Consider the following 44,698-nt stretch of genomic DNA (forward strand, 5'->3'; position numbering starts at 1 on the left):
GCGTCCGCCTCTCCTGCGTCGTCCCTACTGGTCGGTGAACACCGGGTCCACCCAGTACCCGGAGCTCTGCCAGGTGTACTGCGGAAACCCGCCGCCGTAGAGGTAGGTGCCGGCGTTCGCGGGCGCCGTCAGCGGGCCGACGGTGCGTGCCGCGGAGAAGTAGCCCGACCCTGCCGCGTAGCCGCCGTTCGGCGCGAGGTAGGACACGGTGTAGGTGCTCCCGGCGGTGACCGCCACCCGCTGCGCGAGCGTGACCGTCTGCCAGCCGTCGCTCCCGCCCGACGCCGCCTGGGCCGTCGCCAGGCGCGTGCCCGCGGAGTTCCACACCGACACCGTCTGGGTGCCCGTGTTCGCCGGCCCCCGGTAGAAGCGCACGGCCGTGACGAAGCCGCTGCGGCTCGCCGTGAACCGCGTGCCGAGCTCCACGGCCGCGCCGTCGTCGGCGGACGCGACCGGCGGTACCGCGGCGCCGAAGATCGTGCACGGGCACTGGCCGTCGGCCGCCTTCGTGGTGAACGACCACGACGTCGGGCCGAGCGTCTGCCCGCCGGTCGTCTTCCCGGTGAACGCCGCCGTGTAGGCCGCGCCGGCCGTCAGGGCGCTCCCGGGCGTGAACGTCGCCGTCGTGCCGGAGACCGCCAGCGTGCCGGTCACCGCCGCCCCGCCGGGGCCGGTCAGCGTCAGCGTCGTGCCGGCGGTGGCCAGCGCCTGCGAGGCCGTGACCGAGACCTTGGTGCTCGTCGCCACGTCGACCGCGGAGGCGGACGGCGTCCGAGACGTGATGGTCGGGGCCGCGGCGGCCGGCTCGAACTGCACGTCGACGAGGTAGGACGAGGACGTCTGGGTCGTCGGGCGGCCGGAGCCGTAGAGGTACACGCCCGCGTTCTGCGGCGAGCTCAGGTCCCCGACCGTCCGGGTGGCGCCGAGCGCGCCGAGCGTCACCGGGTAGCGGCCCGTCGGCGCGCGGTAGCCCACGGTGTACTCCTGGCCGCCGGTCACGTCGGCGGGCGTGTCGAACGTGACGTCCTGCCACCCCTGCGGCACCGGGTCCGAGACGGTCTTCTGCGCGACCACCTGCCCGTTGCTTCCCCACAGGGTGGCCACGAACGGCCCGGCCATCTGCGTCGACTTCCAGAACTGCAGCCCGGAGACCTTGCCGGACACGCGCGGCGTGAACCGCATGCCCAGCACGACGGCGGCGTTGTCGGCCGCGGCCGTGACGCCCGGGACCGTCGTCTCGTCGAACAGGCCGCACGGGCACGTCGTGGACGGCGGGCGTAGGGTCCGGAAGCTCCAGGTGCCGCCGTCGGACAGGGTGGTGCCGTCGGACGTCTTGGCGGAGGCCACCATCTTGTACGTGGCGAACCCGGCCAGCGGGGACGACGGCGTGAAGGTGGCCGTGCGGGTGGCCGCGTCGTACGACACCGTCCCGGGGGCCGCCGTGCCGGCCTGATCGGTCAGCGCCATGCTGATCGACGACGCCACGACGCTCTTGGAGAACGTGATCCGCACCGGGGCGTCCAGGCGCACGCTGACCTCACCGGGGACCGGGGTCCGCGAGGAGGCGACCAGCGGCGAGCTGTCGTTAGTCGTGTAGACGGCGTCCACCCAGTAGTTGGCGTTGTCCCAGTTCTCGGTGGGGACGGTGCCGGGCGAGCCGTACAGGCCGGCCGGCGCCGCGCCGAACCCGCCCTCGACGGTGAGCGGCCCAGCCTCGCGGCCCTTGGTCTGGAAGGCCCACGGGGTCGAGGTGTAACCGCCGTTGGGCGCGGTGTAGGACACCGTGTACGCCTGCCCCCCGATGACGGGGACGGGGCTGGTGAACGACGCCTCCTGCCAGCCGGTCGACGTCTCACCCGTGAACTGCACCCGGGCGAGCTGCTCGCCGGACGCGCTCCACAGCGCACCGAAGTGCGTGCCCGTGTTCGCCGCCGTCTTGTGGAACCGCACGCCGCTCACGTAGCCGCTGTCCGTGGGCACGAACCGCATGCCCAGCTCGACGGCCGACGAGTCGTCGGCCGGGCCGGTCGGCGGCGTGGTGGTGCCGAACACGGTGCACGGGCAGGTCACCTGCGCGCCCACCGTCGCCACGGCCCCCATGTTCGCGGAGTCGTCGATCGCCCGGGCGCGGAGCTGTGTCGCGCCGGACCCGAAGGCCTGCCCGGTGTACTTCCAGCTCGCCCGGCCCTCGGCGGGGTGCCAGGACTTGCCGCCGTCGAGCGACACCTCGACGCCGGCGACCTTGCCCGCGGCGTCCGTGGCCGTGCCCGTGACGGTGACGCTCGCCCCGCCGCGGTAGGTCTGCCCCGCGGCCGGGCTCGTGATCTGGGTGGTCGGCCCGGTGGTGTCCGTCGTCCTGCTCGCCGGGGTGATGCCGGAGGCGAGGGTGCCCGGCTGGATGCCCATGTCCGCGAAGAGGTTGACCGTCGCCTGGCGCATCCGCGAGTCGGCGGGCGCGCCGTTGCCGTCGTGCTCCTGGTCGAGGCCCCAGGCCCACTGCACCGTGCCGGCGGAGAACACCAGGGCTCCGCTCGTGGCCTTGTACAGGGTGATGGTGTGCTTCGTGACGCCGGGCGCCACCGTGTTGCCGAAGTCCTGCAGGTACTCGGGCACGTTGCCCACCGTCGTCGACATGCGGATCAGGCCCGCCGGTCTGAAGCCGTTGTCGAGGTCCTCGTTCGACTCGTACCCGACCGTGTGCTGCGCGAGCGCCTGGGAGGTCCCCGCAGGCAGGCTGTTCAGCGTCGTGCCGCGCCAGATGCGCAGCTTGCCGTCCTCGGACGTCACCGTGAGCGGCAGGTCCGAGTAGTTGGTCGTGTAGAGGGTGCCGATCACACCGTTCTCGGGCTTCCCTGCGCCCGCGGCCGAGCTCGCGTACCGGGGGTCGCGCCAGGTCCCGGTCCACTCGCTGGACGGGTCGATCTTGGCCCGGCCCCACGTCTCCTTGTAGGACACCAGGGTGCGGTGGTCGGACGGCGTGCCGGCGGCGGACGGCTCCCAGCGCGTGTGCCAGTACATGTCGTTCCCGGCGAAGAAGCCGAGGTGCACCCCGGCGTCGCGGGCCCGTTCGACGGCGGTCCGCTGCGCAGCGGACCAGTACTCGTCGTGCCCCACGGACAGGAAGGCCTTGTGGTCGAGCAGCCGTGCCCCGTCGCGGTCGGTGTCGACGCCCGAGATATAGGTGACGTCGTAGCCGTTCTGCTCCATGAACCGGACCATCGCGTACTCGGCGCTGAAGTAGAAGTCGCGGCCGTTCTCCAGGCCGCGGGTCGCGAAGGGGCGGTTGTAGCTGAGCTTGTAGGCGCGCCCGTTGGCGCCGCCGGTGTAGAAGCTGGACCCGCCGTACGTGTTGTAGGCCTGCCACGTGGTGTCCGACGTCTGGAAGACGACGTCGGAGGTGGACCCGTCGTCGCGCACGACGAACGTGATGTGGCTCTGGCCGCCGGTGTCGGTCCGGGTCAGCAGGGCGATGTACACGCCTGACACCGCCGTGGTCGGCACGTCCCAGCCCGCGGAGACGCCCCAGCCGCCGCAGTCGACCAGCTCGGTCGTCACGTCCCAGGCGCACTCCGGCTGCCGCTGCGGCAGCGTGGCGCTCGGCGTGACCGACGCGATCTTGCGCGCGCCGAGCCCCTGGTACCAGCCGGTGCGGTAGATGTCGATCGTGTAGGCCCGGGCGTCGGTGTCGATCTTGAACGAGACCCGCTTGCCCGTGTCCACGCTCATCTCGGTGGCGAAGCCCTGGATGCTGGCGTCGCCGGACCGGTCGATGTCCCACACGTCGGGGGACGTGCCGGGCTTCGAGTTCTCGCACATGACCGGGTTGCTCCCGGGTGCGCACGGGTCGGCCGCGGACGCCGCGGGAACCACCGCCAGCAGCGCTGACGAGGCCGCGAGGACGGCGACGACGAAGGCCGCGAGGGGCCGACGGCCCCGGCGGGTCCGGTGTGACGAAAGTGCGAAGGTGCTGCCCACATCGCCACCCTAGGAGCGCCCATGCCGGTTGGGCCCAGCCAGGACGGCATGATCACCCGCGGTTCACCCGGTTGCCTACAGCGCTGTCAGAACCCTCCGGGAACGACGGATCCCCAGGTCAGCGATGCGACCTGGGGATCCGGAGACATGCGGCGCGGGACGTGCGGCGCGGGCGGGCTCAGGCCTTGGCGACGTGGTACTTGCCCTGGGCCGCGAGCAGCCCCTCGGTGAGCAGCATCTCGACGGCGTCTGCGGCGTCGTCGACGAGGATCGGCAGGTCCTTCTTCTCCGTGCCGCTGAAGTCGCGCAGCACGTAGTCCGCCGTGTCCATCCGCCCGGGCGGGCGGCCGACGCCGACGCGCACCCGGTGGTACTCCTTGGTGCCGAGCGCCTTGGTGGTGTCGCGCAAGCCGTTGTGGCCGCCCTCGCCCCCGCCGACCTTGAGCTTGATGGTGTCGAAGGGGATGTCCACCTCGTCGTGCACCACGACCACGTGGTCGGGCTCGACGTCGTAATACTTCGCGAGCGTGCTGACCGGGCCGCCCGAGGTGTTCATGTACGTGGTCGGCTTCGCCAGGATCACGCGGGGTCCGGGGGCTCCGCCGGGCAGCACCCCGAGCCGGGCCTCCGCGACGACGGCCTGGGCCCGGGCATGCTTCGAGAAACGCGCGCCGGTGCGCTCGGCCAGCAGGTCCAGCACCATCTGCCCCACGTTGTGCCGGTTGCCGGCGTACTTGGGGCCAGGGTTGCCGAGCCCGACGACGAGCCAGGGCCGGTCACTCATGTCATGTTCCCTTCACGACGGCGTTCACGGGGCGGGGCTGCCGCACCGCGCCGGGGACGGCACGGCGGAGGCCGCACGGCGGAGACAGGTCGGGCCGAGGTGGAACCCGCGCCGCGCACGATCCTCTCGTGCGCGCGTCAGGACGTTCCACCTCGGCCCGTCATACCTCGGCCCGGTACGTCCCGGCTCAGGCCGGGACGCTCCGGGGTACGGGAGGGGCTCAGCCCTCCGAGGACGCCTCGGCGGCCGAACCGGCGGACTCCGCCGACTCCTCGGCCTCGTCCGGGCTGGCCTCGCCGCGCGGCTCGGTGATGAGCACGACGACCGCGTTCGGGTCGGTGAGCAGCGTCGAGCCCGCCGGGAGGGTGACCTCGCTCGCGTGGACCTGCGCGCCGGTCTCGAGGCCCTCGATGGAGACCTCGACCGACTCGGGCAGGTGCGTGGCCTCGGCCTCGACGGAGAGGGTCTGCTCCTCGACCAGGTGGATGGTGCCCGGGGCCGACTCGCCCACGATGTTCACGGTGATGTCGACGGTGATCTTCTCGCCGGCGCGCACGACCTGCAGGTCGATGTGCTCGATGACGTTGCGGACCGGGTCGCGCTGGATGTCCTTGGCGACGGCCAGCTGGCCCTTGCCGTCCAGCTCGATGGAGAACAGCACGTTGGCCTGGCGCAGCGCCAGCATCGACTCGTGGCCCGGCAGGGTCACGTGCACCGGGTCGGTGCCGTGCCCGTACAGGACAGCGGGGATCTTGTTGTCGCGGCGGATGCGGCGGGCCGCACCCTTGCCGAACTCGGTGCGGGGCTCAGCGGCGAGCTTGATCTCGGCCATGGGAACTCACTCCTGGAAGATATGTGTGCAACTCGAAGATGGCGGCTGCGTCGGCGCGGGACACGTGACGGGCGCGGAGCGGGCACGCGGGGCGAGGTGCTGGAGGGGTACTCCGCCCGGGGCCGCCGACGGCCGCCCAGTCGATCACGGACGCCGGCCGAGTGCTTGCGGGATCAGGTCCCGCCGCGGCCGTCAGACGTCCCTCGCCGAGGCAACCTGACTACTGTACCCGCTCGTCGGCGCGATCCGCACCGAGAGGCGGTGTGACGCCGATCGCCGGCTGCGTGCGCCGGGGCTTGTAGACCACCTGGACGTGGAACACGAACCGGAGCAGGAACGCCACGACGAGCGTCACCGCCTGCACCAGGACGGGCCACATGCCCGTGTGCTCGACCAGCCACCACAGCACGGGCAGCCGGATGGCCGCCTCCGTGCCGTTGAACGCGAACGAGTGCGCGAACCGCGACCAGACGCCGCGGCCCTCGTCGCGCAGGTCCCGGAACACGAAGCGTTCCTGCAGCAGGAAGTTGATCAGGATCGTCACGACGGCGGAGATCACCGCCGCCTGCACGTAGTGCACGCTCAGCGCGGTGAGCAGCCACAGGATGAGGATGTTGAGCACGGCCCCGAAGCCGCCGATGATCGCGAACCGCGACATCCGCCCGAACCGCAGCGCCGCGAGCTGCTCCAGGTAGCGCAGCCCCGTCCTGAAGGTGGCCTTGGAGTGCCCGGCGTACCGCTCGCCGAACACGAACGGCTCCTCGCCCACGGCAAGGGTGTTGCGCGCCAGCAGCTCGAGCAGGATCTTGAAGCCGCGCGGGTGCAGGGCGTCGAGGTCCAGGCTCTCCACGCGGGCGGCGAAGAAGCCGGTGAGCGGGTCGGTCACGTTCCGCAGCCGGACCGGGAACATGGAGCGCGCCAGCAGGGCCGAGGCGATCGAGACGCCGTGCCGCCACCAGCCGTCCAGGCCCCCGGCGTCGCCGTCACCCGTGTACCGGGACGCCACGACGAGGTCGAGGCCCGCCTCCCGCCCACGCGTGACGAGTGCGGGCACGAGCTCCGGCGGGTGCTGCAGGTCGCCGTCCATCACCACGGCCCACTCGGTGTCCACCGTGCGCAGCCCGGCCACGACGGCGCCGCTGAGCCCGCCCTGCGGCGTGTCCCGGTGCAGCAGCCGCACCGGGACGGGTGCGGTGGCCGCCACCTCGCGGATCCGGTCGGGGGTGTCGTCGTCCGAGTCGTCGACGAAGAGGATCTCGGCCAGCTCCGGTGCCCCCACCGGAGCGGGGCCGCCCTCGGGTCCCTGCGGGACGCCGGGGCGGCGACCGTCGTCGGGCAGCACCCCGAAGGCGGCGCAGAGCCGCTCCGTGAGCGCGGCGACGTTGGGTCCCTCGTTGAACGTAGGGACCACGACGGTGACGGTCACTGACCCTCCCAGATCGATGTCAAGACACGGTCCTCCGTTGACCGTGTCCGAGTCAAGTGCCCCGCTCGGCGGCTCGGCTCAGGAGTTGCCGTCGAACAGCGAGGTGACGGACCCGTCGGAGTGCACCTCGTTGATCGCGGAGGCCAGCAGCGGCGCGATCGAGAGCACCTTGAGGTTCTCGAACCGGCGGTCCTCCTCGATCGGCAGGGTATCGGTGACCACGACCTCGCGCGCACCGCACTCGGTGAGGCGCTGCGCGGCCGGGCCGGACAGCACGCCGTGCGTCGCCGCGACGGTCACGGACTTGGCGCCCGCGGCCATGATCACCTTGACGGCCTCGGCGATGGTGCCGCCGGTGTCGATCAGGTCGTCCACCAGCACGCAGTCCCGGCCCTGGACGTCGCCCACCACGCGGTTGGCGACGGACTGGTTGGGCCGCGTGACGTCGCGCGTCTTGTGCACGAACGCCAGCGGGCCGCCGCCCAGCTTGGAGGCCCAGATCTCGGCGACGCGGATGCGGCCGGCGTCGGGCGAGACGACGGTCACGTTCTCGACGTCGACGCGGGTGCGCACGTAGTCGACCAGGATCGGCATGGCCCACAGGTGGTCCACTGGCCCGTCGAAGAAGCCCTGGATCTGCGCGGTGTGCAGGTCCACGCTCATCAGGCGGTTCGCGCCCGCCGTCTTGAACATGTCCGCGATGAGCCGGGCCGAGATCGGCTCGCGGCCGCGGCTCTTCTTGTCCTGCCGGGCGTAGCCGAAGAACGGCGCGACCACGGTGACCGAGTGCGCCGAGGCGCGCTTGGCGGCGTCGACCATGAGCAGCTGCTCCATGATCCACTGGTTGACCGGCATGGTGTGGGACTGGAGCAGGAACAGGTCCATGCCGCGTACCGACTCGCTGAAGCGGACGTACGTCTCGCTGTTCGCGAAGTCGTACGCGGACACGCCCAGGAGGTCGATGCCCAGCTCCTTCGCGACGTTCTTCGCCAGCTCAGGATGCGCTCGGCCCGCCGCCAGGACGAGCGGGTGGCGGTTGGGTCCGGGAACGGTGCTGGACATCAGTGCGACTTTCCTTCCTCGTCGGCCCCGGGTTCTGGGGCCTGGTCGGCCGGTCCGGCCTGGGTGGCCGCGGCCTGCGGGACCGTGGGGGTCCCGGCTGCGTTCTGCTGGGCAAGCTGTCGCTGTGCCTGGTCACCGAGGCCGGACGGCGCGCTGGCCGACGCCGCGGCGTCGGCCGCGGCCGTGCCCGGCCGACGACGGCCGACCCAGCCCTCGATGTTGCGCTGCTGCCCGGCGGTGACCCCGAGCGCGCCCGCGGGCACGTCCCGGCGGATCACGGACCCGGCAGCGGTGTACGCGCCGTCACCCACGGTCACGGGTGCGACGAACATGTTGTCCGCGCCGGTGCGCGCGTGCGAGCCGATCACCGTGCGGTGCTTGTGCACGCCGTCGTAGTTGACGGTCACCGACGCGGCGCCGATGTTGGTGTGCTCGCCGATCGACGCGTCACCGACGTAGGAGAGGTGCGGGACCTTGCTGCCCTCGCCGATCTCGGCGTTCTTGGTCTCGACGAAGGTGCCGATCTTGCCCTTGCGGCCCAGCTTGGTACCGGGGCGCAGGTAGGCGAACGGGCCGACGGAGGCGTCATCGCCGATGACGGCGAGCGTGCCGTGCGTGCGGATCACCGTGGCGCCGGCGCCGACCTCGACGTCGGTCAGCGTGGTGTCCGGGCCGATCGTCGCGCCCGTGGCGACCACGGTGGCGCCCTTGAGCTGCGTGTTCGGCAGGAGCGTGACGTCGGGGGCGAGCTCGACGTCGACGTCGATCCACGTGGTGGCCGGGTCCTGGACGGTGACGCCCGCGCGCTGCCACTCCTCGACGACGCGGCGGTTCATCTCGCGGGCGAGGACGGACAGCGCCACGCGGTCGTTGACCCCCTCGACCAGCATCGGGTCGTCGGCGAGCAGGGCCCGCACGTGCAGGCCCTCGGAGCGGGCGAACGCGACGACGTCGGTCAGGTAGACCTCGCCCTGCGCGTTCTTGCTGTCCAGCCCGTTCAGCCCGCGGCGCAGGGTGACGGCGTCGAACACGTAGACCGAGGAGTTGATCTCCAGGATCTCGAGCTGGTCCACGCTCGCGTCCTTGTGCTCGACGATCTCGAGCACGTCCCCCGTGTCCTTCTCGCGGACGATCCGGCCGTAGCCGGTCGCGTCGGCGACCTCGGTGGTGAGGATGGTGACGGCGTTGCCGTCCGCGTGGTGCGCGGCGAGGAGCTGGCCGAGCGTGGCGCCGTCGAGCAGCGGGACGTCGCCCGCCACGACGACGACCGGCCCCTCGATGCCCTCGCCCACGACCTCGCCGTCGGCGAGCCCCGCGGCGGCGGCCGCGGCCTGGGCCTTGGCGTCGAGCGCCGCCAGGGCGCACTGCACGGCGCGGCCCGTGCCGGGGATGTCGTCCTGGTCCACCAGGATCGCGCCGGGGTCGAGCTGTGCGACGGCCTCGGCGACCAGGTCGCGCTCGTGCCGGACCACCACGGCGACCTGCGCGGGCTCGAGCTCGCGAGCCGCGGCCAGCGCGTGCCCCACCATCGGCTTGCCGCCGAGCGGGTGGAGGATCTTCGGCAGCGCTGACTTCATGCGGGTGCCCTGGCCGGCGGCAAGAACGATGACTGCTGCCGGCTGAGGTGTCTCGGTCACGAGTGCTCCGATCGGTGGGTTCGTCAGATCCGGATGGCTCCGCCCCCAGGATTCGAACCTGGACTAAAGGCACCAAAAACCTCTGTGCTGCCGATTACACCAAGGCGGACCGGGCGCGCGGGAGGCTCCGTCGTGACCCGAGGCGGGCGTGTGCCACCGTCGCACGTCCGTGAACAGTCTGCCAGGTCCCGGGGCATGCCCCATGCCGGACGGGTCGAGTCGTCAGCCACATCCGCGGCGCGGGCCGCCCGGCCGCGACACGCCCCGAACCGGCACTCGGGCACAATGAACCCCATGGCCGCCGAAAACCGACGTACCCATCGACCTCGCATGACGGCCAGCCAGCGGCGTGAGCAGCTGCTCACGGTGAGCCGCGGCCTGTTCGCCCAGAAGGGCTTCGAGGGCACGAGCGTGGAGGAGATCGCGGCCCGGGCCGAGGTCTCCAAGCCCGTCGTCTACGAGCACTTCGGCGGCAAGGAGGGCATCTACGCCGTGGTCGTGGACCGCGAGGTGCAGGCCCTGACCCACGCCCTGACCGGAGCCCTCGGCTCCGGCGGCCACCCGAAGGTGCTGCTGGAGCGGACGGCGCTGGCCCTCCTCGACTACATCGAGTCGTCCGAGGACGGGTTCCGGATCCTCGTGCGTGACTCCCCCGTCGCCCAGGCGACCGGCACGTTCTCCAGCCTGATCGGCGACGTCGCCACCCAGGTCGAGGCGATCCTGGAGCCGCAGTTCCGGGAGAACGGGCTGGACACCAAGGCCGCCCCGCTCTACGCGCAGATGCTGGTCGGGATGATCGCGCTCACGGGCCAGTACTGGCTGGACGCGCGCAGCCCCCGGAAGACCGAGGTGGCGGCGCACCTGGTGAACCTGGCCTGGAACGGCCTGCACAACATGGAGAAGAAGCCGGCGCTGACAAAGATGTCGCGCTGAGGCTCCGGCCCTCCACACACTGACGCAACGTCAATATCGGGCGGCGAATTGCCGCGGACCACTGAAATGCCCGGTGTCGTCAAGTCGGTTTGCGCGGACGCAACAATGTCTGCGCCAGCGCAAAAGAACGAACGCCCCCTGCGTTGAATACGCAGGGGGCGTTCGCTTTGGCTGGGGATGTTGCTCACGCCGCTATAGCGGCGTATTCCCTGCTCAGAGACCCAGAAGGACGCGGATCTGCGCCAGGGTGATGCCGAGGGAGTCGAGCAGGGTCGAGACGATGTCAACAACAGACATGGTGCTTTTTCCTTCCGGAAAACGGGAATCACAGGATGATCACCTGCGAGCGGAACAGTGTTCGCGTTCCATACATTAAGCACACGACACGGACTCTGCAACGGGAAATGGATATTCGGGTTTAATGCGCGCCCTGTTTCACCCTGTGATATTGGGGGTGAAACTGAACCATGGTCCGCCATGAAGCGGACATATTTCTGAACGAGAGTCAGTTGGCCAGGAGGAGCCGGCCGACGTCGGCAGTTGGCATCGCGAACTACCGACCTCGCCGGGGAGCCGAACGAGCACTGACGCTTGCCGGCGGTGTCGATCTAGGCTGCGGCGCGTGACCTCCTCCGAGCAGCTCGCGACCGTCCGCGACGACTACGACGACAAGGCCGAGGCCTACACCGCGTTCATCGGCGAGGCGTTCGCCGGCCAGCCCCTGAACCACGTCATGATCCAGGCGTTCGCCGACCTCGTCCGGCAGTTCGCCGGGCAGTCGGCCGGCGGCCAGGTGGCCGACGTCGGCTGCGGGCCCGGGCACGTCACCGCCCTTCTCCGGGAGCGGGGCGTCGACGCGTTCGGCGTCGACCTGTCGCCCCGGCTCGTCGCAGCCGCCCGCGCGGCCCACCCGGGCGTGCGGTTCGACGTCGGCGACATGGGCGACCTCGGTGCGCTCGGCATCGCGGCGGGTGGCCTGGCCGGGGTGGTGGCGAACTACTCCGTCATCCACACGCCGCCGGACGCGCTCCCGACGACGCTCGCCGAGCTGACCCGCGTCCTGGCCCCGGGCGGGTACCTCCTGCTGGCGTTCCAGGCGCTCGACGCCACGGACGCGGCGGCCGAGTCCTTCGACCACAAGGTGTCGCCCGCCTGGCGGTACGCGCCCGACCACGTCGTCGGCCTGCTGGGCCGGAACGGCGTGGCCGAGGTCGCGCGCCTGGTGATCGCGCCGGGCGAGGACCCGGCGCGGGGATTCCCGCAGGCGCACCTCCTGGGCCGCCGGACGGCCGGCTGAGACACCAGCTCACCACGCGGCGAGCAGCAGCTCCTCCACCGCGTCGGCGGTGACCTGGCGCGGGTTCGGGTAGGGGTCGGCGGCCACCCGCTCGGCCACCTCGCGCAGCGCGGTGCGGGGCAGGCCGAGCGCGCCGAGCGTCGTCGGGCCGTCGTGCCGGGCCGCGAGCGCCGCGACCGCGTCCGCCGGGTCACCGTTCGCGACGCGGGTCAGGCGCGCGGCCGCGTCCGGGGCGGCGACCAGGTCGAACCGCATGACGTGCGGCAGCAGCAGGGCGTGCAGCTCGGCGTGCGGCAGGCCGTAGGTGCCGCCGAGCACGTGGGCGAGCTGGTGGTGCAGCCCCATCCGCGCCTGCGCCAGGCACGCGCCCGCCAGCCACGCCGCCTCCTGGAGGCGGGCCCGCGCGTCGACGTCGGACAGCCGGTCCAGCACCAGCGGGAGCGCGGACAGGATGCCGTCCGCGGCCTCGACGCCGTACGCGCGCGTCGCGGCGCTCGCCCCGGTGTCCCACAGCGCCTCGACGGCGTGGGCCAGCGCGTTGAGGGCGGAGGTGAGCGTGAGCCCGTGGGGCATCGACAGCGTGAGCTCCGGGTCGTAGACGACGGTGCCGGGCGCGAGGGCGGGGTCGCGCCGGGTCGTCTTGACGCCGTTCTCGGTCTCCCCGAGCACGGGCGTGGCCTCCGAGCCGGCGTAGGTGGTGGGCACGGCGACCTGCGGCATGCCGGTCCGGATCGCGAGCGCCTTGGCGAGCCCGATCGCCGACCCACCGCCGATCGCGACGAGCGCGTCGGCGCGCACCTCCCGGGCCACGGCGAGCGCGTCGGCGGTCACCTCGACGGGGGTGTGCTGGGCCGGGCGTCCGAAGGTCGCGGCATGCCGCTCCCCCAGGTTCGTGGCCAGGTCCTGCGCCACCTCGGCCGACGACGGCGCCGCGACCACCAGCACCCGCCGCGCCCCGAGCCGTTCGATCTCGTCCGGCACGAGGGCTCGCGCCCCGGCACCCTGCAGCACTCGTCCGGCGTAGACCTGGTGCACCCTGATGTCTGTTCCCACGATGCCTGAGCCTACGGTCGGCGCGGTGTCGCCCACCACGGTACGCACGCCACGCGTCCGGTCGAGATTCTTGATATCGAGACATCCGGTAGCCTCTCGCCATGGAGCACACAGGTCCCGCCGACGAGGTCGACCGCATCGTCGCCGCGTGGCACCACGTGCGCCCGGACCTCGAGCTCGAACCGCTGACGGTGTTCAGCCGGGTGTCCCGGCTGGCCCGGCACCTGGACCTCGCCCGCCGCACGGCGTTCGCGCGGCACAGCCTGGAGACGTGGGAGTTCGACGTGCTCTCGGCGCTGCGCCGCGCCGGCGAGCCCTATCGCCTGTCGCCGGGCACGCTCGTGACCCAGACGCTGGTCACGAGCGGCACCATGACCAACCGGATCGACCGGCTGGAGTCGCGCGGGTTCGTCCAGCGGCACCGCTCCCCGGACGACCGCCGCGGCGTGCTCGTCGAGCTCACCGACGAGGGGCTGGCGCGGGTCGACGCCGCGATGAGCGACCTGCTCGACATCGAGGCCAAGGTGCTGACCGCCCTGTCCCCGGCGGAGCGCCCGCAGCTGGCTGCGCTGCTCCGCACGGTGACCGCTCAGTTCGACGACTGAGCCGGAGGCGCAGCGCAGGGTGGGGGCCGAGGAACGAGGCACCCGCCCGGAGCGGAACCGCAGGGTCAGGCGTCAGACAAGCAGAGTGTGATTTCCGGCCGCGCCGCCGAGCCTCAGCGGTCCCGGCTCACCATGATCTTCTCGCGGCCCACCTGGTCCGGCAGGAAGAAGAGGTCGTCGCCGTCGGCCACGTACAGGGGCAGCTCGCCCAGCTCGGCCGGCATGCCGTCGGCGTCGGTGACCGTCAGCTCGACGTGGTCCGCGGAGCTCTTCGAGTTGTACTTCCAGGTGCCCTCGATCTCGGCCGGTACGTCGCTGCCGGCCCCGTCGAGCAGCTCGTCCGGGACACCGACGGCCGTGAACGTCCGGTCCTCGCCGAGCGCCACGACGGTCCCTGCGCCGTCACCCACCCAGGAGCCGACGAACTCGGGCTCCGTGTAGTCCACCTTGCCGAGATCGAACCCACATCCCGACAGCATGAGGACGCCGACGAGTGCTCCCACCGCGGGGAAGACCTGCCGCTGATTCATTCCACACCTCAGTTGTTCCAGTCGTGACCGGTCGCCCAATCTAGCGGGAAAGCCGCAATCCCTCCTGGGGGAACCGAGGTGTCGAGCAGCACATCGTGTGGTGATGCGATGGACGCCCGGCGCAACCAACTGCCCCCGTCGCGCACAATGAACGCATCATGAGCAACATCCGCGCTGCGGCGTGCGGCTCCGCGCTGCTCGTCGCGGTACTCGTCTTCGCCCTGAACCTCCGCACCCCCATCACGTCTCTCCCGCCGGTCATGTCCGACGTCGCCGCCGGGCTGGGCCTCGACCAGACCCTGGCGGGCCTGCTGGTGGGCATCCCGGCGCTCTGCTTCAGCGTGGTGGCTCCCGCGGCATCGACCCTGATCGCCAAGGTCGGGCCGTACGCGGCGGTCACGGTCGCCCTGGTCGGGGTGATCGTGGGCACGCTGGTCCGGTCGGCCGGGTCGGGCACCGTGGGCGTGGTGGCAGCCTTCGCGGGGACCGTCGTGCTGGGCTCGGCCATCACGGTGGGCAACGTGGTGGTCCCGGTGATCATCGCGCGGGACTTCCCGGCGCGGACGGCGCCGGCCACCGGCCTGTACTCGTCGGTGATGAACCTGGGGTCGGTCTTCGCGACCTCGCTCACCGCGCCCCTCGCGGCCCTGCTCGGCTGGCGGGGTGCCATCGCGTCGTGGGCGGTCGTGGCGGTGGTCGCGCTCGTGTGGTGGAAGATCACCACCCGCCGCCTGGTCGACCGGCCCGCCGCCGTGCACGCTCCGCCCGTGGCGGAGCGGCCCGAGGAGACCTGGGCCGGTGTGCTGCGCCGTCCGATCACCTGGGTGCTGGTCGTCGCGTTCGCGGGCCAGTCCTTCTCCTACTTCGCGGTGACCGGCTGGCTGCCGGAGCTGCTGCGCGACCTGCTGGGCGTGTCGGTGACCACCGCGGGCAACGCGGCCGCGCCGTTCCAGGGGCTCGCCATCGCGGGCAGCGTGCTGGTGCCGCTCGCGCTGGCCGCCCGGGTGCCGATGCGCGGAGCCGCGGTGGTGATGGCCCTGCTCTGGGTCTCGCTGCCGGCGGGCCTGCTGCTCGCCCCGCAGTGGTGGCTGCTGTGGGTGAGCCTCGCGGGGATCGCCCAGGGCGGGAACTTCGTGGTGATCTTCACGGTGGTCGCGCAGCGGTGCCGCACCGTCGCCCAGACCCGGCGGACGGTCGCGGCCGTGCAGGCCTTCGGCTACGCCGTGGCGGCGTCCGCGCCCGCGGTGATCGGCGCGGTGCACGCGGCGTCGGGCGGCTGGACCGCGGCGCTCGTGGTGATGCTGGGGTCCACGCTGGCCCTCGGGACGGCCGAGCTGGTCGCGACCCGGCGGCGCGGCCCCGCACGGTCGTAACAGGAACTTTTCCATAGTCGTTGAAACTTGGCAGGATCATTGCCAATCTTTCCAGCATGACGACTCACCTTGAGCCCACCGCAGTGCTCCCCACCCTTCGCGAGCACCTCCTCGTCGACGGGTTCGACCTCGTCCTCGACCTCACCCGGTCGCACGGCTCCACGCTCGTCGACGCGCGGGACGGTCACGAGTGGCTCGACCTGTTCACCTTCTTCGCCTCCTCACCCCTCGGCATGAACCATCCCGCCCTGGCCGACGACCCGGCCTTCCGCGAGGAGCTCGCTGCCGCCGCGATCAACAAGCCGTCGAACTCCGACATCTACACGGTCGAGATGGCGCGGTTCGCCGACACGTTCGCGCGGGTGCTGGGCGACCCCGCCCTGCCGCACCTGTTCTTCATCGACGGCGGCGCGCTGGCCGTCGAGAACGCGCTCAAGGTCGCGTTCGACTGGAAGTCCCGCCACAACGAGGCGAACGGCCGGTCCCCGGAGCTCGGCACCCAGGTGATGCACCTGGAGCACGCCTTCCACGGCCGCTCGGGCTACACGATGTCGCTCACCAACACGGAGCCGGGCAAGGTCGCCCGCTTCCCCAAGTTCGACTGGCCGCGCATCCTGTCCCCCTACCTCGCCGAGGGCAAGGACATGGACGCCGCCGAGGCCGCGGCGCTCGGGGCCGCCCGCGCGGCGTTCGAGGCCAACCCGCACGACATCGCGGCCTTCATCATGGAGCCCATCCAGGGCGAGGGCGGCGACCACCACTTCCGCCCCTCGTTCCTCCAGGGCATGCAGGCGCTGTGCCAGGAGTTCGACGCGCTGTTCGTCATGGACGAGGTGCAGACCGGCGCCGGGATCACCGGCACCACGTGGGCGTACCAGCAGCTCGGCGTCACGCCCGACATCGTCGCGTTCGGCAAGAAGACGCAGGTCTGCGGCATCATGGCCGGCGGCCGCGTGGACGAGGTGCCGGACAACGTGTTCGCCGTCTCCTCGCGGATCAACTCCACCTGGGGCGGCAACCTGACCGACATGGTGCGCTCCCGCCGGATCCTGGAGACCTACGAGGAGGAGGGCCTGGTCGACCGCGCCCTGACCATGGGCAAGCAGCTCCAGGACGCCCTCACCGAGCTCGCCGGGCGGCACGACGGCGTGACCGACGTGCGCGGCCGCGGCCTCATGTGCGCGCTGACCCTGCCCTCGCGCGAGGTGCGCGACCGGGTGCTGGCCGCGCTCACCGAGCGGAGCGTGCTGCTGCTGGGCTGCGGCGAGCGGTCGGTCCGCTTCCGCCCGGCCCTGACGGTCACGAACGAGGCGCTGGAGGCCGGCGTCCAGGCCCTCGACGAGGCGCTCACCGCGACCCTCTGACGGGCCGGCCGCCCGCTCACGGGCGGCCCCTTGACTGACCGGTCAGGCGCTCGGGTGCCCAGAAGACCCGGGCGCCCGGCCGGTCACTCGTCCTCGGCCGCGACGCTGTCCGCGATCCGGATCAGCTCGGCCACCGAGGGCCCCGCGTTGGCCGTCGGCGTGCGGCCGATCGTGGCGAGCAGCAGGTAGGAGCCCACGTCGTCGGTCCACTCGACCCGGACCGGGCCGAACCCGTTGTTGTCCACGCGGGTCACGCGCGCCTCCAGGCCCGACTCCTTCAGGTCCTGCCACTCGACCGTCACGGTGTCGCCGGACAGCTTGCCGGACAGCTCCTGCGACCCCGGGTACGCCACATAGAGGATGGCCGACGCCGGGTGGAACGCCCCGCTGCGGACCTCCGCCTCGGACCACCCGGCGCCCGGCCGGCCGGGGAACGTCTCCGCGTTCTCGGCGCCGTCCAGGGGGTAGGTGATCCAGGTGCCGAGGTGGTCCTCCGCCGTCGTGCGGCCCATCCCCGCCGAGATCTCGGCGGGGCACTCCGCCACGGCCTTCAGCACGTCGTCGGGCACCCAGTGCGGCTGGCGCAGGTCGGCGGCACAGGTGTTCGCCGTGAGCTCCGTGGCGTCCGCCGGGACGACCACGGGCTCGTCCTCCCCCGCGCCGAGCACCATGGTGACCACCACGATGATGATGGCGCCCAGCAGCGTCACGGCCCCGCCGAGCAGCCACTCGGGCCGGATCTTCGGCTCGTCGATGGTGGTGACCACGTCAGCCCCCGCACTCGATCTCGGTGACCGCGTCCCGCGAGAGCGCGATGACCTTGTTCGAGGTGACCGGGCTCCGCGCGACCCCGGGCAGCACGTAGGAGCCCCAGTCGCAGTCGTTCTCCGCGAGGTAGGCGTCCCGCGCCCCGCCCGGCGCGGCGTAGCGGATGCGGTGGTCCGGGCCCTGGCAGCTGTAGTCCGGGTCGCAGAGCGAGACGGCCAGCGCCCGCATGGTGACCCACGTGGTGGTGTCGACGCAGCCGTCGACGGGCAGCCCGTTGTACGCCTGGAACGCCCTGGTCGCGGCCTCCGACTGGCTGTCCCAGGTGCCGTCCACGGTCTCCAGCCCGGTCGCGGCCGACAGCACGTTCTGCGCCGCGACCACCTGGCCGCCGGACGTCTTGCCGCACTCGCCGACCGGGTCGTTGGACACCCAGGTCGCGCTCGAGTTGGCCGCCTGCACCACGGCGGCGACGATCAGGGCGAGAACCACGGTGCCCCCGCCCGCCTGCAGCCAGGTTCGGGTGGTGGGCATTTCCTCGCGCTCCTTCGTGTGCCCGACGGCGGAGCCGGGCGCGGGTGCTGGCTACCCCGAGCGTAACAATTCGCACTTACACGACGGAAGCGGCGCACCGGTAGAAACCGGATTGCATGCCTTTCGATGGGCTACCGGGTCGTGTGCGCGCCGCCGTTCACGTGCAGCGTCTGACCGGTGATGTGCCGCGCGGCCGGCGAGGCGAGGAACGCGACCAGCCCGGCGACGTCGTCCGGCGTGCCGGCACGCTTGTCGTGCGTGGCCGCGACCAGCCGGCCCAGGCGCTCCTGCGTGAGCCGGCCCTTGAAGTACCCGGTGTCCTCGATGTACCCGGGCGCCACGCAGTTCGCGGTGATCCCGCGCGGCCCGACCGTCGCGGACAGGCCGGCCGTCCACGCCTGGACGGCCGCCTTGGCCACGCCGTAGGACGTGCCCGCGTACTCGGCGCCGATCGAGCCGACGGTGACGACCGCGCCGCCCGCCGGCATCCGGTCGAGGACGGCGGTGGCGACCAGCACGGTGCTGATCAGGTTCGCGTCGAGGTTGGCCCGCCAGCCGTCGGCCACCTGGGCGAGGCCCGCCGGCTCGCGCCCGTCGAAGTCCGTGTTGCCGCCGGCCATGGCCACCAGCACCTCGACGGGCGCGTCGAGCTGCGCCACGAGCGCCTCGACGTCGTCCGCCCGCCCGACGTCGCAGCGCACCCCGCGCGCGCCCGTCGCCGCCGCGGCCCGGTCGAGCCGCTCGGCGTCGCGGCCGGTGATCACGACCTGGCGCCCCTCCTGGACGAACCGGCGCGCCACCGCGCTCCCGATGCCACCCGATCCGCCGGTGACGAGTACGAGTCCGGACATCCGCTACCCCCTGGGGACGTGTACGTTTAGACCTAAACGTACAGGAGGCCAGCGTGACCGAGTACCCCTTCGACACCACGGCGGCCGTTCCGCCCGAGGCCATCGCCGCGGCGTGGGAACGTGAGCTGCCGGGTGTCCCGGTGGCCTCGATCGGCGTGATCACGCCGCTGTGGCGCGCCGCCAAGACCTTGGCGGACGAGCGCCGACGGACGCTGCGCCGGATCGGCATCGACCCCGCGACGCTCGACCTGCTCAGCACCCTGCGCCGGTCCGGGGAGCCGTGGTCGCTGACCACGCGCGAGCTCGCGGCGCACACTCTCGTCACCGCCGGCGCGATCTCGCAGCGCGTCGCCCGGGCGGAGCGCGAGGGCCTGGTCGTCCGCTCGTCCTCCGACGCCGGACGGCGGGCCGTCGCCGTGACCCTGACCGACGCCGGGCACGCGCTGGTCGAACGCGCCGTGCGGGAGCTGCTCACCCACGAGGAGGCGTTGCTGGCCGGGCTGCCGGCCGAGGACCGCCTGCTGCTGTCGGGACTTCTCGCCCGGCTCACGACCGCGCTGCGGGGCCAGATCTCGGAAGATATTTCAGATGAGTGAAAGAAAGCACCACCAGCAGGCGGCCGACCGGCCGGCAGGTAGTGTCGGCGGCATGCTGCGGCCCCTGATCAGCCCGCCGCGACTGCGCCCGGGGGACACGGTCGCCGTCGTCGCCCCGTCCGGCCCCGTCCCGGCCGACCGGCTCGACGAGGGCGTCGCCCACCTGCGGTCCTGGGGCCTCGACGTGCAGGTGATGCCCCACGTGCTGGACACGCACCCGGACCACGCCTACCTCGCGGGTCACGACGAGGCGCGGGCAGCGGACTTCCAGGAGGCCTGGCTCGACCCGGACGTGCGGGCGATCGTCGCGGCGCGCGGCGGCTACGGCGCCGCGCGGATGGTCGAGCTCGTCGACTGGGACGCGCTCGCCGCCACGGACCCCAAGGTCCTCGTCGGGTACAGCGACTGCACGGTGCTGCACCGGGCGGTCGCCGCGCGGCTCGGGCTGGTGTCGCTCCACGGGCCGATGTCCGGGACCATGTCGTTCCTCAAGTCCGACGTCGCTCGTGAGCACCTGCGGCGCACGCTCTTCGAGCCGGCGGCCACGCAGGTGCTGACCGGCCCGGACGCGCACACCCTGGTGGGCGGCACGGCCCGCGGCGTCACGACCGGCGGCTGCCTCTCGCTCCTGACGACGTCCGTCGGGACCGGCCCCACGACCCCCTCGGCCGCGGGCGGCATCGTGCTGCTGGAGGACATCGAGGAGAAGGCCTACCGGATCGACTCGTTCCTCACGCACCTGCTGCGCGCGGGCTGGTTCGACGGCGCGGTGGGCATCGTGCTCGGGTCGTGGCAGGACTGCGAGCCGGTCGAGCCCGTGGTCCTGGACCTGCTCGGCCCGCTCGGCATCCCGATCCTGGGCGAGCTCGGGTTCGGCCACGGCCCCGACCCGCTCACCGTGCCGTTCGGCGTCACCGCGGAGCTGGACGCCGACGCCGGCACGCTCACGCTGGACCACCCGGCCCTGGCGCCGCGCTGAGCTCAGTCGAGCTCGGCCGTCTGTCCCTCGAAGTACGTCTGCAGCACCACCGTCGTGCGCGTCGAGACCTTCGCCGTACGCCGGATCTTGCCGAGCAGCTCCTCCAGCGCCCGCGGCGACGCCACCCGGGCGGTGAGCAGGTAGTTCGCGTTGCCCGCCACCGAGTAGCAGGACTCGATGCCGGCCATGCCGCGCAGCCGCTCGGGCGCGTCGTCCTCCTGGGCCTGGTCCAGGGGCGTGATCTCGATGAAGGCGGAGAGCGGCAGCCCCACCGCCTCCGGGTTCACGACCGCCCGGTACCCCGTGATGACGCCGCGCGCCTCCAGCTTGCGCACCCGCACCTGCACGGCGGACAGGGAGAGCCCCGAGATCTCGGACAGCACCGCCAGCGTGGTGCGCCCGTCCTTGCGCAGTGCGTCGACGAGCGCCCGGTCGACGCCGTCGAGCGGTGTCAGATCGTTGTCGGTCATCCCGCCACCTCCGCGGCTTCCAGCCAGGCCGCCTCGAGCTCGTCCCGTTCGCTCACCAGGTCGCGGAGCTCCGCGTCCAGCCGCGCGACGGCCTGATAGTCCGTTGCCTGCTGCGCGATGTTCTCGTGCAGCTCGGCCTCCTTCTGGGCAATCTTCGCAAGTTGCCGCTCGATTCGGGAGACCTCCTTCCTCGCGGCGCGGATGTCCCGCTGGGAGAGCTCCTCGCCGCCTCCCGCGCCGGCCGACGCCGGAGCATCCGCCGTCGCCCCGGCCGTGCCCGCGCCGGACCCCGGGGCGGCCCCGGAACCGCCGTCCGAGCCGGACGCGCCCGAGCCGCCCGACGCCTTGGCCGCCGCCCGCAGCCGCAGGTACTCCTCGACTCCCCCGGGCAGGTCGCGGATGGTCCCGTCGCCGAGCAGGGCGACCTGCCGGTCGGCGACCCGCTCCAGCAGGTACCGGTCGTGCGAGACGACGATGAGCGTGCCGGGCCAGCCGTCCAGCAGGTCCTCGACGGCGGCGAGGGTGTCGGTGTCGAGGTCGTTGGTGGGCTCGTCGAGCAGCAGCACGTTGGGCTCGGAGACCAGCAGCCGCAGGAGCTGGAGCCGCCGCCGCTCGCCGCCGGAGAGGTCCCGCACCGGCGTGTACGCGCGCTCGCGCGTGAAGCCGAGCTTCTCGGTGAGCTGCGACGCGGTGAGCTCCTTGCCGTCGACGACGACCCGGCCCTTCTCCTGCTCGATCACCTCGACGGCCTTCAGGGTCCCGAGCTCGTCGAGCTCGGCGACGTCCTGCGAGAGCTCCCGCACGTGGATGGTCTTGCCGCGCTTGACGCGGCCGGCGTCGGGCTCGCGGCGCCCGGCGAGCAGGGCGAGCAGCGTCGTCTTGCCTGCGCCGTTGACGCCCACGATGCCGTACCGGTCCCCCGGGCCGAGGCGCCAGGTCACGTCGTCGAACAGGACCTTGCCCGGCACGGCGACCGACACGGACTCGAGGTCCAGCACGTCCTTGCCGAGCCGCCGCGTCGCCATGCGCGTCAGCTCCATCGAGTCGCGCGGCGGCGGCTCGTCGTCGATCAGGGCGGACGCGGCGTCGAGCCGGAACTTCGGCTTGGACGTGCGGGCCGGCGCCCCGCGGCGCAGCCACGCGAGCTCCTTGCGCAGCAGGTTGTCCCGCTTCTCGGCGGCCGTCGCGGCCTGCCGCGCCCGCTCCGCCCGCGCCAGGATGTAGGCCGCGTACCCGCCCTCGTACCCGTCGACGGCGCCGGTCCCGTCGCCGCGCACCTCCCACATGCGGGAGCAGACCTCGTCGAGGAACCAGCGGTCGTGCGTGACGACCACGAGCGCGCCCGTCGTGCCCGGGCGGCCGTAGCGCTCGCGCAGGTGGGCGGCGAGCCAGGCGACGCCCTCGACGTCGAGGTGGTTGGTGGGCTCGTCGAGCAGCAGCACGTCCGGGTCCTGGACGAGCAGGGCCGCGAGCGCGACCCGGCGACGCTGGCCGCCCGAGAGCTTCGCGACCGGGGCGTCCCAGGCGAGGTCGGCGATCAGGCCGTCGTGCACCTCGCGGACGCGGGCGTCCGAGGCCCAGACGTGTGTCTCGGCGTCGCCGTGCACGAGGTCGAGCACGGTGGCGTCCTCGGGCAGCTCGTCGCGCTGGTCCAGCAGGCCCAGGGTGGAGCCGCCCACCCGGGTGACGCGACCGCCGTCGGGCAGCGTGGCGCCCGCGAAGATGCGCAGCAGGGTGGACTTGCCCGCGCCGTTGGGGCCCACGATGCCGACGCGGTCGCCGTCGTCGAGCCCCAGCGAGACGTCCGCCAGAAGGGTCCGGGTGCCGATGGTCAGCGCGATGCCGTCTGCGCCGAGAAGATGTGCCACCTACCAAGGGTAGTCGCGCGCTACGCTCACCCCGGCCGACGGAGACCGCGCAGGAACGACTTCGCCGCCGGCACAGCAGAAGACGACGCCGAGGAGCATCACGTGGCCCAGTTCGACATGCCGCTGCCCGAACTCGAGAAGTACACCCCGGAGGTCGACGAGCCCGCCGACTTCGACGAGTTCTGGTCGACCACCCTGGCGGAGGCCCGCACCTTCGACGATGCTCCGCAGGTGGAGCGCATCGACGTGGGGCTCACCGAGATCCTGGTCGACGACGTCACGTTCGCCGGTTTCGGCGGGCACCCGGTCAAGGCGTGGCTGACGCGTCCCGCGCACGCGCCCGGCGACCTGCCCGTCGTGGTCGAGTACCAGGGCTACGGCGGCGGGCGGGGCCTGCCGCACGAGCGCATCCAGTGGGCCGCCGCGGGCTACGCGCACCTCATGATGGACACGCGCGGCCAGGGTTCCGGCTGGGGTGCGGGCGGGGACACGCCGGACCCGGTGGGGTCCGGTCCCGCGTCGCCCGGGTTCATGACGCGCGGCGTGCGCGACCCGCACGACCACTACTACCGCCGCGTGTTCACCGACGGCGCCCGCGCCGTGGACGCGGTGCGCGCGATCCCGGGCCTGGACCCGGCCCGGGTGGCGCTGAGCGGCGGCAGCCAGGGCGGCGGCATCACCATCGCGGTCGCCGGCCTCGTGCCCGACGTCGTGGCCGCCATGCCGGACGTGCCGTTCCTGAGCCACTACCGCCGCGCGGTGTCGATCACGGACAACGCGCCGTACAGCGAGATCACGAAGTATCTCTCCGTGCACCGCGACCCGGGGGTCGAGGAGCAGGTCTGGCGCACCTTCTCCTACCTGGACGGGGTGTCGTTCGCCCGGCGCGCCCGCGCGGCGACCCTGTTCTCGGTGGCGCTCATGGACGCCACGTGCCCGCCGTCCACCGTGTACGCGGCGTACAACGGATGGCGCCCGGGCGGCGCCGGCGCGGCGAGCAAGGAGATCGACGTGTACCCGTACAACAACCACGAGGGCGGGGGCGACTACCGCTTCCCGCGCAAGCTCGCATGGCTGAACAAGATCATCTGACGGCCGGGGGCCGTGGACCGGCGACCGGACTGTCGGACACGGGCGGTACGCTCCGAGCGCACGCCCAAGACCCGGAGGTACCGCCCGTGCCCGAGTACGACCTGCCGCTCGTCACGGTGGCACCGGCTGCTCCGCCCGCCACCGACGAGCCCACGGACTTCGACGCGTTCTGGGCGGCGAACCTCGCCGCCCACCGGGACATCGAGGTCGCGCCGGACCTGACCACGACGTTCGCCCACTCCCAAGACCTGAACGCGGAGACCGTGACGTTCGCCGGTTTCGAGGGCCGCCCGGTGACGGGCTGGCTCGTCATGCCGGTCGGCGCCGCCGCGACGCTGCCCGGCCTGGTCGAGCTGCGGCCGGCCGGCAGGGCTGCGGCGCGCGACCTGGAGTGGCTCGCGTCCGGCGGGTTCGCCCACCTGGTCGTCGAGATACCGCAGGACGACCTGGACGACCCGTACAACCGCGGCGTCTTCACCGACGCGTTCCGGGCGGTGCAGGCCCTGCGCACGCTGGAGAGCGTGGACCCGTCGCGCATCGCGGTGCTCGGCACGGGCCCGGTGGCGGCCGCGGCCGTCGCCGCGGCCGGCCTGCTGCCCGACCTCGCGTGCGCCCTGGTCGAGGGCGACATCCCGGCGGCGCACAAGGACTCCCTGGTCGCGTTCGCCCGCCGGGCGAGCACCCCGCTGCAGCTCACGCAGGGCGCGGGCGCCCAGGTGCTGCTGGAGGAGTGGGGCCGCAACGCCGCCCTGGCGCTCAGCGCGATGACGGGCACCGTGGAGCGGGTGGTCGAGTGCGTGCTGACCGCCGAGAGCAACCTGCCGACGCGGCGCACCCGCTGGATCACTCGGCACACGCACCTGACGAACGTCTTCGTGCCGCAGGTCGCGTACTGACCCGGTGCGCGCCGGCCCGGTGCGCGCTCAGGCGCGCATCGGGGTCACGACCTGGGTCCCGGGAGCGGGTCCGGTAGCGCACCAGACCGCGTCGACGACGTCGGACGCCGTCCACGCCGCGCCCAGCGCCAGCGCGTGCTGCCGGGACCGGCCGAGCGCCGCGACCGTGGGGCCGGACCCGGACACGAGGACGCCCAGCGCCCCGGACTCCGTGGCGACCTCCAGCACGTCGGCGAGCTCGGGCCGCAGGTCGAGGGCCGGACCCTCCAGGTCGTTGTGCAGCGCCTTGCCCAGGGCCACCGCGTCGCCGGCGCGCAGCGCGTGCATGATCGCGGTGTCGTCGGCGGGGGCCACGCGCGGCGTCGACGGCCCGGCGAGCTCGTCGAACCGGCGGAACACGCTGGGCGTCGAGAGACCCTCCCGCTGCGTCGCGAAGCACCAGTGGAACTCGCCGCGGGTCATCGCGGGCGTGAGCAGGTCGCCCCGCCCCGTGCCGACGGCGGTGTGCCCCAGCAGCGAGAACGGCACGTCGGCACCGAGCTCGGCGGCCAGCTCCACCAGGTCCGGGCGGGGGATGCCGGCCTCCCAGAGGGCGTCGCAGGCCACGAGCGCAGCGGCGGCGTCGGCCGAGCCGCCCGCCATGCCGCCGGCGACCGGCACACCCTTGGTGATGTGCAGCTGGACGTCGTCGGGCAGGCCCGTGCGCTCGGCCAGCAGCGCGGCGGCGCGCCAGGCGAGGTTGGTCTCGTCGGTCGGGACGGCGTCGGCCTGCGGGCCGGAGACGGTCAGCGAGATGCCGGCGCCGGGTGCCACCTGGGTCGCCGTCACCTCCTCGTACAGGGAGACGGCCTGGAAGATCGTCGCGAGCGGGTGGTAGCCGTCGTCGCCGACGGGACCCACGCGCAGCCCGAGGTTGACCTTGCCGGGCGCGCGGACGCGGACCGACGGCGGCGGGGCCGCTGAAAGACGCGGGATCACTCGTCCCCCTCCTGCTCTGCGGCGCCGGACGCAGGGGTCGCCCCGGCAGCCTCGGTGTCCGGGAGCTGCTCCGCGATGCGCGCGAACTGCTCGACGACGAGCGTCTCACCCCGCGCGCCCGGGTCCACGCCGGCGGCCCGGAGCGCCGCCTCGGCGGCGGCGCCGGTGCCGAACACCCCGGACAGGGCGGCGCGCAGCGTCTTACGGCGCTGCGCGAACGCGGCGTCCACGACGGCGAAGACCTGCTCGCGCGAGGCCGTGGTCGACGGCGGGTCCCGGCGCTCGAGGTACACGAGGGCGGAGTCGACGTTGGGCGCGGGCCAGAAGACGTTGCGCCCGATGGTCCCGGCGCGGCGGGCCGACGCGTACCACGCGGCCTTCACCGACGGGATGCCGTAGATCTTGGAGCCCGGGACGGCGGCGATCCGGTCGGCCACCTCGGCCTGCACCATCACGAGCACGCGTTCGAGCGAGGCGAACCGCTGCAGCATGGTGAGCAGCACCGGGACGGCCACGTTGTACGGGAGGTTCGCGACGAGCGCCGTCGGCGGCTCACCGGGCAGCGCGGTGACGTCCAGCGCGTCGGAGAGCACCACCTCGAAGTCGGCGCCCGGGACCCGGGTCCGCACGGTGTCGGCGATCTGCCCGGCCAGGACCGGGTCGATCTCGATCGCGACGACGGAGGCGCCGGCCTCCACGAGGCCCAGCGTCAGGGAGCCCAGCCCGGGCCCGACCTCGACCACCCGCTCGCCGGGCCGGAGCCCCGCGGTGCGCACGATCTTGCGGACGGTGCCGCCGTCGTGCAGGAAGTTCTGGCCGAGCGTCTTGGTGGGCCGGACGCCCAAGCGCCCTGCCAGGTCGCGGATCTCCGCGGGACCGAGCAGGGCGCTTGAGGTGTCGTTCATGCAGGTGAGCCTAACTGGATCAGTACCAACCCACCGACTCCGAGTGGCCCCACGCACCGCACGGCGTGCCGTAGCGGTCCGCGATGTAGCCGAGGCCCCACTTGATCTGGGTGGCCGGGTTGGTGGCCCAGTCCGAGCCCGCCGAGGCCATCTTGGAGCCCGGCAGCGCCTGCGGGATGCCGAAGGCGCCCGACGACGGGTTGGCCGCCTGGTAGTTCCAGCCGGACTCGCGCTCCCAGAGGGACTCGAGGCAGGTCCACTCCGAGCCGGTCCAGCCGCGGGCGGCGGCCAGCTGCTGGCCGATCTCCTTGACGGAGCCGGACGGCGCGGGGGTGCTGCTCCCGGTGCTGGTCTCCTCGACGGTGGCCTTCTTCTCCACCGGGCGCTCCTTGGTGCCCTCGACGATCACGCCGGTGACCGGCTTCGTGGTCACCTTGTTCGAGAGCTCCTTGCGGGCCACGACCTCGCCGTCGACCGTACGGAGCTGGACGATGCGCGTGCGCACGCCGTCCTTGCCCGCGGTGCGGACGTGGTCGCCCTCGTCCTCGTAGCGGTTCTTGTCCTGGACCGTCTTCACCTCGTGGTCCACGTCGAACTTCTGCGTGACCTTCTTGGTCTCGACGCGCTGCACCTGGACGGCGACGTCGGCGCCGGCCTTCGTGGCGGCCTTGGCGGACTTCGCGTCGATCGCCTTGTCCTCGGCCAGCGTGGCCACCGGGACGATGTTCACGAGGTCGTCCTTGTCGAGCTCGACCTTCAGGCCGTTGAGCACGCTGTCGACGCCGTCGGCGTGGTCCTCGACCACGCGGGTCTTGCCGTCCGCCACGACGGCGACGGGGCCGTCGTCGTTCAGGCGGAGCGGGAGCGAGGCGCGGTCGCCGGAGCGGGACGCCACCAGGGCGACGTCGCCGCCGCGCTCGGCGAGGGTCGTCAGGGCCTCGCCGGCGTCGGTCACGGTGACCCAGACGTCCTTCTCGTCGCCGCCGTCGGACATGGTGACCTGGCGGGCGTAGCGGACGACCACCTGGTCGCCGTCGGAGAGCTTCGCGTCGGTGCCGGGGGCGACGACGTCGCGCTCGCCCAGACGGACGCCCTGCGACTCGAGCATGCCCTGCACGGAACCGGAGTAGGTGGTGATGGTCTTGGTGGTGCCGTCGACGTCGAGCGTGACGGTCTTGCGCGCCTCCGCGAAGGCGACGGAGCCGGAGGCGGCGATCGCCACGGCTGCGAGGCCGGCGACCAGGGGCCAGCGACGGCGACGCTTCGAGAGGGTCTTCCGAGGGTTCGGGGCCTCGGACTCTGAGTTGATGCTGGGGATGGAGCCAGAACTCTGCTGCTCAGAACGGGGGTTCACTCGTGTCCAGTCGTCGGACGTCCCGGGCACGGGCGGCGAGCCAGGGGCCGCCCGCTCGCGCGAGCGTCCCCACCACGATTCGGCCTGGGGGCCTAACGACTCTTGCGAGCCGTCGCGGTCTCGACCGGCCGATCCGGCGGTCTCGCACTGATCACGAGGTTCCGTTCTCAGTGCTGTCCTGCCGCCGTTCGGGCGCTGTGGCTTACACCACTTCGCGCCCTCCCGCCAGCGAGGACAACCGAACGTAACTGATCCGTTATCGTCCGGCCAAGTTTCTCGGTGCTATCGGGCTGTGTTGTCGGTCACTCGTCTAGGACAACCGTCCAACTCACTCCCCGCGTCAGACGCACAGGTCACTCGGGTGACCTGTACGTCTGACACGTCGGAGGGAGGTCAGAGCAGGCCGAGCTTCGCGGCACAGCCGGGCCACTGTCCCCAGCCGGACTGCGCCTGGAGCTTCTGGGCCCGCATGGTCTGCTCGGCGGCCGAGGCCTCCGACGGGAGCCCGGAACCACCCATCGCCACCCAGGTCTGCTGCGAGAACTGGTAGAGGCCGTAGTAGCCGTTGCCCGTGTTGGTGGCGGGGTTGCCGCCCGACTCGCACTGCGCGAGCTGGGCCCAGACACCGCCGGTCGCGACCACGGGGGCCTTCGGCTCGGGCGCGGCCTTCTGGGCCGGCTCCTTCGCGACGGGCTGCGGCTCCGGTTCCGGTGCCGGTTCGGGCTTCGGCGCCGGCCGGTCCTTGGTGCCGTACACGGTCACCTGGTCGACCGGCTTGCGCACGACCTCCGAGGAGCGCTTGTCCCGCTTGACGACCTCGCCGTCCACGGTCGTGACGTCCCACTTCGTGACGCGCTTGCCCACGACGCCCTCGGTCGCCACGTACGGGTCGAGGTCCTCGTACCGGTCCGGGTCCGCGGTGCGCACCTTGTCGAAGGACAGCCGGGTCACGGTCTTCTGGACCGAGCTCCGGACCTGCTCGACGACGACGGACAGCGTCGCGACGCTCGGGTCGGCCGACGCGTCGTCCGACCTCTCGACGTGGACCCGGTCGTCCGCGTCGACCGTGACGTCGTGCTCGGCGAGCAGGTCGTCGAGCTGCGCGGCGCCGTCGGCCACCCGCTGGGTCTTGCCGCCGACGACCAGGTTCACCGGGCTGTCGGCGTCGAGCCGCAACGGGAGGGTCACGCGGCCGCCGGAGCGGGACGGGACCAGCGCGACGTCGCCGGCCCGCTCGGAGAGCGTGGCGAGCGCCTCGTCGGCGTCGAGCGCGGTGACCCACGTCGTGCGCCGCTCGCCGTCGGCCTGGAGGGTGACCTCGTGGCCGTAGCGGACCACGACGGTGCCGCCGTCCCGGAGGGTGCCTCCGGGCGTCACCGCGTCGCGGTCGGTGACGTCGACGCCCTCGTCGGCCAGGAGGCCGGCGACGTCGCCCTGGAAGGTCTCGACGGTCGTGACCTTGCCGTCCACGTCCAGCGTGACGGTCTTGTGGGCCGATCCGTAGGCGGTGATGCCACCGGCGCCGGCGACCGCGATGGCCGCGGCCCCCGCGAGGAGGGCGGCTCTGCGGTGGCGCTTACGGGGCGGGGCCGGGTCGGGGGAGCCCGGCGGGGTGAGGGGGTGAACCGTTGACGGCGGTTCGAAGATCTCGGTGATGCCGGCGGTGGCGCCGGTCTCAGGGGTGGGGGGCAGTTCGTTGGGGATGCCCTGAGCTGGGTGGGGAGATGACACGCGGGTCCAGTCCTCGCGCGGTCCGGGCACGGGGGCCGAGACGGTGCGAGTCGCACGCACCTCCCGCGCGGGGGCGCGGGCCCGACCGGCCGATCCGGCGGTCCCAGAGACCGTAACCCTGCCGTTATCAAATGCAAGCCTATCCGCGAAATACACATTCGAAACGTCGGGATAGATCCTTAAATATCCCAAATCTTCCAGGGTGAAAAACGGCCTGCTCAGTACCAGCCGATCTCCACCGAGTGCGCCCACGCACCGCACGGCGTGCCGTAACGACCCGAGATGTACCCCAGCCCCCACTCGATCTGGGTGGCCGGGTTGGTGAGCCAGTCGCTGCCGACCGTGGCCATCTTGGAGCCCGGGTTCGCCTGGGCGATGCCGTACGCCTGGCTGCTGGGGTTGTCGGCGTTCCAGCGCCAGCCGCTCTCCTTCTGCCAGAGCTGGTCCAGGCAGGAGAACTCGTCGGCGCCCCAGCCGCGCTCGGCGGCCATCGCCTGGCCCAGGGCCCGCGCGGAGCCCGGGTCCACGGGCGCGGTGGCCACGTCCATGGTCCCCACCACGAGCACCTCGTTCACGGGCTCGCGGGTGACCTTGCGGTCCACCACGGTGCGCTCGACGACGGCGCCGCCCACCGTCTTGACCTCGTACGTCACCGTCGCCTCACCGGCGACGCCGGCGGTGCGGATCGACTCGTAGCCCTCGGGGAGGCTCGGGTCCTCGACGGTCTCGGTCTCGAACGGCACCACCTCGGTCACCGTGCGCGACGACGACGCGTCGCGGCTGACCATGATGATCATCCCGTCCACGGCGGCGGCGTCGAGCGGCACGGACGTGACGTCGCCGTCGGCCAGCGCGATCCCGGCCTCGTCGAACACGGAGCGCACCGTGGACCGGGTGGTGCTGAACTCCAGCACCGAGCCGTCCACGGCGATGTTGACCTTCTTGACCGTGGAGAACCGGACCGGGTCGCGGTCGAGCCGCGTGGTCCGGGAGGCCGTGGCGAGGGCGCCGTCACCGCGCGGCCCGAGAGCCGCGAGCAGCTCGCCGACAGTGCCCGCGGTGGTGCGCAGCGTGATCATCTGGCCGTCGAGCTCGACGGTGACGTTCCGGCTGGTGCGGACCACCACGGTGTTGCCGGAGCCGACGCCGGACGTCGCGGACGGCTGCACCACGTCGTCGGGCTCCAGCTCGATGTGCTGCGACGCCAGCGCCTCGGCGACCGTGTCGCCGTAGACGCCGAGCGTGCGGACGTCGCCGTTGTAGTCGATCGTCAGGGTCGTCGCGTTGGCCGTGTACATGCCGGCGACGCCGGCGAGCACGCCGACGACGGCACCACGAACCAACCAGCGGGCCGGTCTGCTCGCGAGCCACGGCCGTGCGTACCTCACCACGAGCACCAGACCGTAACGGAACAAACCTCGCAGCAAAAGGCGTGGGGATATGAAATCAAATGCCGCTTTCTTCCGCCCAATGCGCCATTCTTACCAGGTGCCGTAGACGCGCTCCGAGTTGGCACCGATGTCGGCGCACAGCACCCCGAGGTCTTCTCCCAGGTGGGCCGCCATGCCGCGCACGGTGTGGGCCGCCGCGAAGGGGGCGTTCGGCTGCCCCCGGTACGGGTGCGGCGTGAGGTACGGGGCGTCGGTCTCCAGGAGGATCAGCTCACGCGGCGCCACGGCCAGGGCAGCGCGCAGGTGGTCGTTGGCCTTGAACGTGACGGGTCCGGCGAACGACAGGTACCAGCCGTGCTCGGCGCAGACGCGGGCCATCTCGGCGTCGCCGCTGTAGCAGTGGAAGACGGTGCGCTCGGGCGCGCCGTCGGCCAGCAGGACCTCGATGACCTGGGCGTGCGCGTCGCGGTCGTGGATCTGCAGGGCGAGGCCCAGCTCCTTGGCCAGCGCGATGTGCGCGCGGAAGGCGTCCCGCTGGGCCTGTTCGCCGCGCGGGCCCGTGCGGAACAGGTCCATGCCCGTCTCACCGATCGCACGGATGCGGTCGTTGCCCTTGGCCAGGTCGGCGATCTCGGCGACGGCGTCGTCCAGCCCCACCGCGTGCCGCTCCTCGGGCTCGGGCGTGAGCCCGTCGGGCCCCACCTCGAGCACCCCGGCGTGCAGGGTCGCCTCGTTCGGATGGATCGCCACGGCCCCCACCACCCGCGCCCCCCGTTGAGTGCTGGGTATCTGTTGCGATTCCGGGGTCTCGGCCAGCAGATAGCCAGCACTCAACGAGGTGAGGAGGGCGTCCGTCCAGCGGGCCGACGGGAGGTCGCAGCCGACCTGGACCACCCGGTCGACGCCCGCGGCCGCGGCTCGCGCCAGGTGGTCCGCGACGGACGGCGGCCACGTGCCCCGCTCCCCGTCCGGCGCGACGTCGGGCAGCACCGCCGCGATGTGGTCGAGGTGGGTGTGGTTGTCGACGACCGGGACGGGCAGCGGCTCGGGGTCGGCCGGGAACCCGCGCTCGCGTGTGCGCTTCGCCATCGCCGGGCTCAGGCCGCCGTGTCGTCGAGGCGCGGGAACAGGGCCGCGCCCTTGGTCACGGTGGTGCCCGCGGGGAGCGCCCCGAACGTCGCCGCGCCGCCGAGCGGCTGGGCGTCGAGCGCCCCGAGCGAGGCCTCCGCGCCGAGCAGCTCCCAGAGCCCGGCCGCCGCCTTCGGCGTGATCGGGTTGAGCAGCACGGCGAGCGAGCGCAGCGCCTCCGTCGCGGTGACGAGCGACGTCGCGAGGCGGCCGCCGTCCACCCCCGCGCCGGCCTCGTCGGTCTCGTCCGGCTCCTTGGCGAGCTTCCAGGGCTGCGTGTCCGCGAGGTACCCGTTCGTGGCGTCCACGAGCGTCCAGACGGCGGAGACCGCGTCGTGGATGGCGAGCCGGTCGATCGCCGCCTCGGCGTCGGCCACCGCCTGGGCCGCGACCCGGGCGAGGGCCGCCTCGGCGTCGGTGGGTTCCCCAGGGGTGGGCAGCGACCCGCCGAAGTACTTGCCGATCATCGCGGCGGTCCGGGACGCGAGGTTGCCGAACCCGTTGGCGAGCTCGCCGTTGTAGCGGGCGGTCATGTCCTCCCACGAGAACGAGCCGTCGCCGCCGAACGCGATGGTCCGCATGAAGTAGTAGCGGAACGCGTCCGAGCCGAAGGTGTCGATGATGTCCGACGGCGCGATGCCGGTGAGCTTGGACTTGCTCATCTTCTCGCCGCCCACCAGGAGCCAGCCGTGCGCGAACACCGTCTTCGGCAGGGGAAGGCCCGCGGCCATGAGCATCGCCGGCCAGATCACCGCGTGGAACCGCAGGATGTCCTTGCCCACGAGGTGCACGTCGGCCGGCCAGGTCCGGGCGAACTGCTCCTTGCGCTCCGGGTCGTCGCTGTCGAGGCCCACGGCCGTGGCGTAGTTGAGGAGCGCGTCGAACCAGACGTAGAGCACGTGGGAGGAGTCCCACGGGATCGGCACGCCCCAGTCGAACGTCGAGCGCGAGATCGAGAGGTCCTGCAGCCCCTGCTTGACGAAGCTCACGACCTCGTTGCGGGCCGACGCCGGCTGCACGAACTCGGGGTGCTCCTCGTAGAGGGCGAGCAGCCGGTCGGCGTACTCACTCATCCTGAAGAAGTAGTTCTGCTCGGAGAGCATCTCGACGGGCGTGCCGTGGATGGCGCACACCTTCTGCCCCTCGTAGTCCCCCGTGCCGTCGAGGAGCTCGCCCGGCAGCTTGTACTCCTCGCAGCTCACGCAGTACGGCCCCTCGTACGAGCCCTCGTAGATCCCGCCCTTGTCGTACAGGTCCTGGAGGAAGGCCCGGACGGCCTTCTCGTGCCGCTCCTCGGTGGTCCGGATGAAGTCGTCGTTGCGCACGTCGAGGGTCTGCAGCACGGGCTTCCACGCCGTCTCGACCAGCCGGTCCGCCCAGTCCTGGGGGCTGACGCCGTGGGCCTCGGCGGTGCGCAGCACCTTCTCGCCGTGCTCGTCGGTGCCGGTGAGGAACCAGACGTTCTCCTGGCGCTGGCGGTGCCAGCGCGTCACGACATCGGCGGCGACCGTCGTGTACGCGTGCCCGATGTGCGGGGCATCGTTCACGTAGTAGATCGGCGTCGTGAGGTAGAAGGTCTTCTCGGCTTCCGGCATGGGTCCATCGTAGGTGTGCGGTCCAGCCCGATTGCTGCGCCCGATCGCCGCGCCCGGGGCGCTGCGGCGGCGCCGTGGCGACCCGCGACGGCTTCGCTGTGGCCTCAGCGGACGACGGCGGGGTCGATCTCGTCGGCCCAGTCGAGGAAGTGCTCGACGACGGCGATCCGCTGCACCGAGCCGACGTCGTACAGTGCGAAGTCGGAGGCCGGGAACCGCCCGACCTGCCGGAAGCGCTCAGCGAGCATGCGCCGGTCCAGCGGCACGGCCTCGATCCGGTCCCCCATCGCGAGCACGTCGCCCCGGCTGAACCGGCCGGAGCCGATCACCGTGTCGATGTCGATGTAGTCACGCGCCTCGCCACGCGACCAGAGCGCCCCCATCTTGTTCGCCACCGCGTCGCGCGGGTCGAGCACGGGACCGATCTCGAGCAGCCGCGGCGGAAACTCCCGGTAGTCCCACCCGAGCTGGATGTCGCTCCACGTCGCGGTCGCCTCGTCGGTGACACGAAGGTCCGCGAACGTGGGGCCGATCCGGTTGTCGACCACCACGAACCCCTCGGCACGGAACGCCCGGCGCACGGCGTCGACCGCCTCGGCGAACTGCTCGGGATCACCCCGGTCGGTGAAGAGATCCACGTCGACCGACGGGCGATCTCCCATGCCGTTCGCGGAGATCGCGTAGCCGCCGGCCAGCACGAACCCGTACCTGTCCGCCGCCCCGAGCCCGATCCGGGCGAGGCGGTCGTGGAACGGGCGCATCAGGCGGTTCTCGCCATGCTCCGCGCGGCGAGCTCCGGGAAGGTGCCTTCCCAGATCGCCCGGCACCGCCGGGGCAGGTTCAACTCCGGCCAGAGCTCGATCAGGAACCGGCGGTCGAGGATCTTGGTGTGATCCCGCGCGGTGCCGTCCCGCACGGTCGCGCTGTAGAGGCTCCAGCGCTGCGCCGGGTCGTCGATGTCGTACACCGGGTCGGGTGCGGTGGAGATCGGCGCCCAGACCCGGATGAGGCCGTGGGCCGGCCCCCGCAGCTCGTCCAGGGACTCCGGGGTGACGTACGGGATGTGGTCGGCGTAGACGTAGCCGCGCGGCACCGTCCGGTACGCGCCAGGTTCTGCGGACATCCTGTTCACCCCTTTCGATCAGCAGTGGTTCGAGCCTACGACGAGGCCCCTTCCGGGCAGCCAGGATATCCACAGCCCTAGACATCTGCCAGTGGACAGCGCCGGTGGACCGCGCCAGTGGACAAGGGCCCGCGGTCACCCCGCCGGAGTCAGCGTGACCCGCAGCAGCCGGTCGTCGACGAGCCGGCCGTCCTCCGTCGCCGGCTCGCCCCGGCCGTCCGTGTTGCCGGTCAGCACGAACAGCTCGCCGTCGTCCCCGGCCTGGACCGCGCGCAGCCGCCCGTACTCCCCCGCCAGCAGCTCCTGCGGCTCCCCGAAGCCCGGGCTCGTGCCGTCGGCGACGTCCTGCGCGGTGCCGAGCAGCGGCACGCGCCAGAGCCGCTCCCCGCGGAGCGCCGCCAGGTACACGGCCTCGTCGGTGACGGCGATGCCCGACGGCGACGCCTCCGACGTCGGCCACCAGGCGACCGGGTCGACGAACCCGGCCCGCTCCCCCGGGCCCTCGACGTCGGGCCAGCCGTAGTTGCCGCCCGCCTCGATCACGTTCAGCTCGTCCAGCTCGTCCTGCCCGAACTCGCTCGCGAACATCCGGCCGCTCGCGTCCCAGCCCAGGCCCTGCACGTTGCGGTGCCCCAGGGACCACACCGGCGAGCCGGGGTCCGGGTTGCCGGGCGCGGGTTCGCCGTCGGTCGTGACGCGCAGGATCTTGCCGCCCAGCGACTCCGGGTCCTGCGCGTTCGCGGGGTTGCCGGCGTCGCCCGTCGCGACGTACAGGTACCCGTCCGGGCCCAGCGCGATCCGGCCGCCGTTGTGGTTGGACGCGCTCGGGATGCCGTCGAGGATCGTGGTGACGTCGCCCAGCGTCATGCCGTCCAGGTCGAGCTCGGCGCGCAGCACCGCGTTGTCCTCCGCGCCGGTGCGGTACAGGAAGACCGTGAAGGTCGGCCCGGTGTCCTCCGGGCCGACGGCGACGCCGAGCAGGCCGCCCTCACCGGCCGGCATCGTCTGGTCGGCCAGCTCCTGGGCGCCGCCGGACGCGTCGAGCGGTTCGACGTCGCCGCTGGGGTGCACCACGGCGAGCGCCGCGTCGTCGCGCATCGTGACGAGGAACCGCCCGCCGGGCAGCGGGGCGATGCCCCACGGGACCGGGAGCTCCTGCGCCATCACCTCGGCCTCGGCGTCCGACGGCGCCGTCGTGCCCGACGACGCGGACGGGCTCGGCGAGGCGGACGGGCTCGGTGACACGACGCCGGGCTCGGCCGACCCGCTGCACCCACTCACCCCCGCGACCAGCACGAACGCGGGCAGAATCCAGGTCAGCAGGTGCCGGCGCACCCCGGCGTCAGTATCCACTCCCCCATCCAAGCACCGCACGAGGCAGCGTGGTCGGTGGTACGTCAGGTGATCGGCATTCCGGGCCGCCGATCATGTGACGAACGACCGATCGCCGCGGGCTACCTCGGCAGCCGGCGGAGTGGAAGAGTGAGATGCATGAGCCTTGCCGAGTCCTCGCCCGAGCTGCGGGCCCTCATCGTCGTCGACGTGCAGCCCACGTTCTGCGAGGGGGGTGAGCTCGCCACGGAGGGCGCGAACGAGATCGCGCACCGCGTCGCCGCCTACGCCGCCGCCCACCGGGACCGGTACACGACCGTGGTGACCACCCAGGACTGGCACATCGACCCGGGCGAGCACTTCAGCGACACCCCGGACTTCGTCGACTCCTGGCCGCCGCACGGCGTCGCCGGCTCGCCGAACGCCGAGCTCCATCCCGCGCTGGCCGACCTCGCGCCGGACGCCAAGCTGCTCAAGGGCCAGTACTCGCACGGGTACTCCGGCTTCGACGGCGCGGACGAGCACGGCCGCAGCCTCGCCACCGTGCTGTCGGAGGCCGGGGTCACCGCCGTCGACGTCGTCGGCCTCGTGCAGTCGCACTGCGTGAAGCACACCGCGCTCGACGCCCGCCGTGCCGGGCTGCACGCCCGGGTGCTGACCGACCTGACCATCCCGGTCTCGCCGGAGCAGGGCGTGGCCGCCGAGAAGGAGCTGGCGGCCGCGGGCGTGGACCTCCGCGACTCCTCGGCCCTCTAGCCCCGGCCCTCAGGCGCCCGGGCTAGATCCAGCTCGGGAGCAGCATGAGCCGCTGCCAGTACTCGTACGGCACCGCCATCGCCGTCCAGATCGGGTAGTAGAGCACGCTCACGCCCACGATCAGCACCACGAGCACCGCGGCCAGCCAGCACACGATCCGCCGGTCCGCGCTCCGGCGCGGCGTCCGTTCCAGCCCGACGGCCAGCACGTACACGAGCGTCAGGATCACGAACGGCGTGAACACGATCGAGTAGAACGTGAAGATGGTGCGGTCCGCGAGCGGCCACGAGTACAGGAACCACGGCAGCCAGCCGGCCGCGATGCCCACGAGGGCCGCGGTGCCTCGCCAGTCCCGGAACTTGATCACGAGCACCAGGACCACGGGGATCGCGAGCGCGCCCAGCCACCACAGCAGCGGGTTGCCGAGCGACGTGACGGCGGTGGCGCAGTCGCCCACGGAGTCCGCGGGGCACGGGCCCTGGCCCGGGGCGAACTTCTCCCAGAAGAACGACGTCGGCCGCCACTGCACGATCCAGCCCAGCGGGTGCGACGCGTAGTTGTGCTCCGAGTCCAGGTTGGTGTGGAAGTCCCACATCATGTGGTGGTACTCCCACAGCGACCGGCCGGCCTCCCAGGCGCCCTGCGCCCAGCCCCAGTCCGGCCACCAGCCCGGCGGCGTCACGCCGTTCACCACCGCCCAGTCGCGCAGGTACGACTTCGGGTGCGCGAACCAGGCCGACCACGACGCGATGTACACCGCGACCACGGTGGGCAGCATGACCAGGGCGGCCGGAAGGGCGTCGACCACCAGGGCGTCCTCCCACCACCGCCCGATGCCGGCCGTGCGGCGGGCCGTGAGGTCCCAGACCACGGTGAGGATGCCGAACGCCGCGACGAAGTACAGGCCCGACCACTTCACGCCGCAGGCCAGACCCAGCGACACGGCCGCCGCGAGCCGCCACCACCGGAACCCCAGCCGTGGCCCGTACCGGCCGATCGCCCCGCCCGCCTCGACGATCTGCGCCACCCGGTCGGCGAGCCTGCGTCTGGCCCACTCGCGGTCCATCACCAGGCAGCCGAAGCCGACGAGCACCCAGAACATGAGGAACTGGTCCAGCAGGCCGGTGCGCGAGTGCACGATCGCCTCGCCGTCGACCGCGAGCAGCAGGCCCGCGACCAGGCCCAGCAGGGTGGACGAGAACATGCGGCGGGCGATCCGCACCATGAGGAACACGGCCACCACGCCGATGACGGCGCTGGCGATGCGCCAGGCCATCGGGTCGGTCGCGCCGCCCATGAGGCGCATCCCGATGGCGATCATCCACTTGCCGACGGGCGGGTGGACCACGTACTCGGCCTCGTCGGTCTTGTACGAGCTGACGTCGCCGGCCTCGAACGCCGGGTTGGGCTTGTCGGGCCACGCGGCCTCGAAGCCGAGGCTGGCCAGCGACCATGCCTCCTTGACGTAGTACGTCTCGTCGAAGACCAGCTTGCCCGGACGGCCCAGCGCGTACAGCCGCGCGCCGGCGGCGATCGCCGTCACGATCAGCGCGCCGAAGATGCCCCAGAACCGGTCCGAGGCACGGCGGCCGAGCGCGAGGCGGCGCTCGCCCAGCAGGTCGCGCAGGAGGCGGTCGCGCACCGGCGGCTCGGCCGGGGCGACGGCGGGGAACGATCCCGTCGGCGTCATCCCGCCGCCGACCGCCTCGCGGCGCACGTGCGCCCCGTAGGTTCCAGGCAGAGCCTGCTGCACTGCGGCGTGATGCGCTCCGGTGGCTTCAGGCTGCTGAGACACCGGGCCAGCATAGAGCGTGGGACAGTGTGCTTCATGACCGACTCGTCCCCGGTTCCCGGGCCTGCGCCCGAGGCCGGCACTCTCGTCCTGGCCGCCACCCCGATCGGCAACGCGGAGGACGCCTCGCCGCGCCTGGTCCGCCTGCTGGCCGACGCCGACGTGGTGGCCGCCGAGGACACGCGCCGCCTGCACGCCCTCGCCGGACGGCTCGGCGTCGAGGTGCGCGGCAAGGTGACCAGCTACCACGAGCACAACGAGACGGCCCGCGCGGACGAGCTCCTCGACGTCGTCGCCGACGGCGGCACCGTGGTGGTCGTGACCGACGCCGGCATGCCGTCCGTCTCCGACCCGGGGTACCGCGTCGTGGAGCGGGCGATCGAGCGCGACCTGCGCGTCACGGCCGCGCCCGGGCCGAGCGCGGTGCTGACCGCGCTGGCGCTCTCCGGCCTGCCGACCGACCGGTTCACGTTCGAGGGCTTCCTGCCGCGCAAGGCCGGCGACCGCGCCCGGACGCTCGCCGCGCTGACCGCCGAGCCGCGCACCATGGTGTTCTTCGAGGCGCCGCACCGGATCGCCGAGACGCTCGACGCCATGGCCGCGGCGTTCGGCGACACCCGCCCGGCCGCCGTCGCGCGCGAGCTGACCAAGACGTACGAGGAGGTGCTGCGCGGCCCGCTCGCGGACCTCGCGGAGCGCGCCGCGGCCGAGCAGCTCCGCGGCGAGATCTGCGTGGTGGTCGGCGGGGCCCCGGCGGTGCAGGCGAGCGTGGACGACGTCGTGGGCGAGGTGCTGGAGCGGGTCGCCGCGGGCGAGCGGCTCAAGACGGCGGTCGCCGAGGTAGCGGACGCCACGGGCGTGGCCAAGCGCGACCTGTACGCGGCGGCCCTGGCAGCCCGCCCCTCCCCACCCCGTTGAGTGCTGGCTATTTGTTGGAATCCCGGCTCGGACCCAACAGATAGCCAGCACTCAACGAGGTGGGATCGGGGGTTACCAGTCGATCTGGGGGGTCGGGTGGTAGCTGGCGCCGTCGCGGCGCCAGGCTCCCGCCTCGACCGCGATCCGGGCTCGGAACGACTCCCAGTCCTTGACGCCGGGCTGCGACCACGCGGCCTCGGCCACCGCCGCTAGGCGGGGCAGCAGCATCGAGAACAGGTGGTCGCGGTTGAGCAGGGTCTCGGTCCAGACGGCGGCCGAGACGCCCTCGATCGCCGACTCGGGCAGCCCCTCGACGAGGGTCGCCGGGTCCCAGTCGTAGGAGTCGTGCAGCTCGACGAACGCGGCCCACTGCTGGCCGAGCGGGTGCTCCGGCGTGTACTTCATGTCGAGGTAGGCCCGGTCGGCCGGGGACATCACGAACTTCGCGCCGGCCTGCGCGGCGCGCAGGAACGGTGCCGGGTCGGGCCGGGTGTCCCAGTACTGGAGCACGGTGCCGGGTTCGACCAGGGCGGGTGCCTCGCCGCCGGGCGCCTCGCCGTCGTGAGCCGCCGGGCCGCCGTCGGCGGAACCCGCCTCGGAACCGGCGTCCGAACCGGCCAGCGCCGCCACCGCCGCCTGGTCGCCGTGCGCGGAGCCGGCCGCCTCCTGCCACGCGACGGGGATCTTGCCCGCGCCCGCGATGATCTGCTGGCAGAGCACCACGAACCGGCCGAACTCCTCGGGCTGCATCACCAGCACCTCGTCGCCGCCGAAGTGCACCCATGGCCCCAGCGTCATGCGCGCGACGTCGGTGAACACGTCCCGCAGGAACGGCTCGGTGGTCGGCAGGTCGAAGTGCAGCTTCGAGAAGCCCACCTCGATCCCGTCGTAGGCCTCGGTGGCCTCGCCCGACGGCGTGAGCTCGCCGTAGGCGTGGGTCGCCGCGTTGACGTGCCCCGGCACGTCGATCTCCGGGACGATCACGATCTCCCGCTCGGCCGCGTACTCCTGCAGCTCGCGGTACTCGTCGGCGGTGAGGAACCCGCCGGTCGCGCCCGACACCGCACCCTGCGACGACTTCTCCGTCAGCGCGGGCCGGGACGGGATCTCCAGGCGCCAGCCCTGGTCGTCGGACAGGTGCAGGTGCAGCCGGTTCATCTTGTACGAGCCCACGAGGTCCACGACCGCCCGCAGGTCCGCGGGCCCGAACCAGTGCCGCACCACGTCGAACGACAGCCCGCGCCAGCCGTACCGCGGCTCGTCGCGCACGACGACGGCGCGCACCTCGAGCGGTCCGTCGGTCGCAGAGCCGTCGCCGTCGGCGCCGAACCGGCCGGCGTTGACGAGCTGGCGCAGGGTCCGGACGCCGTGCAGCAGGCCGGAGCGCTCGGGGGCCGCGACGGAGACACCCTCGGCGGTCACGGCGAGCGTGTAGCGCTCGGGGTTCTGTGAGCCCGCGGGGCCGGCGGCGGGGTCGACGGTCAGCGTGACGGCCGCGGCGCCGTCCGCCCCGGGACCGCCGTCCGCCCCGACGGCGCCGTCCGCCACGACCGCGGCGCCCGCGCTCGTGAGCAGCTCACCCGCGAGGCGTTCGGTCGCGGCGTCGGGCGCGTGCACGGTGACCGACCTGAGGTCCAGGACCCCCTCGCCGGCGACGAGCTCGACAGGTACGGGGATGATGGCGTCGGCGACGACGGCCGCGCCGCTGCTCACGGTGGTCACGATTGTTAGGGCCCCTTCGCTCCGATGGATGCCCGCAGTTTGGCAGGTTCAGCCGGCGGAGACCAGGCCCAGGAGCGGTTCGGTGGGCAGGATGCTGGTCGCGTCGGCGGGCACCTCGCTCGGCGCGGACCAGCCGAGCACCGCGTGGGCGGGCAGGTCGTTCGCGACGTCGGCCCAGACACCGCCCGCCGTCGCCTGGCCCGCGGCCGGGCCTGCCGCGGTGAAGACCACCGCGACCTGCGACGGGATCCGCAGGTCCGACCGGCCCACGACGGACGCCGCCGTGGACTGGTGCACCTCCAGCATGATCTGCGGCAGCCCCTGCGCGGTGGCGATCCGGGCGAGCCGGTCCACGACCTCCTGGAGCTCCGCCACGGGGACCGATCCCGACTCCGCGCCGTTGCCCGCGACCCGGAACTCGGGGTGCACGGACAGGCCGACGCCCGACTGCTTCAGCAGCGGTTCGAGCTCCTCGAGCTGCGCGGCGAGCGGCTGGACGCCGGGCGCCACGTCGAGCAGCACGATCTGCCCGGCGTCGCGGATCGCCTCGACGGCGGGCGTGAGCAGCTCCAGCGGCTGCTCGTCCACGTAGTCGCCGTCCTCGCCCGGCACGCTCGACCGCACGCTCGCCGTGACGGTCACCAGGGGCGAGCCGCCCAGCAGCTCGCCGTTCGTGGTGGCCGCGTTCACGGCGCGGACGGCGTCCGCCGCCGGGTCGGCGATGCCCGCGGGCACCGTGTACGACGTCGAGATGTAGCGGCCCGGGAAGAGCTGCAGCGAGCCGTCCGGCAGCGTCGCGCCCGACGTCGCCACCGCGACCTGCCAGCCCAGGTCCTCCGCGGCGCCGAACTCGGCGCCGATCCCGACCACGCCGAGCGGCTTGAGGGCACGGATCGTCTCGACGGTGCCCGCGTCGGCCGCGATGTCGCCGCCGGGCACCTCGACCGGCACGGCGCCGGCCGCCAGGGCCGTGCCGATGGCGGCCTCCTGCCCCGGCTTCGGGTCGACGGCGACGAGGACCTCCTGCAGCAGCTCCGGGTCGCTGACGTCGGGGATGTCCGCGCGCAGCCCGGCCAGATCGGCCGCGTGAAGGCGGTCGGCGGTCGGCAGCTCGACCTTGGCGTCGTCCTTCGTGCCCGCGTCGTCCTTGCCCGCGGAGGCGGCGGCCTCGGCGGCCGCGCTCAGCGCGCCCGGGTCGAAGCGGACCACCTCGGCGTCGCCCGCGGCGGGCCCCACGTCCGCGACGGCCTGCTCGTCGCCGACGACGACGACCGTGCCCGCCCCGAGCCGCTCGAGCTCGGCCACGACGTTGGTGTCCGAGACGCCGCCGTCGGTCAGCAGCACCGGCGCGGTGACGGCGGCGCCGGTGGCCGCGGCGGTCGCCCGCGCGTCGACGTCGTCCGCCGAGGCGATGACCGCGATCGGGGAGGCGTGGAAGAAGGCCTGGCTCGCCGTGAGGGCCAGCTCGGCGGGGTCGGTCGAGTCGAGCACCAGGGCCGGCCCGGAGGGGTCCCTGACCTGGAACTTCTCCCCCGTCTTGCCGTCATCGCCCTCGGCCGTCGGCACGGTACAACCGGCCAGGACGAGGGCGCCGACCGCGAGCAGAGCCGCGACGGACACAGGTCGGTGGTGCGGGACGAATCGGGCGTTCCGGATAACCACGGATGTCATTCTCCCCCACCGGACGGCGAAGTGGAAACCCCGGGGTGTGGGCCGACCGAGGTAGACGAACCCGTCAGTACACCTCCGGGTAGACTCTTCTTCTCAGATCGTCGGAACGAGTACGGAGGCAGGTGCGCCCATGAGCACGACGTCGGCCCCATCCACCCGGGACCGCATCCTCGACGCGGCCACCGAGCTGTTCTACGCCCACGGGATCCGGGCGGTCAGCGCGGACAAGATCATCGAGCGCGCGGGGATCACCAAGGTCACCTTCTACCGGCACTTCCGGACCAAGGACACCCTGGTGGTGGCCTACCTGGAGCGACAGGCGGCGAGGGAGCGCGGCGCGCTCGACGGGCTGCGCGCGTCCGCCGGCGACGCCGAGGCGCTCCGCCGGTTCGCCGCGACCGTCGGCACCGAGGCGTGCAAGCCCGGCTTCCGGGGCTGCTCGTTCATCAACGCCGCGGCGGAGTACGCCGAGCCCGGCAGCGAGGTCCGCAAGGTGGTCGCCGGGCACCGCACCTGGTACCGGCAGACCTTCGCCGCGATGGCCGCAGAGCTGGGCGTGACCGACGCCGAGCAGGCGGCCGAGGAGCTGATGATGCTGCGCGACGGCGCCATGCTGTCGGGGTACCTCGATGACCCCGCCCACGTCGGCGGCGCCCTGGAGCGTGCGTTCTTCGCCGTCATCGACGCAGGTCAGGCCGCCGGTTCCCGGGTGTAGCCGCACCCGCCCCACATCCGCTCAGGTCGCACCAGAGCCCGTCGCCACCTCACCGTGGCGGCGGGCTCTCGTCGTCGCTCGTTCGAACCGGCCGGATCGGGTGCTAGTGTAGACGTACTAGTTCGTCTACATGGTCCGGGCGTTCGGTTCCCGGCCTCGAGAAGGAGCGCATCCCATGGCTGACAGCATCTACACCGCCGTCGCGACGTCCACCGGCGACGGCCGCGCGGGAGGCCGCGCGGTGAGCGACGACGGTGTGCTGGACCTCAAGCTGGCGATCCCTGCCGACATGGGCGGTCCGGGCGGCGCCACCAACCCCGAGCAGCTGTTCGCCGCGGGCTGGGCCTCGTGCTTCCACAGCGCGCTCAAGGCCGTCGCCGCGGCGCAGAAGATCACGGTCAGCGACTCCGCCGTGGTCGCCGAGGTGAGCATCCACCCTGCCGACGGCGGCGCGTTCAACCTGAGCGCCGCGCTGCACGTCGAGCTCTCCGGTGTGGACCAGGCCACCGCCGACGGCCTGGTCCAGGCCGCGCACGCGGTCTGCCCGTACTCGAACGCGACGCGGGGCAACATCGAGGTCACGGTCGACGCGACCGTCGACTGAGCCGGAGGTGCAGCGGAGGGTGGGGGCCGAGGAACGAGGCACCCGCCCGGCGCGGAACCGC

Annotated in this window: 39 protein-coding genes and 1 tRNA gene; 13 read left to right on the top strand and 27 right to left on the bottom strand. The window is 72.7% G+C overall.

The window, feature by feature from the left end:
* Nucleotides 1–24 precede the first annotated feature (24 nt).
* From ACFWEJ_RS03460 to ACFWEJ_RS03490, 7 genes are all read right to left on the bottom strand, one after another.
* Entirely contained in the window at nucleotides 25–3,975 is a 3,951-nt protein-coding gene (locus ACFWEJ_RS03460) for a DUF4082 domain-containing protein (protein WP_377227811.1), read from the bottom strand.
* A 178-nt stretch (nucleotides 3,976–4,153) separates the two neighbouring features.
* Nucleotides 4,154–4,759, bottom strand: coding sequence for an aminoacyl-tRNA hydrolase (gene pth / locus ACFWEJ_RS03465; protein WP_377227812.1), 606 nt, complete (start codon nucleotides 4,757–4,759; stop codon nucleotides 4,154–4,156).
* Nucleotides 4,760–4,979: 220 nt separating this feature from the next.
* Nucleotides 4,980–5,591, bottom strand: a complete 612-nt coding sequence (locus ACFWEJ_RS03470; protein WP_377227813.1) for a 50S ribosomal protein L25/general stress protein Ctc — start codon at nucleotides 5,589–5,591, stop codon at nucleotides 4,980–4,982.
* Nucleotides 5,592–5,811: 220 nt separating this feature from the next.
* Nucleotides 5,812–7,017 (bottom strand): GtrA family protein, encoded by a 1,206-nt coding sequence (locus ACFWEJ_RS03475; protein WP_377227814.1) that lies wholly within the window; start codon nucleotides 7,015–7,017, stop codon nucleotides 5,812–5,814.
* 78 nt (nucleotides 7,018–7,095) lie between these two features.
* Complete coding sequence (locus tag ACFWEJ_RS03480) at nucleotides 7,096–8,079, bottom strand: ribose-phosphate diphosphokinase (protein ID WP_377227815.1); 984 nt, start codon at nucleotides 8,077–8,079, stop codon at nucleotides 7,096–7,098.
* On the bottom strand, nucleotides 8,079–9,656 hold the full coding sequence (gene glmU / locus ACFWEJ_RS03485) for a bifunctional UDP-N-acetylglucosamine diphosphorylase/glucosamine-1-phosphate N-acetyltransferase GlmU (RefSeq protein WP_377227848.1): 1,578 nt from the start codon (nucleotides 9,654–9,656) through the stop codon (nucleotides 8,079–8,081). The genes ACFWEJ_RS03480 and glmU overlap by 1 nt, the downstream gene beginning before the upstream one ends.
* Before the next feature lie 94 nt (nucleotides 9,657–9,750).
* A tRNA-Gln gene (locus ACFWEJ_RS03490) sits at nucleotides 9,751–9,825 on the bottom strand.
* A 221-nt stretch (nucleotides 9,826–10,046) separates the two neighbouring features.
* Between ACFWEJ_RS03490 and ACFWEJ_RS03495 the strand changes: the two genes are divergently transcribed.
* Both ACFWEJ_RS03495 and ACFWEJ_RS03500 read left to right on the top strand, forming a co-directional pair.
* Entirely contained in the window at nucleotides 10,047–10,649 is a 603-nt protein-coding gene (locus ACFWEJ_RS03495; RefSeq protein WP_285105724.1) for a TetR/AcrR family transcriptional regulator, read from the top strand.
* A gap of 622 nt (nucleotides 10,650–11,271) precedes the next feature.
* Nucleotides 11,272–11,946, top strand: coding sequence for a class I SAM-dependent DNA methyltransferase (locus ACFWEJ_RS03500; protein ID WP_377227816.1), 675 nt, complete (start codon nucleotides 11,272–11,274; stop codon nucleotides 11,944–11,946).
* A gap of 9 nt (nucleotides 11,947–11,955) precedes the next feature.
* Here ACFWEJ_RS03500 and ACFWEJ_RS03505 read toward each other — a convergent pair whose 3' ends face one another.
* A complete protein-coding gene (locus ACFWEJ_RS03505) occupies nucleotides 11,956–12,999 on the bottom strand; it encodes a maleylacetate reductase (protein WP_377227817.1) in 1,044 nt (347 codons plus the stop codon).
* A gap of 101 nt (nucleotides 13,000–13,100) precedes the next feature.
* Between ACFWEJ_RS03505 and ACFWEJ_RS03510 the strand changes: the two genes are divergently transcribed.
* Nucleotides 13,101–13,604, top strand: coding sequence for a MarR family winged helix-turn-helix transcriptional regulator (locus ACFWEJ_RS03510; protein WP_377227818.1), 504 nt, complete (start codon nucleotides 13,101–13,103; stop codon nucleotides 13,602–13,604).
* A gap of 113 nt (nucleotides 13,605–13,717) precedes the next feature.
* On the opposite strand, the gene ACFWEJ_RS03515 is transcribed toward ACFWEJ_RS03510, so the two are convergent.
* Nucleotides 13,718–14,134: a hypothetical protein gene (locus ACFWEJ_RS03515; protein ID WP_377227819.1), complete on the bottom strand. Its 417-nt coding sequence runs from the start codon at nucleotides 14,132–14,134 to the stop codon at nucleotides 13,718–13,720.
* A 158-nt stretch (nucleotides 14,135–14,292) separates the two neighbouring features.
* Between ACFWEJ_RS03515 and ACFWEJ_RS03520 the strand changes: the two genes are divergently transcribed.
* Complete coding sequence (locus tag ACFWEJ_RS03520) at nucleotides 14,293–15,507, top strand: CynX/NimT family MFS transporter (protein WP_377227820.1); 1,215 nt, start codon at nucleotides 14,293–14,295, stop codon at nucleotides 15,505–15,507.
* 56 nt (nucleotides 15,508–15,563) lie between these two features.
* Nucleotides 15,564–16,871: an L-lysine 6-transaminase gene (lat, locus tag ACFWEJ_RS03525; RefSeq protein ID WP_377227821.1), complete on the top strand. Its 1,308-nt coding sequence runs from the start codon at nucleotides 15,564–15,566 to the stop codon at nucleotides 16,869–16,871.
* Between the two features lie 83 nt (nucleotides 16,872–16,954).
* Here lat and ACFWEJ_RS03530 read toward each other — a convergent pair whose 3' ends face one another.
* The 3 genes from ACFWEJ_RS03530 to ACFWEJ_RS03540 form a co-directional block, all read right to left on the bottom strand.
* Entirely contained in the window at nucleotides 16,955–17,638 is a 684-nt protein-coding gene (locus tag ACFWEJ_RS03530) for a hypothetical protein (RefSeq protein WP_377227822.1), read from the bottom strand.
* A 1-nt stretch (nucleotide 17,639) separates the two neighbouring features.
* Nucleotides 17,640–18,170 (bottom strand): peptidoglycan-binding protein, encoded by a 531-nt coding sequence (locus tag ACFWEJ_RS03535; RefSeq protein ID WP_377227823.1) that lies wholly within the window; start codon nucleotides 18,168–18,170, stop codon nucleotides 17,640–17,642.
* A 131-nt stretch (nucleotides 18,171–18,301) separates the two neighbouring features.
* Nucleotides 18,302–19,021: an SDR family NAD(P)-dependent oxidoreductase gene (locus ACFWEJ_RS03540; protein ID WP_377227824.1), complete on the bottom strand. Its 720-nt coding sequence runs from the start codon at nucleotides 19,019–19,021 to the stop codon at nucleotides 18,302–18,304.
* A 53-nt stretch (nucleotides 19,022–19,074) separates the two neighbouring features.
* Here ACFWEJ_RS03540 and ACFWEJ_RS03545 point away from each other — a divergent pair, with 53 nt between their 5' ends.
* Complete coding sequence (locus ACFWEJ_RS03545) at nucleotides 19,075–19,617, top strand: MarR family winged helix-turn-helix transcriptional regulator (RefSeq protein WP_377227825.1); 543 nt, start codon at nucleotides 19,075–19,077, stop codon at nucleotides 19,615–19,617.
* Entirely contained in the window at nucleotides 19,610–20,596 is a 987-nt protein-coding gene (locus ACFWEJ_RS03550; RefSeq protein WP_377227826.1) for an LD-carboxypeptidase, read from the top strand. Before ACFWEJ_RS03545 ends, ACFWEJ_RS03550 begins: the two co-directional genes overlap by 8 nt.
* A gap of 2 nt (nucleotides 20,597–20,598) precedes the next feature.
* Here ACFWEJ_RS03550 and ACFWEJ_RS03555 read toward each other — a convergent pair whose 3' ends face one another.
* Both ACFWEJ_RS03555 and ACFWEJ_RS03560 read right to left on the bottom strand, forming a co-directional pair.
* Nucleotides 20,599–21,066, bottom strand: a complete 468-nt coding sequence (locus tag ACFWEJ_RS03555) for an Lrp/AsnC family transcriptional regulator (RefSeq protein ID WP_377227827.1) — start codon at nucleotides 21,064–21,066, stop codon at nucleotides 20,599–20,601.
* On the bottom strand, nucleotides 21,063–22,934 hold the full coding sequence (locus tag ACFWEJ_RS03560) for an ABC-F family ATP-binding cassette domain-containing protein (RefSeq protein ID WP_377227828.1): 1,872 nt from the start codon (nucleotides 22,932–22,934) through the stop codon (nucleotides 21,063–21,065). The genes ACFWEJ_RS03555 and ACFWEJ_RS03560 overlap by 4 nt, the downstream gene beginning before the upstream one ends.
* A gap of 102 nt (nucleotides 22,935–23,036) precedes the next feature.
* Here ACFWEJ_RS03560 and ACFWEJ_RS03565 point away from each other — a divergent pair, with 102 nt between their 5' ends.
* Both ACFWEJ_RS03565 and ACFWEJ_RS03570 read left to right on the top strand, forming a co-directional pair.
* Complete coding sequence (locus ACFWEJ_RS03565) at nucleotides 23,037–24,026, top strand: acetylxylan esterase (protein ID WP_377227829.1); 990 nt, start codon at nucleotides 23,037–23,039, stop codon at nucleotides 24,024–24,026.
* A gap of 86 nt (nucleotides 24,027–24,112) precedes the next feature.
* Nucleotides 24,113–24,922: an acetylxylan esterase gene (locus tag ACFWEJ_RS03570; RefSeq protein ID WP_377227830.1), complete on the top strand. Its 810-nt coding sequence runs from the start codon at nucleotides 24,113–24,115 to the stop codon at nucleotides 24,920–24,922.
* 27 nt (nucleotides 24,923–24,949) lie between these two features.
* Here the strand turns inward: ACFWEJ_RS03570 and ACFWEJ_RS03575 are convergent, their stop codons facing one another.
* The 10 genes from ACFWEJ_RS03575 to ACFWEJ_RS03620 form a co-directional block, all read right to left on the bottom strand.
* Nucleotides 24,950–25,900 (bottom strand): 4-(cytidine 5'-diphospho)-2-C-methyl-D-erythritol kinase, encoded by a 951-nt coding sequence (locus tag ACFWEJ_RS03575; RefSeq protein WP_377227831.1) that lies wholly within the window; start codon nucleotides 25,898–25,900, stop codon nucleotides 24,950–24,952.
* The gene (gene rsmA / locus ACFWEJ_RS03580) at nucleotides 25,897–26,805 is read right to left on the bottom strand and encodes a 16S rRNA (adenine(1518)-N(6)/adenine(1519)-N(6))-dimethyltransferase RsmA (protein ID WP_377227832.1); all 909 of its coding nucleotides are present in this window, start codon (nucleotides 26,803–26,805) and stop codon (nucleotides 25,897–25,899) included. Before rsmA ends, ACFWEJ_RS03575 begins: the two co-directional genes overlap by 4 nt.
* Before the next feature lie 19 nt (nucleotides 26,806–26,824).
* The gene (locus ACFWEJ_RS03585) at nucleotides 26,825–28,027 is read right to left on the bottom strand and encodes a ubiquitin-like domain-containing protein (protein WP_377227833.1); all 1,203 of its coding nucleotides are present in this window, start codon (nucleotides 28,025–28,027) and stop codon (nucleotides 26,825–26,827) included.
* A gap of 525 nt (nucleotides 28,028–28,552) precedes the next feature.
* Nucleotides 28,553–29,890 carry a transglycosylase family protein gene (locus ACFWEJ_RS03590; RefSeq protein WP_377227834.1) on the bottom strand — a complete coding sequence of 446 codons (1,338 nt, stop codon included), beginning with the start codon at nucleotides 29,888–29,890 and terminating at the stop codon, nucleotides 28,553–28,555.
* A gap of 218 nt (nucleotides 29,891–30,108) precedes the next feature.
* The gene (locus ACFWEJ_RS03595; protein WP_377227835.1) at nucleotides 30,109–31,278 is read right to left on the bottom strand and encodes a ubiquitin-like domain-containing protein; all 1,170 of its coding nucleotides are present in this window, start codon (nucleotides 31,276–31,278) and stop codon (nucleotides 30,109–30,111) included.
* A gap of 93 nt (nucleotides 31,279–31,371) precedes the next feature.
* The gene (locus ACFWEJ_RS03600) at nucleotides 31,372–32,370 is read right to left on the bottom strand and encodes a TatD family hydrolase (protein WP_377227836.1); all 999 of its coding nucleotides are present in this window, start codon (nucleotides 32,368–32,370) and stop codon (nucleotides 31,372–31,374) included.
* 8 nt (nucleotides 32,371–32,378) lie between these two features.
* A complete protein-coding gene (metG, locus tag ACFWEJ_RS03605) occupies nucleotides 32,379–34,004 on the bottom strand; it encodes a methionine--tRNA ligase (protein ID WP_377227837.1) in 1,626 nt (541 codons plus the stop codon).
* Nucleotides 34,005–34,108: 104 nt separating this feature from the next.
* Nucleotides 34,109–34,765, bottom strand: a complete 657-nt coding sequence (locus ACFWEJ_RS03610) for a nucleotidyl transferase AbiEii/AbiGii toxin family protein (protein WP_377227838.1) — start codon at nucleotides 34,763–34,765, stop codon at nucleotides 34,109–34,111.
* Nucleotides 34,765–35,127 (bottom strand): hypothetical protein, encoded by a 363-nt coding sequence (locus ACFWEJ_RS03615; protein ID WP_377227839.1) that lies wholly within the window; start codon nucleotides 35,125–35,127, stop codon nucleotides 34,765–34,767. Before ACFWEJ_RS03615 ends, ACFWEJ_RS03610 begins: the two co-directional genes overlap by 1 nt.
* 135 nt (nucleotides 35,128–35,262) lie before the next feature.
* Nucleotides 35,263–36,480, bottom strand: a complete 1,218-nt coding sequence (locus ACFWEJ_RS03620; RefSeq protein ID WP_377227840.1) for a PQQ-dependent sugar dehydrogenase — start codon at nucleotides 36,478–36,480, stop codon at nucleotides 35,263–35,265.
* Nucleotides 36,481–36,618: 138 nt separating this feature from the next.
* On the opposite strand from ACFWEJ_RS03620, the gene ACFWEJ_RS03625 reads away from it, so the two are divergent.
* On the top strand, nucleotides 36,619–37,215 hold the full coding sequence (locus tag ACFWEJ_RS03625; protein WP_377227841.1) for an isochorismatase family protein: 597 nt from the start codon (nucleotides 36,619–36,621) through the stop codon (nucleotides 37,213–37,215).
* Between the two features lie 22 nt (nucleotides 37,216–37,237).
* On the opposite strand, the gene ACFWEJ_RS03630 is transcribed toward ACFWEJ_RS03625, so the two are convergent.
* Entirely contained in the window at nucleotides 37,238–38,968 is a 1,731-nt protein-coding gene (locus ACFWEJ_RS03630; RefSeq protein WP_377227842.1) for a dolichyl-phosphate-mannose--protein mannosyltransferase, read from the bottom strand.
* Between the two features lie 75 nt (nucleotides 38,969–39,043).
* On the opposite strand from ACFWEJ_RS03630, the gene rsmI reads away from it, so the two are divergent.
* Nucleotides 39,044–39,925, top strand: coding sequence for a 16S rRNA (cytidine(1402)-2'-O)-methyltransferase (gene rsmI, locus ACFWEJ_RS03635; RefSeq protein WP_377227843.1), 882 nt, complete (start codon nucleotides 39,044–39,046; stop codon nucleotides 39,923–39,925).
* 72 nt (nucleotides 39,926–39,997) lie between these two features.
* Here rsmI and ACFWEJ_RS03640 read toward each other — a convergent pair whose 3' ends face one another.
* On the bottom strand, nucleotides 39,998–41,647 hold the full coding sequence (locus tag ACFWEJ_RS03640; protein WP_377227844.1) for a family 20 glycosylhydrolase: 1,650 nt from the start codon (nucleotides 41,645–41,647) through the stop codon (nucleotides 39,998–40,000).
* Between the two features lie 48 nt (nucleotides 41,648–41,695).
* A complete protein-coding gene (locus ACFWEJ_RS03645; RefSeq protein ID WP_377227845.1) occupies nucleotides 41,696–43,267 on the bottom strand; it encodes a hypothetical protein in 1,572 nt (523 codons plus the stop codon).
* A gap of 181 nt (nucleotides 43,268–43,448) precedes the next feature.
* On the opposite strand from ACFWEJ_RS03645, the gene ACFWEJ_RS03650 reads away from it, so the two are divergent.
* Nucleotides 43,449–44,033 (top strand): TetR/AcrR family transcriptional regulator, encoded by a 585-nt coding sequence (locus ACFWEJ_RS03650; RefSeq protein WP_377227846.1) that lies wholly within the window; start codon nucleotides 43,449–43,451, stop codon nucleotides 44,031–44,033.
* Between the two features lie 175 nt (nucleotides 44,034–44,208).
* On the top strand, nucleotides 44,209–44,637 hold the full coding sequence (locus tag ACFWEJ_RS03655) for an organic hydroperoxide resistance protein (RefSeq protein WP_377227847.1): 429 nt from the start codon (nucleotides 44,209–44,211) through the stop codon (nucleotides 44,635–44,637).
* The last annotated feature ends 61 nt before the right edge of the window (nucleotides 44,638–44,698 follow it).

It is taken from the genome of Promicromonospora sp. NPDC060204, assembly GCF_042728455.1.
Taxonomy (GTDB): domain Bacteria; phylum Actinomycetota; class Actinomycetes; order Actinomycetales; family Cellulomonadaceae; genus Promicromonospora.

What these genes read in the sequence shown, in the direction of transcription:
- ACFWEJ_RS03550 (WP_377227826.1), top strand. Translation starts at nt 19,610, where the DNA reads ATGAGTGAAAGAAAGCACCACCAGCAGGCGGCCGACCGGCCGGCAGGT.
- ACFWEJ_RS03535 (WP_377227823.1), bottom strand. Translation starts at nt 18,170, where the DNA reads ATGCCCACCACCCGAACCTGGCTGCAGGCGGGCGGGGGCACCGTGGTT.
- metG (WP_377227837.1), bottom strand. Translation starts at nt 34,004, where the DNA reads ATGCCGGAAGCCGAGAAGACCTTCTACCTCACGACGCCGATCTACTAC.
- ACFWEJ_RS03555 (WP_377227827.1), bottom strand. Translation starts at nt 21,066, where the DNA reads ATGACCGACAACGATCTGACACCGCTCGACGGCGTCGACCGGGCGCTC.
- pth (WP_377227812.1), bottom strand. Translation starts at nt 4,759, where the DNA reads ATGAGTGACCGGCCCTGGCTCGTCGTCGGGCTCGGCAACCCTGGCCCC.
- ACFWEJ_RS03650 (WP_377227846.1), top strand. Translation starts at nt 43,449, where the DNA reads ATGAGCACGACGTCGGCCCCATCCACCCGGGACCGCATCCTCGACGCG.
- ACFWEJ_RS03655 (WP_377227847.1), top strand. Translation starts at nt 44,209, where the DNA reads ATGGCTGACAGCATCTACACCGCCGTCGCGACGTCCACCGGCGACGGC.
- ACFWEJ_RS03625 (WP_377227841.1), top strand. Translation starts at nt 36,619, where the DNA reads ATGAGCCTTGCCGAGTCCTCGCCCGAGCTGCGGGCCCTCATCGTCGTC.
- lat (WP_377227821.1), top strand. Translation starts at nt 15,564, where the DNA reads ATGACGACTCACCTTGAGCCCACCGCAGTGCTCCCCACCCTTCGCGAG.
- ACFWEJ_RS03480 (WP_377227815.1), bottom strand. Translation starts at nt 8,079, where the DNA reads ATGTCCAGCACCGTTCCCGGACCCAACCGCCACCCGCTCGTCCTGGCG.
- ACFWEJ_RS03540 (WP_377227824.1), bottom strand. Translation starts at nt 19,021, where the DNA reads ATGTCCGGACTCGTACTCGTCACCGGCGGATCGGGTGGCATCGGGAGC.
- ACFWEJ_RS03600 (WP_377227836.1), bottom strand. Translation starts at nt 32,370, where the DNA reads ATGGCGAAGCGCACACGCGAGCGCGGGTTCCCGGCCGACCCCGAGCCG.
- ACFWEJ_RS03470 (WP_377227813.1), bottom strand. Translation starts at nt 5,591, where the DNA reads ATGGCCGAGATCAAGCTCGCCGCTGAGCCCCGCACCGAGTTCGGCAAG.
- ACFWEJ_RS03510 (WP_377227818.1), top strand. Translation starts at nt 13,101, where the DNA reads ATGGAGCACACAGGTCCCGCCGACGAGGTCGACCGCATCGTCGCCGCG.
- ACFWEJ_RS03495 (WP_285105724.1), top strand. Translation starts at nt 10,047, where the DNA reads ATGACGGCCAGCCAGCGGCGTGAGCAGCTGCTCACGGTGAGCCGCGGC.
- glmU (WP_377227848.1), bottom strand. Translation starts at nt 9,656, where the DNA reads ATGAAGTCAGCGCTGCCGAAGATCCTCCACCCGCTCGGCGGCAAGCCG.
- ACFWEJ_RS03615 (WP_377227839.1), bottom strand. Translation starts at nt 35,127, where the DNA reads ATGTCCGCAGAACCTGGCGCGTACCGGACGGTGCCGCGCGGCTACGTC.
- rsmA (WP_377227832.1), bottom strand. Translation starts at nt 26,805, where the DNA reads ATGAACGACACCTCAAGCGCCCTGCTCGGTCCCGCGGAGATCCGCGAC.
- ACFWEJ_RS03515 (WP_377227819.1), bottom strand. Translation starts at nt 14,134, where the DNA reads ATGAATCAGCGGCAGGTCTTCCCCGCGGTGGGAGCACTCGTCGGCGTC.
- ACFWEJ_RS03520 (WP_377227820.1), top strand. Translation starts at nt 14,293, where the DNA reads ATGAGCAACATCCGCGCTGCGGCGTGCGGCTCCGCGCTGCTCGTCGCG.
- ACFWEJ_RS03610 (WP_377227838.1), bottom strand. Translation starts at nt 34,765, where the DNA reads ATGCGCCCGTTCCACGACCGCCTCGCCCGGATCGGGCTCGGGGCGGCG.
- rsmI (WP_377227843.1), top strand. Translation starts at nt 39,044, where the DNA reads ATGACCGACTCGTCCCCGGTTCCCGGGCCTGCGCCCGAGGCCGGCACT.